This window comes from Streptomyces sp. MS19, assembly GCF_047200595.1.
In the GTDB taxonomy this organism is placed as follows: domain Bacteria; phylum Actinomycetota; class Actinomycetes; order Streptomycetales; family Streptomycetaceae; genus Streptomyces.
In genome coordinates this window covers 1-55,354 of record NZ_JBJZOH010000005.1, presented here as the reverse complement: position 1 = coordinate 55,354, position 55,354 = coordinate 1, and the positions used below count along the sequence as shown (strand labels likewise).

Annotated in this window: 52 protein-coding genes and 2 tRNA genes (1 of these 54 cut by a window edge); 28 read left to right on the top strand and 26 right to left on the bottom strand. The window is 74.8% G+C overall.

What is annotated here, in order from left to right; translation table 11 throughout:
- Window positions 1-318 carry the 3' portion of a pentapeptide repeat-containing protein gene (locus tag ACL02R_RS07155; protein WP_412796185.1) on the top strand. It extends 525 nt beyond the left edge of the window, so only the last 318 of its 843 coding nucleotides appear in the window; the start codon falls outside the window, past its left edge; its stop codon occupies window positions 316-318.
- A 123-nt stretch (window positions 319-441) separates the two neighbouring features.
- Here the strand turns inward: ACL02R_RS07155 and ACL02R_RS07150 are convergent, their stop codons facing one another.
- The 3 genes from ACL02R_RS07150 to ACL02R_RS07140 form a co-directional block, all read right to left on the bottom strand.
- The gene (locus ACL02R_RS07150) at window positions 442-1,875 is read right to left on the bottom strand and encodes an FGGY-family carbohydrate kinase (protein ID WP_412796005.1); all 1,434 of its coding nucleotides are present in this window, start codon (window positions 1,873-1,875) and stop codon (window positions 442-444) included.
- A 195-nt stretch (window positions 1,876-2,070) separates the two neighbouring features.
- Complete coding sequence (locus ACL02R_RS07145) at window positions 2,071-3,288, bottom strand: cation:proton antiporter (protein ID WP_412796004.1); 1,218 nt, start codon at window positions 3,286-3,288, stop codon at window positions 2,071-2,073.
- Window positions 3,289-3,382: 94 nt separating this feature from the next.
- Window positions 3,383-3,862 carry a cation:proton antiporter regulatory subunit gene (locus ACL02R_RS07140; RefSeq protein ID WP_412796003.1) on the bottom strand — a complete coding sequence of 160 codons (480 nt, stop codon included), beginning with the start codon at window positions 3,860-3,862 and terminating at the stop codon, window positions 3,383-3,385.
- Window positions 3,863-4,177: 315 nt separating this feature from the next.
- Here ACL02R_RS07140 and ACL02R_RS07135 point away from each other — a divergent pair, with 315 nt between their 5' ends.
- Together ACL02R_RS07135 and ACL02R_RS07130 are read left to right on the top strand one after the other, a co-directional pair.
- Window positions 4,178-4,810, top strand: coding sequence for a helix-turn-helix domain-containing protein (locus tag ACL02R_RS07135; protein ID WP_412796002.1), 633 nt, complete (start codon window positions 4,178-4,180; stop codon window positions 4,808-4,810).
- Complete coding sequence (locus tag ACL02R_RS07130; protein ID WP_412796001.1) at window positions 4,807-6,198, top strand: MFS transporter; 1,392 nt, start codon at window positions 4,807-4,809, stop codon at window positions 6,196-6,198. The genes ACL02R_RS07135 and ACL02R_RS07130 overlap by 4 nt, the downstream gene beginning before the upstream one ends.
- Here the strand turns inward: ACL02R_RS07130 and ACL02R_RS07125 are convergent.
- Entirely contained in the window at window positions 6,087-6,764 is a 678-nt protein-coding gene (locus ACL02R_RS07125; RefSeq protein WP_412796000.1) for a class I SAM-dependent methyltransferase, read from the bottom strand. The genes ACL02R_RS07130 and ACL02R_RS07125 overlap by 112 nt on opposite strands.
- Before the next feature lie 387 nt (window positions 6,765-7,151).
- Between ACL02R_RS07125 and ACL02R_RS07120 the strand changes: the two genes are divergently transcribed.
- From ACL02R_RS07120 to ACL02R_RS07100, 5 genes are all read left to right on the top strand, one after another.
- Window positions 7,152-8,408 carry a sensor histidine kinase gene (locus ACL02R_RS07120; RefSeq protein ID WP_412795999.1) on the top strand — a complete coding sequence of 419 codons (1,257 nt, stop codon included), beginning with the start codon at window positions 7,152-7,154 and terminating at the stop codon, window positions 8,406-8,408.
- On the top strand, window positions 8,405-9,076 hold the full coding sequence (locus tag ACL02R_RS07115) for a response regulator (RefSeq protein WP_412795998.1): 672 nt from the start codon (window positions 8,405-8,407) through the stop codon (window positions 9,074-9,076). The genes ACL02R_RS07120 and ACL02R_RS07115 overlap by 4 nt, the downstream gene beginning before the upstream one ends.
- Before the next feature lie 69 nt (window positions 9,077-9,145).
- A complete protein-coding gene (locus tag ACL02R_RS07110) occupies window positions 9,146-10,066 on the top strand; it encodes an NADP-dependent oxidoreductase (RefSeq protein WP_412795997.1) in 921 nt (306 codons plus the stop codon).
- 258 nt (window positions 10,067-10,324) lie between these two features.
- A complete protein-coding gene (locus ACL02R_RS07105; RefSeq protein WP_362956035.1) occupies window positions 10,325-11,302 on the top strand; it encodes an aldo/keto reductase in 978 nt (325 codons plus the stop codon).
- 124 nt (window positions 11,303-11,426) lie between these two features.
- Window positions 11,427-13,337 (top strand): phosphatase PAP2 family protein, encoded by a 1,911-nt coding sequence (locus ACL02R_RS07100; RefSeq protein WP_412795996.1) that lies wholly within the window; start codon window positions 11,427-11,429, stop codon window positions 13,335-13,337.
- Between the two features lie 829 nt (window positions 13,338-14,166).
- On the opposite strand, the gene ACL02R_RS07095 is transcribed toward ACL02R_RS07100, so the two are convergent.
- Genes ACL02R_RS07095 through ACL02R_RS07070 form a run of 6 tightly spaced genes read right to left on the bottom strand, consistent with a single transcriptional unit; the run spans window position 14,167 to window position 21,267 of the window.
- A complete protein-coding gene (locus ACL02R_RS07095) occupies window positions 14,167-15,174 on the bottom strand; it encodes a hydroxyacid dehydrogenase (RefSeq protein ID WP_412795995.1) in 1,008 nt (335 codons plus the stop codon).
- A gap of 5 nt (window positions 15,175-15,179) precedes the next feature.
- The gene (locus tag ACL02R_RS07090; RefSeq protein ID WP_412795994.1) at window positions 15,180-17,216 is read right to left on the bottom strand and encodes a DUF2264 domain-containing protein; all 2,037 of its coding nucleotides are present in this window, start codon (window positions 17,214-17,216) and stop codon (window positions 15,180-15,182) included.
- A complete protein-coding gene (locus ACL02R_RS07085) occupies window positions 17,213-18,142 on the bottom strand; it encodes a sugar phosphate isomerase/epimerase family protein (RefSeq protein WP_412795993.1) in 930 nt (309 codons plus the stop codon). Before ACL02R_RS07085 ends, ACL02R_RS07090 begins: the two co-directional genes overlap by 4 nt.
- A complete protein-coding gene (locus ACL02R_RS07080; protein ID WP_412795992.1) occupies window positions 18,139-19,053 on the bottom strand; it encodes a carbohydrate ABC transporter permease in 915 nt (304 codons plus the stop codon). Before ACL02R_RS07080 ends, ACL02R_RS07085 begins: the two co-directional genes overlap by 4 nt.
- A 4-nt stretch (window positions 19,054-19,057) precedes the next feature.
- On the bottom strand, window positions 19,058-19,978 hold the full coding sequence (locus ACL02R_RS07075; protein ID WP_362956050.1) for a carbohydrate ABC transporter permease: 921 nt from the start codon (window positions 19,976-19,978) through the stop codon (window positions 19,058-19,060).
- Window positions 19,979-20,001: 23 nt separating this feature from the next.
- Window positions 20,002-21,267: an extracellular solute-binding protein gene (locus ACL02R_RS07070; RefSeq protein WP_412795991.1), complete on the bottom strand. Its 1,266-nt coding sequence runs from the start codon at window positions 21,265-21,267 to the stop codon at window positions 20,002-20,004.
- A 254-nt stretch (window positions 21,268-21,521) separates the two neighbouring features.
- Between ACL02R_RS07070 and ACL02R_RS07065 the strand changes: the two genes are divergently transcribed.
- Entirely contained in the window at window positions 21,522-22,112 is a 591-nt protein-coding gene (locus ACL02R_RS07065) for a hypothetical protein (protein WP_412795990.1), read from the top strand.
- Between the two features lie 594 nt (window positions 22,113-22,706).
- On the opposite strand, the gene ACL02R_RS07060 is transcribed toward ACL02R_RS07065, so the two are convergent.
- Both ACL02R_RS07060 and ACL02R_RS07055 read right to left on the bottom strand, forming a co-directional pair.
- Entirely contained in the window at window positions 22,707-24,032 is a 1,326-nt protein-coding gene (locus ACL02R_RS07060) for an MFS transporter (RefSeq protein WP_412795989.1), read from the bottom strand.
- Window positions 24,029-25,351 carry an FAD-binding oxidoreductase gene (locus ACL02R_RS07055; protein ID WP_412795988.1) on the bottom strand — a complete coding sequence of 441 codons (1,323 nt, stop codon included), beginning with the start codon at window positions 25,349-25,351 and terminating at the stop codon, window positions 24,029-24,031. Before ACL02R_RS07055 ends, ACL02R_RS07060 begins: the two co-directional genes overlap by 4 nt.
- A 185-nt stretch (window positions 25,352-25,536) precedes the next feature.
- Between ACL02R_RS07055 and ACL02R_RS07050 the strand changes: the two genes are divergently transcribed.
- Both ACL02R_RS07050 and ACL02R_RS07045 read left to right on the top strand, forming a co-directional pair.
- Window positions 25,537-25,818, top strand: a complete 282-nt coding sequence (locus ACL02R_RS07050; protein ID WP_412795987.1) for a hypothetical protein — start codon at window positions 25,537-25,539, stop codon at window positions 25,816-25,818.
- A gap of 52 nt (window positions 25,819-25,870) precedes the next feature.
- Complete coding sequence (locus ACL02R_RS07045) at window positions 25,871-27,001, top strand: LuxR C-terminal-related transcriptional regulator (protein WP_412795986.1); 1,131 nt, start codon at window positions 25,871-25,873, stop codon at window positions 26,999-27,001.
- A 250-nt stretch (window positions 27,002-27,251) separates the two neighbouring features.
- Here ACL02R_RS07045 and ACL02R_RS07040 read toward each other — a convergent pair.
- Both ACL02R_RS07040 and ACL02R_RS07035 read right to left on the bottom strand, forming a co-directional pair.
- Window positions 27,252-27,325: transfer RNA gene (locus tag ACL02R_RS07040), tRNA-Ile, on the bottom strand.
- Window positions 27,326-27,525: 200 nt separating this feature from the next.
- Window positions 27,526-27,598 (bottom strand) — tRNA-Asn (locus tag ACL02R_RS07035).
- Between the two features lie 175 nt (window positions 27,599-27,773).
- Here ACL02R_RS07035 and ACL02R_RS07030 point away from each other — a divergent pair.
- The 6 genes from ACL02R_RS07030 (at window position 27,774) to ACL02R_RS07005 (ending at window position 34,296) form a co-directional block, all read left to right on the top strand.
- The gene (locus tag ACL02R_RS07030; protein ID WP_412795985.1) at window positions 27,774-28,052 is read left to right on the top strand and encodes a hypothetical protein; all 279 of its coding nucleotides are present in this window, start codon (window positions 27,774-27,776) and stop codon (window positions 28,050-28,052) included.
- Window positions 28,053-28,211: 159 nt separating this feature from the next.
- Window positions 28,212-29,057: an SMP-30/gluconolactonase/LRE family protein gene (locus tag ACL02R_RS07025; protein ID WP_412795984.1), complete on the top strand. Its 846-nt coding sequence runs from the start codon at window positions 28,212-28,214 to the stop codon at window positions 29,055-29,057.
- A 132-nt stretch (window positions 29,058-29,189) separates the two neighbouring features.
- On the top strand, window positions 29,190-30,209 hold the full coding sequence (locus ACL02R_RS07020; protein WP_412795983.1) for an NADP-dependent oxidoreductase: 1,020 nt from the start codon (window positions 29,190-29,192) through the stop codon (window positions 30,207-30,209).
- Window positions 30,210-30,336: 127 nt separating this feature from the next.
- A complete protein-coding gene (locus ACL02R_RS07015) occupies window positions 30,337-31,896 on the top strand; it encodes an alpha-N-arabinofuranosidase (RefSeq protein ID WP_412795982.1) in 1,560 nt (519 codons plus the stop codon).
- Window positions 31,897-32,068: 172 nt separating this feature from the next.
- A complete protein-coding gene (locus tag ACL02R_RS07010) occupies window positions 32,069-33,772 on the top strand; it encodes a PHP domain-containing protein (protein WP_412795981.1) in 1,704 nt (567 codons plus the stop codon).
- Window positions 33,769-34,296 carry a hypothetical protein gene (locus ACL02R_RS07005; RefSeq protein WP_412795980.1) on the top strand — a complete coding sequence of 176 codons (528 nt, stop codon included), beginning with the start codon at window positions 33,769-33,771 and terminating at the stop codon, window positions 34,294-34,296. Before ACL02R_RS07010 ends, ACL02R_RS07005 begins: the two co-directional genes overlap by 4 nt.
- Before the next feature lie 19 nt (window positions 34,297-34,315).
- On the opposite strand, the gene ACL02R_RS07000 is transcribed toward ACL02R_RS07005, so the two are convergent.
- The 3 genes from ACL02R_RS07000 to ACL02R_RS06990 all read right to left on the bottom strand — a co-directional run bounded on the left by ACL02R_RS07000 (window position 34,316) and on the right by ACL02R_RS06990 (window position 37,777).
- Entirely contained in the window at window positions 34,316-35,461 is a 1,146-nt protein-coding gene (locus ACL02R_RS07000; protein ID WP_412795979.1) for an ABC transporter substrate-binding protein, read from the bottom strand.
- A gap of 189 nt (window positions 35,462-35,650) precedes the next feature.
- Window positions 35,651-36,727, bottom strand: a complete 1,077-nt coding sequence (locus ACL02R_RS06995) for an aldose epimerase family protein (protein WP_412795978.1) — start codon at window positions 36,725-36,727, stop codon at window positions 35,651-35,653.
- Window positions 36,728-36,892: 165 nt separating this feature from the next.
- Window positions 36,893-37,777 carry an SGNH/GDSL hydrolase family protein gene (locus tag ACL02R_RS06990; RefSeq protein ID WP_412795977.1) on the bottom strand — a complete coding sequence of 295 codons (885 nt, stop codon included), beginning with the start codon at window positions 37,775-37,777 and terminating at the stop codon, window positions 36,893-36,895.
- Window positions 37,778-38,111: 334 nt separating this feature from the next.
- On the opposite strand from ACL02R_RS06990, the gene ACL02R_RS06985 reads away from it, so the two are divergent.
- Both ACL02R_RS06985 and ACL02R_RS06980 read left to right on the top strand, forming a co-directional pair.
- Window positions 38,112-38,606 (top strand): DUF3145 domain-containing protein, encoded by a 495-nt coding sequence (locus tag ACL02R_RS06985; RefSeq protein WP_362956281.1) that lies wholly within the window; start codon window positions 38,112-38,114, stop codon window positions 38,604-38,606.
- Window positions 38,607-38,633: 27 nt separating this feature from the next.
- On the top strand, window positions 38,634-39,512 hold the full coding sequence (locus ACL02R_RS06980; protein ID WP_412795976.1) for an NAD(P)-dependent oxidoreductase: 879 nt from the start codon (window positions 38,634-38,636) through the stop codon (window positions 39,510-39,512).
- A gap of 10 nt (window positions 39,513-39,522) precedes the next feature.
- Here the strand turns inward: ACL02R_RS06980 and ACL02R_RS06975 are convergent, their stop codons facing one another.
- Together ACL02R_RS06975 and ACL02R_RS06970 are read right to left on the bottom strand one after the other, a co-directional pair.
- On the bottom strand, window positions 39,523-41,058 hold the full coding sequence (locus tag ACL02R_RS06975; RefSeq protein WP_412795975.1) for an alpha/beta fold hydrolase: 1,536 nt from the start codon (window positions 41,056-41,058) through the stop codon (window positions 39,523-39,525).
- Between the two features lie 80 nt (window positions 41,059-41,138).
- Complete coding sequence (locus ACL02R_RS06970; protein ID WP_412795974.1) at window positions 41,139-42,593, bottom strand: PLP-dependent aminotransferase family protein; 1,455 nt, start codon at window positions 42,591-42,593, stop codon at window positions 41,139-41,141.
- A gap of 82 nt (window positions 42,594-42,675) precedes the next feature.
- Here ACL02R_RS06970 and ACL02R_RS06965 point away from each other — a divergent pair, with 82 nt between their 5' ends.
- The gene (locus tag ACL02R_RS06965; RefSeq protein ID WP_412796184.1) at window positions 42,676-43,332 is read left to right on the top strand and encodes a YczE/YyaS/YitT family protein; all 657 of its coding nucleotides are present in this window, start codon (window positions 42,676-42,678) and stop codon (window positions 43,330-43,332) included.
- Here ACL02R_RS06965 and ACL02R_RS06960 read toward each other — a convergent pair.
- Window positions 43,310-43,909, bottom strand: a complete 600-nt coding sequence (locus ACL02R_RS06960; protein ID WP_412795973.1) for a TetR/AcrR family transcriptional regulator — start codon at window positions 43,907-43,909, stop codon at window positions 43,310-43,312. The two genes, ACL02R_RS06965 and ACL02R_RS06960, sit on opposite strands and share 23 nt — an antisense overlap.
- Before the next feature lie 65 nt (window positions 43,910-43,974).
- Here ACL02R_RS06960 and ACL02R_RS06955 point away from each other — a divergent pair, with 65 nt between their 5' ends.
- The 3 genes from ACL02R_RS06955 (at window position 43,975) to ACL02R_RS06945 (ending at window position 45,758) form a co-directional block, all read left to right on the top strand.
- Window positions 43,975-44,919 carry a beta-ketoacyl-ACP synthase III gene (locus ACL02R_RS06955; RefSeq protein ID WP_412795972.1) on the top strand — a complete coding sequence of 315 codons (945 nt, stop codon included), beginning with the start codon at window positions 43,975-43,977 and terminating at the stop codon, window positions 44,917-44,919.
- A 90-nt stretch (window positions 44,920-45,009) separates the two neighbouring features.
- Window positions 45,010-45,444, top strand: a complete 435-nt coding sequence (locus ACL02R_RS06950; protein WP_412795971.1) for a hypothetical protein — start codon at window positions 45,010-45,012, stop codon at window positions 45,442-45,444.
- Window positions 45,444-45,758 carry a transcriptional regulator gene (locus ACL02R_RS06945; protein WP_412795970.1) on the top strand — a complete coding sequence of 105 codons (315 nt, stop codon included), beginning with the start codon at window positions 45,444-45,446 and terminating at the stop codon, window positions 45,756-45,758. Before ACL02R_RS06950 ends, ACL02R_RS06945 begins: the two co-directional genes overlap by 1 nt.
- Window positions 45,759-45,857: 99 nt before the next feature.
- Here the strand turns inward: ACL02R_RS06945 and fabF are convergent, their stop codons facing one another.
- From fabF to ACL02R_RS06920, 5 genes are all read right to left on the bottom strand, one after another.
- Window positions 45,858-47,120 (bottom strand): beta-ketoacyl-ACP synthase II, encoded by a 1,263-nt coding sequence (gene fabF / locus ACL02R_RS06940; RefSeq protein ID WP_412795969.1) that lies wholly within the window; start codon window positions 47,118-47,120, stop codon window positions 45,858-45,860.
- Between the two features lie 107 nt (window positions 47,121-47,227).
- Window positions 47,228-47,473, bottom strand: coding sequence for an acyl carrier protein (locus ACL02R_RS06935; protein ID WP_362956303.1), 246 nt, complete (start codon window positions 47,471-47,473; stop codon window positions 47,228-47,230).
- A 69-nt stretch (window positions 47,474-47,542) separates the two neighbouring features.
- Complete coding sequence (locus ACL02R_RS06930; RefSeq protein ID WP_412795968.1) at window positions 47,543-48,577, bottom strand: ketoacyl-ACP synthase III; 1,035 nt, start codon at window positions 48,575-48,577, stop codon at window positions 47,543-47,545.
- A gap of 1 nt (window position 48,578) precedes the next feature.
- Window positions 48,579-49,529 carry an ACP S-malonyltransferase gene (locus tag ACL02R_RS06925; RefSeq protein WP_412795967.1) on the bottom strand — a complete coding sequence of 317 codons (951 nt, stop codon included), beginning with the start codon at window positions 49,527-49,529 and terminating at the stop codon, window positions 48,579-48,581.
- Between the two features lie 88 nt (window positions 49,530-49,617).
- On the bottom strand, window positions 49,618-50,796 hold the full coding sequence (locus ACL02R_RS06920; RefSeq protein ID WP_412795966.1) for a PucR family transcriptional regulator: 1,179 nt from the start codon (window positions 50,794-50,796) through the stop codon (window positions 49,618-49,620).
- Window positions 50,797-50,981: 185 nt separating this feature from the next.
- Between ACL02R_RS06920 and ACL02R_RS06915 the strand changes: the two genes are divergently transcribed.
- From ACL02R_RS06915 to ACL02R_RS06905, 3 genes are all read left to right on the top strand, one after another.
- Window positions 50,982-51,656: a pirin family protein gene (locus ACL02R_RS06915; RefSeq protein ID WP_412795965.1), complete on the top strand. Its 675-nt coding sequence runs from the start codon at window positions 50,982-50,984 to the stop codon at window positions 51,654-51,656.
- Window positions 51,657-51,792: 136 nt separating this feature from the next.
- Window positions 51,793-52,113, top strand: a complete 321-nt coding sequence (locus ACL02R_RS06910; RefSeq protein ID WP_412795964.1) for a class I SAM-dependent methyltransferase — start codon at window positions 51,793-51,795, stop codon at window positions 52,111-52,113.
- Complete coding sequence (locus ACL02R_RS06905; protein ID WP_412796192.1) at window positions 52,007-52,462, top strand: hypothetical protein; 456 nt, start codon at window positions 52,007-52,009, stop codon at window positions 52,460-52,462. The genes ACL02R_RS06910 and ACL02R_RS06905 overlap by 107 nt, the downstream gene beginning before the upstream one ends.
- Here ACL02R_RS06905 and ACL02R_RS06900 read toward each other — a convergent pair.
- Window positions 52,459-53,391: an NADP-dependent oxidoreductase gene (locus tag ACL02R_RS06900; protein WP_412795963.1), complete on the bottom strand. Its 933-nt coding sequence runs from the start codon at window positions 53,389-53,391 to the stop codon at window positions 52,459-52,461. The two genes, ACL02R_RS06905 and ACL02R_RS06900, sit on opposite strands and share 4 nt — an antisense overlap.
- A 115-nt stretch (window positions 53,392-53,506) precedes the next feature.
- Here ACL02R_RS06900 and ACL02R_RS06895 point away from each other — a divergent pair, with 115 nt between their 5' ends.
- Together ACL02R_RS06895 and ACL02R_RS06890 are read left to right on the top strand one after the other, a co-directional pair.
- A complete protein-coding gene (locus ACL02R_RS06895) occupies window positions 53,507-53,893 on the top strand; it encodes a winged helix-turn-helix transcriptional regulator (protein WP_412795962.1) in 387 nt (128 codons plus the stop codon).
- 104 nt (window positions 53,894-53,997) lie between these two features.
- A partial coding sequence (locus ACL02R_RS06890) for a nucleobase:cation symporter-2 family protein (RefSeq protein WP_412795961.1) occupies window positions 53,998-55,354 on the top strand: 1,357 nt, incomplete at its 3' end.

Below are 55,354 nucleotides of genomic sequence, written 5' to 3'. Positions count from 1 at the left end.
AGCGAACGCGTCCGCGCGGCCGTGCCTGGCCGGACGAAGGACCACCGCGGCGCCGACCTGATGGGCGCCCGCCTGCGGGGGGCCGCCCTGCGGGGCGCGAGGCTGCGGGGCGCGCTCCTGATCGCCGCCGACCTGCGGAAGGCGGACCTGCGCACGGCGGACCTGCTGGGCGCCGACCTCCGGGACACCGACCTGCGGGGCGCCGACCTGACGGACGCCCTGTTCGTGACCCAGCCGCAGCTGAACGCGGCAAAGGGCGACACGGCAACCCGCATCCCGCCCCACCTGACCCGCCCACCGCACTGGCTCCCTGCCTGACCTCTACCCCGCTCTCCCCGCCCGCCGGGAACGAGCGGCACTGGCGCGCGCCTGTCCCCGGAGAAGCGGTGGAGTGCCGGACGGCGGCCTGTCGCCCCCGTTCACCTGCCCGAGCAGCGCCGCTCAGGCGTCCAGCGGTGCGAAGGCGCCGGGGTGGTGTTCCTCGCGGACCGCGGCGAACTGCTGCCGTACGGCCGAGCCCACGGCCCGTTCGTCGCCTGGGTCCAGCGTCGCGCCCGGGGCGTCCGGCCAGGCCGGGGGTTCGGCCGGGGTCAGCGTCCCGTCCGCCACGCCCTGCGCCCATGCCGCCTGCCTGGCCGCGCCGATCGCCGTGTAGTCGGCCGGTTCCGGGATGACGACACGGGCGCCGAACAGCGCCGGGGCCAGTGCCTTGACGGCGGGCAGTTCGGCCGCCGGGCCGAGCAGGAAGACGCGGTCGATCCGGACGCCGCGGTTCCGCAGCACGTCCGCCGCGTCGGCGAGGCCGCACAGCATGCCCTCGAACGCGGCGCGCGCCAGGTGCTCCGGCTTCATGCTCTCGCGGCGCAGCCCGGTGAGGGTGCCCGCGGTGTGCGGGAGGTCGGGGGTCCGTTCGCCCGCGAGGTAGGGGAGGAGGACGAGGCCGTGCGCGCCCGGCGTGGAGCGGAGGGCCAGGTCGGAGAGGGCCGCGAGGTCCTGCCCGAGCATCTCGGCGGCGCCCCGCAGGACGCGCGTCGCGTTCAGGGTGCGGACGACCGGCAGGTGGCGGCCCGTGGCGTCGGCGAACGAGGTGATGGTGCCGGTCGGGTCGGTCAGCGCCTCGTCGTGCACGGCGCAGACCGAACCGGAGGCGCCGAGCGAGATGACGGCGTCACCCGGGCCGACGCCGAGGCCGAGGGCCGCCGCCATGGTCTCCCCGGTGCCGGCGGATATCAGCAGCCCCTCCGGGGTGCGGCCCGCCGACTCGGCGGGGCCGATGACGTCGGGGAGGTTCACGGGGTGGCCGAGTGCCAGCTCCGCGAGCTCGTAGCGCCAGGCCCCGGACACGGCCGACCAGTAGCCGGTCTCGGAGGCGCAGCCGCGGTCGGTGGTCCAGCGCCGGGGGCGGCCCAGCAGTTCCCAGACCAGCCAGTCCTGCGCCTGGAGCACGGTGGTGGTGCGCTTGGCGGCCTCCGGGTCCTCGCGCGCCAGCCGCCGCAGCCGGGTCACGGGCTGGTTGACGTGCGGCACGGAACCGACCGCCTCCGCCCACGCCGCCCGGCCGCCGAGCGCCTCGACCAGGCCGAGGGCCGCCGTGCGCGCGCCGTCGTCGCCGTCCGCCAGCGCCGTGCCGACCGGCTGCCCGTCGGCGTCCAGGGGGACGAGGCCGAGGGGCTGCGCGGTCACGCCGATGGCGGTGACGCCGTCCAGCATGCCGCCGTCCGTCGCCTCGCCGAGGGAGAGCAGCCACGCCCCGGGGGTGTTGCCGCTGACCGGGTGTTCCGCCATGCCCTGGCGGACGACCTGCCCGGTCTCCGTGTCGCAGACGACGATGCGTGTGTGGACGGACGAGCTGTCCAGACCGGCGACGATTCCCATGAGGTCAGATGATGCCTCATCCGAACGGCCCACCGGCCCCCGTGGTGGGCATACGGTCGCACCGGTGACAGGGTGCGGGCGGTTCCGTGACACACGCCCCGGCCCGGTGGCGCCGCGTGCCGCCGCACGCGTACGCCGTGGCCGGTGGTCGCCGTACGACGGCCCCGCCCGTCCGTTCTTCCCCCCGGGCGTCTCTCAGACGCCGGATTCGGCCCCGCGCGGTTCGCCGATGACCTGGGCGGTCTCCGGCTGCCGCGAGCGGCGCCACTCCACGACCTTCCGCGCCACCGGCTCCGTCCACCGCGTGGCGAAGGGGCCGACGATCACGAGGATCAGCACGTACGCCGTCGCCACCGGCGCGATCCGTGGCTCGGTGGCCGACGCGAGCCCCGCGATGACGATGGAGAACTCGCCGCGCGCCACCAGCGCGCCGCCCGCCCGGAACCGGCCGCGTGGCCCGATCCCCGCGCGCCGTGCCGCGTACCAGCCGGTCGCGATCTTCGTCCCGGCGGTGACCACGGCCAGCAGCAGCGCGGGCACCAGCACCGGCGGGATGTCCGTCGGGTTGGTCGACAGGCCGAAGAAGACGAAGAAGACGGCCGCGAACAGGTCGCGCAGCGGCGTGAACAGCCGCCGGGTGTTGTGCGCGACCTCCCCCGACAGCGCGATGCCCACCAGGAACGCGCCGACCGCCGCCGACACCTGGAGCCGCTGCGCGACGCCCGCCACCAGCAGCGTGAGACCGAGCACCACCAGCAGGAGCATCTCCGGGTTGTCCGAGGAGACGGCCTTGCTGATCACCCGCCCGTGCCGCAGCGCGAAGAACAGCGCGACGCCCGCCGTGCCCAGGGCGATCGCCAGGGTCAGGCTGCCGCTGGCGAGCCCCACACCCGCCAGCACGGTGGACAGGACCGGCAGGTAGACCGCCATCGTCAGGTCCTCGATCACGAGGATGCCCAGGATGACGGGTGTCTCGCGGTTACCGAGACGTTTCAGCTCCGTCAGGATCTTCGCGATCACGCCGGACGACGAGATGTAGGTGACGCCCGCCAGCGCGAGCGCGCCCACCGGCCCCCAGCCCAGGAGCAGACCCGCCACCGCGCCCGGGGTGGCGTTCAGCACCAGGTCCACGATGCCGGACGGGTACTGCGTCTTCAGGCTGTCCACCAGCTCGGTGGCCGTGTACTCCAGGCCGAGCATCAGGAGCAGCAGGATGACGCCGATCTCGGCGCCGACCTCGATGAAGTCCTCGGTCGTGGAGAGCGGGATGAGCCCGCCGTGACCGAAGGCCAGTCCTATGAGCAGGTACAGCGGGATGGGGGAGAGGCTGAGCCGTCCCGCCAGCCGTCCGACGAGGCCGAGGCCCAGGACGACGGCTCCCAGTTCGATCAGCATGGTCGTTGTGTCGTGCACGATCACCGCACCCTTCGATAGTCGAGGTCATTGACACGGCCCCGTGCGGCGCTGACCGCCGGCGGTCCCGTCCCGGGCGCCGGATGTCGGGACGTCACACTCCTGCGACGATGTCGGCCAGGTCGTCCACGCCCTCACGGGTGCCGACGACCAGCAACGTGTCACCTGCCTCCAGGCGGAAGTCCGGCCCGGGAGAGGGGTGCGCCCCGGTCCTGCGGAGCACGGCCACGATCGAGGCACCTGTCCTGGTGCGGGCCTTGGTGTCGCCCATGGGGCGCCCGCGGTAGGGGGAGTCGGGTTCGATCGGGATACGTTCGGTGACCAGGTCGATGCCGAGTTCGGCCACGCCGAGTCCCGCCTCGGCCCGCTCCGGTGCCATCACGGAGGCGAGGCGGGCGGCTTCCTCGGGTTCGAGCGGGACGGTGCACGCGCACGCGTCCGGGTCCTCGGGAGCGAAGAAGCTCACGAAACGCCTGCCGTCCTCGTGGGCGACGACCGAGATGTGCCGTCCGTCCCGGGTGGCGACGTCGTACTGGGTGCCGACGCCCGGCAACGGGGTGCGCCGCGTCACCATATGATCTGCCTCCTCAACCGCTGGTCCCCGCCACCTTAACCCGCCCTGCCGACAACGGATCGGGCCCACCGCGCCCCCCGGGCAGGGGTGGAAGGGTGTGCGCCTCCATTGTCGCGGACATGCGGCGGGGAGCGAAGTCCCCTGCCGCGCAAGATCGTTGATCACGCGCCGGTGAGCCGACGGCCGACCCTCCGCCCCCTTCCGTTCGCCGCCGGAGCCGTGTGGCCCCATCCTCGAACCACCCGGATTTCTTTGCAACAGGTTTTTTGCAGAAAAAGCTTTGCAGCGGTCTCTTGGTGGACTACGGTGAGTGACATGACCGAACGACCCGGCCCTCCGCTCCCCGAGGGTTTCGACCCGCAGCAGAACGTCGCCCTCGATGCCCGGGGGCTGCGCGCGCTCGCGCATCCCCTCCGCATCCGCCTCCTGGGTCTGCTGCGCGCCGACGGGGCCGCGACGGCCACCGGCCTCGCCCAGCGGACCGGCCTCAGCTCGGGCGTGACCAGTTACCACCTCCGCCAGCTCGCCGCCGCCGGGTTCGTCGCCGAGGACGAGGAGCGGGGCACCGGGCGGGAGCGGTGGTGGCGGTCGGTCCACCGGGGCACCTCGTTCGACGACGTGTCGGTGGCCCGCAGCGAGCCGGAGGCGACCCTCACCTACCTGCTGGCCGTCGCCGCCTCGCACACCGAACTGGCCGAGACGACGATCGGCGCCCTCGACGCCATGCCCGAGGTCTGGCAGGAGTCCGTCGGCCTGTACGACGCCGCGCTGCGCCTCACGCCGGAGGAGACCGGGGCGCTGCGCCGCGACCTGCGCGAGGTCGTCGCGCGCTACCGGCGGGACGTCGTGGACGCGCCGGTCGAGGCGCCGCCGGGAGCCGAGCGCGTGGTGCTGGTCATGGAGATCCTGCCGGACCCGGCGATGGCGTCCCCGGGCGGCGTCCGATGAGCGGGCGGCGGCCGCTGTGGGGGCTGCTCGCGGCCTTCGCCGTGGCCAGGACCGGCACCGCCGTCTCGGCCATCGCCCTGCCCTGGTACGTCCTCGTCACCACCGACAGCGCCGTCCGCACCGGTCTGGCCGCCTTCTGCGAGCTGGTCCCCTATGTCGCCGCCAAGGCTCTGGCGGGCCCGGTCGCCGACCGGGCGGGACCGAGGACCGTCTCCTGGACCACCGATCTCGTCAGCGCCCTGTGCATCGGCCTGATACCCCTGCTCGCCGGCGCCGGGGCGCTGCCGTTCTGGCTGCTCCTCGTCCTGGTGGCGCTCATCGGCGCGGCGCGCGGGCCCGGTGACCTGGCGAAGGAGGTGATGGTCCCGGAGGCGGCCGACCGCTCCGGCGTCCCGATGGAGCGCGCGACCGGGCTGTCGGGAGTGGTCGAACGGCTCGCGGGAACCGTCGGGCCCGCCGTGAGCGGCGTGCTGGTCGCGCTGACCGGCGCGCTCGCCGGACTCGCGGTCAACGCGGTCTGCTTCGCGCTCGGTTCCCTGATCATCGCCGCCGCGCTGCCCCGGGGGATGGGCGCCGCCCCGCCGGGACCGTCCCCCGAGGGGCCCGGGGGCGCCGGGGCCGCGTCCGAGCCGGGGTACTGGCGCAGGTTCGCGGAGGGCATCGCGTACTTCAGGGCCGACCGGCTGCTGAGCGGGGTGATCGTCCTGGTGGCGGTCACCAACTTCCTCGACGCCGCGTTCAGCTCCGTCCTGCTGCCGCTGTGGGCACGTGAGTCGGGGCACGGCACTCCCGCGGTCGGCCTGGTCGGCAGCTGCTTCGGCGTCGCCGCGATCGGCGGCAGCGTGACTGCCGCCGCCGTGGCGCACCGGCTGCGCCGCCGCCCCGTCCTCCTGCTCGGGTTCCTGATCAGCGGCGCCCCCAGGTTCGGGGTGCTCGCGCTGGTCTCCGACGGGGCGATACCCCTGGGGGCGGCCCTGGTCCTCTTCGCCGTCAGCGGCTTCGGCGCCGGGTTCGTCAACCCGATCATCGGCGCGATCGTGTTCGAGCGCGTGCCCCGGTACGTGCTCGGGCGGACGCAGGCGTTCGGTGACTCGCTCGCCGCGGCGGGCATACCCCTCGGCGGGCTCGTGGCCGGTGCCGCGGTCTCCGCCGCCGGGCTGCTGCCCGTGCTGCTCGCCGCCACGGCCGTCTACCTCACCGCCACCACCGTGCCCGCGCTGCTGCCGTCCTGGCGCGACATGGACCGGCGGCCGGGCCGGGCGGCCGGGCCCGCGGGTCAGCCGCCGCCCACGCCCACGACGCCGCCGACCTCCACCGCTTTGCCGACCGTTGCGGCCGGAGCCGGAGCCGGGAGTGCGGCCGGGGAGAGGGGGCCGGTCGCCACGTAGACGAAGGCGGGCGGGAAGTTGCGCCACACCGTGCGGCCCGTCTCCACGCCCGCGAACGCGGCGCGGACCCGTGCCCGCTGGCGCCGCGCCGGGGCTGCCCAGCGCGTCCACGAGTAGCTGAACTGCGTGTAGGCGCCACCGGGGGCGAGGACCGAGGCGATGGTGTCCACCAGTGGCCGCTCCCCGTTCTCGAACACGGTGAACGGCAGCCCGCTCACCACCAGGTCGGCCGGTCCCGTGCCCAGCCCCGCGAGGATGCGGGGCAGCGCGTCCGCGCTGTCCTCGACCACCTCGACCCGGGGGAACCGCCGCGCCAGGTGGCCGGTCATGCGCGGGTTCAGGTCGATGGCGACATGGCGGCCACGGCCGCCGAGCAGCTCCTGGAGCGCGCCGGTGAACGCGCCGGTGCCGGGGCCGAGTTCCACGACGACCGGGTCGCCCGTCGCGGGCACGCGCTCGGCCATGCGCGCGGCCAGCGCGGAGGAGCTGGGCACCAGCGACGCCGTGCGCACCGGGTGCCGGAAGAACTCGCGAACGAACAGCGCGTGTCCCGTGCGCTCCACCATGGTCAGCTCCCTGCCTGTCGCCCTGCGGTGATCACGGTTGATCACGATCGGCGACCGGACGGCCGCGCGGCATCCGCAGACGAGCCGGAGAGAGCGGCCTGAAGGAGGAGGCGATTTCCACCTTGAGGCGTACGCGTCCAGTCGCCGGATGTGCTGTCCCCCGCGCGCCCGGGACAAGGCGGGGGGACGGCCCCGGCCGGACGCCCGCCGAGCACGCCGGTACGAAGGTGCGCGGCCTTGCCACCGCACCCACCGCACCCACTGGACGCATCCCGTGGACGCATCCCGCGACGCGCCTGCCCCGCCGGACCGGGCCAGGCCGGGACAAGAGACCTGCGCGGGCGCCTGGGCGGCGGGGTTTCCAGCCGGTCGGGATACTGTCGGGCCGTGCTGTTGACCTGGGTGGGACGTGCGGTGGGCGAACGGTTCGGCCCCGCGCGGTTCGTGCCTCTGCTGATCGGTCCCGGCTACCTGCTCTTCATGCAGCGCCCCCCGGTGACCTCCGCCGACTGGGCCGTGACCCTGGGCGCCGCCGGCCTGTTCCTGGCGGGCGGCAGGTGGCCGCTGGCCGTGACCGTCGCCATGTCCGCGCTCATCGTGGCCGCACACGGCACCGCCGTGTCCACGCCGGTCGTCGCCAAGGTGCTCGCCAGCGTGGCCCTGTTCGAGCTGGCCGTCCGCCGCCCCTACCGCACCGCCCTGCTGGGCATGCTGGCCGTGACCGTCGCGTATGTCGTCGTCCTCGACCAGCACGAGACGGTCGGCGGCGTCCTCGCGGTCGGCTACCGCGTGCTGTGCGTCGTCGGCGCGCCCCTGCTCCTGGGTGCCTACCTCCGCGCGTCCCGCGACGCGCTCGCCCAGGCACGCGCACGCGCCCGCGAGGCCGAGGAGCGCCGCGAACTGGCCGCCGAGGGCGCCCGGCTCGCCGAACGCACCGAGCTGGCCCGCGAACTGCACGACCTGGTCGCCCATCACGTCGCCTCCATGGCCCTGCGCGCCGGGGTCGCCCGCGAAGTGCTCCCGGGGCTCACCCCGCCGGTCCGCGAGGTGCTCGACGACATCCACTCCGCCGCCACCGCCACGCTCGCCGACCTGCGCCGGATGGTCGCCGTGTTACGGGACCCCGCGGCGCTCCAGGACACCGGACGCGCGGGCTCCGTGCTCGTCGCGCCCGCCGAACTCCCGGCCGCCGTCACCGCCGTCGTCGAGCGCTCCGCGCAGGCCGGGCTCCTCGTCGAGCCCCGCATCGACCCAGGACTCGACACCCTCGACGCCGTACGGGGCCTTGCCGTCCTGCGCGTCGTCCAGGAGGGCCTGACCAATGTGGCCAAGCACGCGGGCGCGGGCACACGCACCCTCGTGGCCGTCACCCTCGCCCACCCCCATCCCGCCCCCGGCCCCGGCCCCGGCCGTGCCGACCGCACCGTCCGCGTCGAGGTCACCGACGAAGGACCGGCCGGGCCGCCCGTCACCCGCCTGGCACTCCCCGCAGCCTCCACCGGCGGCGGCTACGGGCTCGTCGGCCTGCGCGAACGCGTCGCCCTCTTCGGCGGCACCCTCAGCGCGGGCCCGGCGCCGCGCGGCCCCGGCTGGCGGCTGCGCGCCGAGTTCCCCGCCCCTCGGGTCCCCCGGGAGACGCCATGATCAGAACGCTGCTCGTGGACGACCAGCGGCTCGTCCGCGCCGGTCTGCGCATGCTCTGCGAGTCCACCCCCGACATCCGCATCGTCGGCGAGGCCGCCACCGGCGCGGAGGCCGTCCGCCTCGCCGAGGCCGAACGCCCCGACGTCGTCCTCATGGACCTGCGGATGCCCGGCATGGACGGCACGACCGCCACCCGCCGCATCAACGAGGCACGCCCCGCCACCCGCGTCGTCGTCCTCACCACCTTCGACGACGACCACCACCTGTACCCGGCGCTCGCCGCCGGTGCCTGCGGCTTCCTCGCCAAGGACGCGGCCCCCGGCGAACTGACCGACGCGATACGGCACGCGGCCGGCGGCGGCAGCCCGTTCAGCCAGGCCGTGCTGCGGCGCCTCGTCGGGCAGGCGACACGGGCCTGGCAGGGCCGCGAGACGCCCCCCTGCGACCCGTTGCCCGAGCTGACCGCACGCGAGCGGGAGATCCTCGGCCACGTCGGACGCGGCCTGTCCAACGCGGAGATCGCCGCCCGCGTGCACATCGGCGTGACGACGGTGAAGACGCACGTCGCGAGCCTGATGCGCAAGACCGGCAGCGCCACCCGCGTCCATCTGGCGGTGTTCGCCGTGCGCCATCCGCCCGGTGGTGGGCCGCGCGCGCTTGGCCCATAGTGGACCGGAGGCCGTGCGGGGGACCGGGCGGGGGCCGCGAGAGGGACGGAGCCCGCGAAAGGAGCCGGCATGCCGCGCGCTGTGAGGTTCGACGAGTACGGCGACATCGACGTCCTGCGGGTCGTGGAGGTGCCGCGCCCGGTGCCGGGCCCCGGGCAGGTCCTCGTCGAGGTGAAGGCCGCCGGGATCAACCCGGGTGAGGCCGGTATCCGCAAGGGGCTGCTGGACGCGATGTGGCCCGCGTCGTTCCCGTCGGGCCAGGGCAGCGACCTGGCGGGCGTGGTGACGGGCACCGGGGCGGACGTGACGGCGTTCGCGCCGGGCGACGAGGTGTTCGGCTTCACCGACGACCGGGCGAGCCAGGCCGAGTTCGTCGCCGTGGACGCGGCGAATCTGACGCCACGCCCCACCGGCGTCTCCTGGGAGGTCGCGGGCGGCCTCCCCGTCGTCGGCACGACGGCCTGGGCCTGCGTACGGGCGGTCGGCGTGACGACGGGCGACACGGTCGTGGTCTCCGGCGCGGCGGGTGGCGTCGGGACGGTCGCCTCCCAGCTGGCGAGGAACGCGGGCGCGACCGTCCTCGGTCTCGCCGGCCCCGCGCACCACGACTGGCTCGCCGAGCACGGCATCGTCCCCGTCGCGCACGGCGCGGGTGTCGCGGACCGGCTGCGGGCGGTCGCGGGCCGGACGCCGGACGCGTTCATCGACACGCACGGCGACGGCTACGTGCAGCTGGCCGTCGAACTGGGCGTGCGCCCCGAGCGGATCAACACCGTCATCGACTTCGACGCCGCCGAGCGGCACGGCGCGAAGACGGACGGCCAGGCCGCCGGGGCGAACGCCGACGTGCTGGCCGCCCTCGCCGCCCAGCTGCACAGCGGCGAACTGGAGCTGCCCATCGCCCGCGCCTACCCCTTGGAGGAGGTGCGCGACGCGTACCGGGACCTGGCGGGCGGCCACACGCTGGGCAAGATCGTCCTGGTGCCCTGACCCTCGCCCCACCGCACTCCGGCGTGCGTCACCTCGACCGTCACCTCGCCGGGACCTGGCACCGGCTCGGGCGCCTCCGCCACGCCGAACCGGCCCGAGGAGCACCGGGAGAGCTGCCGCCTCCTCGACCGGGCCGCCGCCGTCCTCGCCGAGCAGACGCCCGCCCGCTGCACCCCGCGTCCCGCCCGGCCGCCCCGGGCGGGAGACTGGCGCGGGCACCATGTGCCCCACCATGCACCGGCGACCACAGGAGCACCGATGGAGTACACACGCCTGGGCGGTTCGGGACTGCGCGTCTCGCGGATCGTCCTCGGCTGCATGAGCTTCGGCGACCCCGGACGCGGCACCCACAGCTGGTCGTTCGGCATCGAGGAGGCCAGGCCGTTCGTCCGCGCCGCGATCGAGGCGGGCATCACCACCTTCGACACCGCGAACTCGTACTCGCTGGGCGACAGCGAGGTCATCACGGGGAAGCTGCTCGGCGAGTTCGCCCGGCGCGACGAGGTCGTCATCGCGACCAAGGTCTACGGCCGCATGGGCGACGGGCCGAAGGACAGCGGCCTGTCGCGCGCCGCGATCCTCGCCCAGTGCGACGCCAGCCTGCGCCGCCTCGGCACCGACCACATCGACCTCTACCAGATCCACCGCTACGACCCGGAGGCGCCGGTCGAGGAGACGATGGAGGCGCTGCACGACCTCGTACGCGCCGGGAAGGTCCGCTACATCGGCGCCTCGTCCATGTGGGCCTGGCAGTTCGCGACCATGCAGCACGCGGCCGACCTGAACGGCTGGACGCGCTTCGTCTCGATGCAGGACCAGTACAGCCTGATCATGCGCGAGGAGGAGCGCGAGATGCTGCCGTACTGCCTGGACCAGGGCGTCGGCGTCCTCCCGTGGAGCCCGCTCGCACGCGGCCGGCTCGCCCGCGCCCCGGAGACGGTGACGCGGCGCAGCGAGAACGACGCGTTCGGCGCGCGCCTGTACCGGCAGGCGGAGGAGTCCGACCGCGCGGTGATCGAGGCGGTCGGCGCGGTCGCGGCCGAACGGGGCGTGACGCGCGCGCAGGTCGCGCTCGCCTGGCTGCTCCACCAGGCGCCGGTGACCGCGCCGATCGTCGGCGTGACGCGCGAGCAGCACCTCACCGACGCCGTGGCCGCCGTGGACCTCGGCCTCACCGACGACGAACTCGACCGCCTGGCCGCGCCCTACGTCCCCCGCCTGCCGGAAGGCTTCTGAACCGACGCCCCCGCCTCGCACGCCGCCGGGACGCGCCGGGTAGATTCTCGGGACATCGGCCGTTCACCGGGCAGACCGCGGACGGCACGCGGCATTCAGCAGACGAAGTCCAGAAGGCGTACGGGTGGCGGAGACCGAGAACGCGAGGGGCGGGCGCGCGTCCCGTGTCCGCCCCGTCGTCCTGTGCGCGCTGTGGCTGCTGGCCGCGGCCGTCGTCGTCCACCGCCTCGCCGCCGTCCTCGATCTGCCCGGCGGGGAACGGCTCACCGGCCGCCCCGCCTGGCTGGACGACGACGGCCTGCCGCTCCACAGCGCGGGCGGCTTCAGCGGCACACCGGCCGCCGCGCTGTTGCTGAAGGCCGTCACCGCCGTCACCGGGGAAGGGGCCGCCTGGGCGTGCGCCGTCCTGCCGGCCGCCGTCGCGGTGGCCGTCATCGCGTGCCGTGCCCTGCCCGCCGCGCAGCGTACGTGGGCGCTCCCCGCAGGGATCGCGCTGCTCGTCGCCGCCATCCCCGTGCGCGAGACCGTCACGGAGGCGCGGTTCGACATCGTCGCCGTCCCGCTGGCCCTGGCCGGCTGGCTGCTCGCCGCACGCCGCCCGTACGGCGCCGCGTTCATCGGCGCGGCCGCCGCCCTCCAGCCCGCACTGCTCCTCTTCGCCCCGCTGTTCCTGCTGACGGGCCGACGCAACGCGGCGGTGCTCACCGCCGGCACGTTCGCCGCCGTCACCGCCGCCGCGTGGGCGCTGCTGCCCGGCGACTCCGCCACGTTCTGGCTGCACCACCTCGCGGGCGCAGGGCTCGAACCCGCCCCCGACGACACCGCCAACCAATCGCTCCACGGTGCACTGCTGCGACTGGGGCTCACCGGCCCCGGCGAGATCGTCCTGTTCACGGCACTGGCCGCCGCCGTCTGCGCGCTCGCCCTGCGCCGCGCCGCCCGTCACACCACGGACGGGCAGCCGCTGCTGGCCGCCGCCCTCATCGGCTGCGCCGCCCTGGCCGCCACACCCGCCGCCCCGCAGCAGGCCCAGCTGTGGCTGGCCCTCGCCCTCGCCGGACAGGTCGGCCGCCGCACCGCGGACCGCCCCATGTGGCCGGTGTTCGTCGTCCTCGCCCTGGTCGTGCCCGGGGACGCCCTGCTGCCGAAGATGGACTCGCTGGCCGTCTTCGCCGACAACATCCCGCTGATCTGCGTCCTGCTCGCCACATGCGTGCTGCGCTTCCTGCCCCGCGAATCCGAGTCGTGGTCCCACCCGGCACGCGCGGGCCTCGCCTCCCGGCCGAACCTGCTGCTCGAACTCGCCCTGATCCGCGTCGGCTACTGGGCCTACTCCTACGTACGCGGCTACGTGCGCGGGGACCGCGAGACCGTCGAGGCGCACGGCCACCAGATCCTCGACATCGAACGCTTCCTGCGCATCGACATCGAGCACGCGGTCAACCACTTCGTGGCGGACCGGCCCTGGCTCGCGGACACCATGGACGTGTACTACGGCACGTTCCACTTCGCCGTCCCGCTGACGATCCTGGGCTGGCTGCTCGTACGCCACCCCGGCGCGTACCGCAGGGCCCGGCGCGCCCTCGCGTTCACCACGCTCTTCGGCCTGGCCGGTTTCTGGCTCTACCCGCTCGCCCCGCCGCGCCTGATGCCCGGCCTCGGCTACATCGACACGGCCAACGGCCCCCAGGACCTCGACGACCCGCGCTTCGGCGCCCTCACCGGCGTCACCAACCCGTACGCCGCCATGCCGTCGCTGCACGTCGGCTGGTCGCTGTGGTGCGCGCTGGTGCTGTGGCGGTGCGCCCCGTACGCGTGGCTGCGCGTGCTGGGCTTCGTGTACCCGGCGGCGACCACCCTCGTCATCGTCGGCACGGCGAACCACTACCTGCTGGACGCGGCGGGCGGCGTCCTCGTCGTCGTCCTCGGCTTCGCCACCTCCCGCGCGATCGGTCGCGCGCTGGCGGCACGGGAGCTGGCCGCCGGTGCGGCGGAGCGTGCCGGTGGCGGGGACCGCCTTCCCACCCGGGCCTGACCCCGCCGGACCAGCGGCGCGCCACGGGCACGACCGCTGTGCGCGGCGACTGGTTCGCGACGGTGTCCGGGGCGGGTGCGGTGCCGAGGAGGTGGTACAGCCGCCCGGCAGGGCGCCCCGGGGCACGGGCGCTGGTCGGCGGCCGGGACCGCTTCGTCCCGCTGCTGTCCGGCGCGGCCGGACTGCTGTGCTGTCCCCGGGTCTTTGGGGGAGGGAAGCGGAGCGGGATCACCGGCTCCGGGAGGCTTCATGGTGGCGCGCCGCAGTCTGCTCGGCCGCCTCACCGCCCTCTCCGCGACGACAGCGCCAGGGTGTGCGGGGTGTGCCCGTTCTGCCGTCAGCGGTGGCGCCGGAGCGCACAGGTGCGGCGGCGGTGGTCGGCGGCCGGGACGGTTTCGTACCGCTCCGGCCGTGGCGCGGCCGGACGGTGCGGCTGTCCCCGGTCTTCCCCGGAGGAAGGCGGAGTAAGGGCGACCGGCTCCAGGGCACTTCGCTGTGACGTGATGCGGTGTGCTCGGCCGTCTCACCGCCGTCTGCGCGAGACAACGCCGGGCGCGCGCGGGTGTGGCGGCGGTCGGGGGCGGCCGGGACCGCTTCGTCTCGCTCCCGCCCGGCGCGGGCGGACGGCGCGCCGTCCCCGGCTCCCAGGGGGCGTCTGCTCGCGCCGGGCGCGTGGTCCTGCCGTCGGCGGTGGTCAGGCCGCCGCGACCGCGTTCCGCTGGTGCGCCGGACGGCGCGGGGTCGCAGGCCGGTCGTGCCCTGACCCGTCCTCCCGGCCACCGGTGTCGGGGTTCCGCGCGTGTCCGTCGCGGCCCCGACGCCCGTGGTGTCAGGCCAGGCGGTCGTACGTGTCGGCGCGGATCGCGTGCTCCAGCGGCTCGCCGCGCAGGAAGCGCTCGATCTCCGCCACCACGATCGCGCCCTGCGTGCGGCGCGAGTGCCGCGTGGCCGCGCCGATGTGCGGGGTCAGCGTGACGTTCGGCAGCTCCCACAGCGGATCACCCGGCGTCAGCGGCTCGTCGTCGAAGACGTCGAGCGCCGCCGAGATGCGGCCCGACCGCAGCTCCGCGACCAGCGCGGGCCCGTCGATCAGCGCCGAGCGCGCCGTGTTGACGAGCACGCCGCCGTCCGGGATCAGCGCGAGCCGCCGCGCGTCGAGCATGCCGCGCGTCTCGTCCGTCACCGGTGCGTGCAGCGCGACGACCGGGCAGCCGGCCAGCAGTTCGTCCAGCGGGGTGGGCACCACGCCCAGCCGTTCCGCCTCCGCCTCCGGGAGGTACGGGTCGTACACCGGCACGGTCGCGCCCAGCGCGCGCACCAGCTCGATGTACACCCGGCCCACCCTGCTGGCGCCCACCACGCCGATCCGCGTGCCCGCCGCCGTCGTGCCCAGGGGCACCGCCTGCGCGGCGGCCCAGTCCCGCCCGCCGTGCATCGCACGATCCACACTGTGCAGCGACCGCAGGTGCCCGATCGTGAACCACAGCGCCAGCTCCGCCACCGAACGCGCCATACCCGCCGCCGCGTGACTGAGCGACACCCCGTCGGCCACCAGCGACTTCGGCACGAGCCGCCGCACCGTGCCCGCGCTGTGCGCGACCAGCCGCACCCGGCCGAGCGCTTCCCGCCGCTCCGGCAGCGGCGGCGTGCCCCAGCCCGTCACGAGCACGTCCGCGTCGGCCCGTACGGCCGCGTCGCCGCTGCCGCCGGTCCGCACGACCGCGCCGCACGCCGCCAGCCGCGCCCGCAGCGCGGCGTCGAACAGGTCGTCTGCCAGCTCGTCCCGCAGGTCGAGCGCGATCGTGGTCCGCCCGTCCGCCACGCCACTCACCGCCACGCCACTCACCGCCACGCCGCGACGGCCACCGCGGCCACCGCGTCCATGTCGATCACCGTGTCCGCCCGCCCGCTCGCCCAGACGACGCGCACCCGCCCGCCGTCCTCCACCTCGGCCCGTGCCCCGGCGGTGTCCGCCGACGGCGCCGCCGTGGCCTCGTCGCTGTCCAGCGACGCCAGCGCGACGTACAGCCCGCCGCCCGCCTCGCCGTACAGCTGCGGCACCACTGCCCACCGCCCATAGGCCGTCCCCGCAGGGGCGATCTCGGTACGCGCCTCCGCCCAGCCGTGCAGCCCCAGCAGCCGCGACGCCAGCGGCGCCCCGTCCACCTCGGCCGACACCGCCACAGACCCGTTCCCCTGCTCCGTCACCAGTGACTCAGGATCCGCACCCGCCACCGCCCAGCCGGACAGCCGCACCGGCGCGCCGGGCGGCACGTTCCACAGCCGGTGCACGCGCACCTCCCACGGCCCGTCCACCGCCACCGCGCTGTCGATGCGCACCGACGGCAGCACCGGCCCGCCCGGCGCGTCCGGGCTCGCCTCGAACGGCGCGAAGTCCGCGAAACGCGGCGCGTGCCAGGACGCGATCCAGTTGTCCCCGCCCCCCGCCCGGTGGATGCGGCGCCGTACGCTCCAGACCCCCCGGTAGCGCACCGAGACGTCGTTGTCGGGCGCGTTGTGCAGCGTCGTCGGCCCGGTCCGCGTCGAGTACGCGAGCCGCGCGTACAGCGGATCGGGTGCCCCGGCGTCCGCCTGGTGCGGCTTGACGTGGTCGCTGCCGTGGTTGTGCACGCGGACGAGCCCGTCCCGCGCGGTGCGCTGCACGAGCAGCCCTGTGGGCAGGATGCTGCGCACGAAGTCCTCCCGCTCGTACGCCGGTGCCTCCTCCGTCGCCGTCCACAGGCCGTGGTCCGCCGGGAGCATCAGCGCCGCGAAGCCCTTCGACGCCCAGTACGGCGAGCCCGGCCCCGAGTAGCGCTGGAGCGTCGGCTCGCTGTGCGGCCCGTGCCAGCCGAGGCTGAACACGCCGTCCGTCGTCGCGCCCCGGTCGAGGAAGTAGCGCAGGCAGGCGGACAGGACGCGCCGCGACTGCCCGTGCGTCAGCGGCGTACGCCCGGTGACCTCGCCCATCGCGACGGCGGCCAGCGTGCCCGTGCGGTACGTCAGCGACCGTCCGTGGTGCAGCGGCGCGCCGTTGCGGTCGAACGTCGGCGCGTAGCTGCCGAGGAACTCCTCAAGGCGGTCCCCGAGCCGCCCCAGCAGCGCCTCGTCGCCCCGCAGCCGCGCGTGCAGCAGCGGGTAGAGGTGCAGCGCCCAGCCCACGTAGTGGTCGAACGCCTGCCCGTCGCCGTCCGAGTACCAGCCCTCGCCCCGGTACCACTGCTCGATCAGGCCGAGGCCGCGCGCGATGACGTACGCCGTCTCCTCGTCGCCGCGGCCCACGCCCTCCAGGAAGCTCGCGATGGTCAGCGGGAAGAGGTACCAGTTGTTGGACGACGGCTCGTGCCGCAGCGCGTGGCGCAGCCAGGCGTCGAGCCGGTCGCGCTCGCCGGGGGAGAGCCGCTCCCACGAGTCGGCCCTGGTGAGATGCAGGCTCAGCGCCACGGAGGCCGCCTCGACGTGCGCCTGCCCGTGCCGCCCGACGTGCCCGATCACCGGCCACGCGTCGGTGTCGTCCCGGCCCGGGTGGCGCGTGCCCGCGACGACGCCCTCCAGGTAACGGTCCAGGTGGCCGTGCGGGTCGGCGCCGCCCTCGCCGACGTGCCGGAACGCGGCGAGCAGGAACGTCCTGGCGAACCCCTCCAGGCCGTCCGTCCGCACGCCCTGCTGCGACGCCGGACCCGGCAGGTCGATGCGCGCGCCGCCGGGGGAGCGGTAGCGGGCCGCCGACAGCAGCAGGTCGTCGGCCACCGCGAGCCAGTGGGCGCGGGTCAGGCCGGTGTGCGGGCTCAGCGCGCGGTCCTCCGGGGGCGACGCGACCCGCGTGAGCGCGGCGGCGAAGCGGTCGGTGCCGGGCAGTTCGAGCGGGGTGGGGGTCATGCGGGGGATTCCTCCGGGGGATCGGTGAGCAGGGGCGCGGCCCAGGTGCGTACGTGGGTCAGCGCCTCGTCGAGGGTGGGCAGCTCCGGGTGCCACATCCGCTCCCATTCGAGGGACAGCGGGCCCGCGTAGCCGTCGGCGCGCAGTGCGGCGGCCAGGGCGTCCACCGGATAGCCGCCGGTGCCCAGCGGGACGGGTACAGGATCGGCGGGTGCGCGTACGTCCTTGATCTGCGCGTACGCCAGCCAGGGCCGCAGGAGGGCGAGGCTTTCGGCGGGTGTCTCGCCGTGCGTCCAGGTGTGCGCGGTGTCCCAGACGACGCCGCAGCCGTGGCCGGGTGCCTCGCGGTCGAGGAGGGTGAGGAAACGGGCGGTGCGGTCGGCGCGGGAGTGCGAGTCGTGGGTCTCGACGGCGATGGTGACGCTCGCCGCGGCCGCGTGTGGCGCGACGTGCGCGAGCCGGTCCAGCGCGCGCCGCTCGCCCTCGGTCGGCGCGCCGCCGCCCCGTTCGCCCGGATCGTGCATGCTGCTCGGATCGTTCGTGCTGCTCTGATCGTTCATGCTGCTCTGATCGTTCATGAAGGCACGCACGGCCCGCGCGCCCGACGCCGCGGCGAGGTCCACATGGGCGAGCAGCGCGTCCCGCTGGTCGTCGTCCGGCCCCGCGGACGGCGCGCACAGCCGTACGTAGGTGTTCAGCGCGAGCACCGCGAGGCCGGCCGACTCCAGTTCGGCCCGCACCCGGGCCACCCGCGCGGCGGGCAGCCCGGTGTGCAGGATCTCGCCCTCGGCGGACCGCAGTTCGACGTACGGGCAGCCGTGCCGCCGGGCGAGCGCGGCGACCTCGGCCGGCGGCGCGCCGGGGCAGCCGAGCGTCGCGAAGCCGAGCCGGTCGCGCGCCGCCCGCGGCGCGGGCAGCGGGCTCATCCCTTGAGCCCCGTGTTGGCCAGGCCCGCGATGAAGTACCGCTGGCCCAGGACGAACACCAGGATCATCGGCAGCGTCGCGACCGCCGACATCGCCATCAGGAACGGCCACTGGATGTCCCCGCTCTGCGCGAACGTCGCCAGGCCGAACTGGAGCGGACGCAGGTTCTCCGACGCGGTCGCCACCAGCGGCCACAGGAAGCCGTTCCACGCCGACTCCATGTTGAACAGCGCGATCGTCACCAGCGCGGGCTTCGCCAGCGGCATCATGATCCGCAGGAAGATGCCCAGCTCCGACACGCCGTCCACGCGCGCCGCGTCCGCCAGCTCGCCCGGCAGCGAGAGGAAGAACTGCCGCGCCAGGAACACGTACATCGGCCCCGAGACGAACGGGACGATCAGCGCCGCCCAGGTGTTGATCCAGCCGGTGCCGCCCGTGCCGAGGATGTCGTTGCCCCCGGCCAGCGGGATGTGCCGCACGACGTGGAACAGCGGCACGATCAGCACCTGGAACGGGACCGTCAGCAGCACGATGAAGTAGTTCAGGAACGTCCTGCTGCCCTTCACCGGCAGGTGCGCCAGCGCGTACCCGGCCGCCGTGGACAGGATCAGCACCGGGATCGTCTGCCCGACCACGACGATCAGGCTGTTGCGGAAGTACATGCCGAACGGCGCCGCGTCCAGGGCGTCCGTGTAGTTGCGCCACTGGATGCCGTCGGGCAGCCAGGAGAACGCCTCCACCTCGCCCATGGACTTGAACGACGTCAGCACCATCCACAGGAACGGCGCGACCATCAGCAGGCCGCCGACGCTCAGCACCACGTACAGCAGTGCCCGTCCGGCGCGGACGCTCGGCGGCCGGTACGAGACCGGCTTCGCGGGGGCCGCGGTGGCCCGGGTGGGTGTCGCCACGGTCCTACACCTCCTTCCGGTCGCGCTGGGTGAGGCGCCCGAGGTACACGAAGGCGCCGACGATCAGGAGCATCACCACGGTCTCGGCCGCCGCGTAGCCGGTGTCGAGCCGCTGGAACGCGTTCAGGAAGATGTCGAACGCCAGGACGTTGGTCGCGTTCGCCGGACCGCCGTTGGTGGTGACGAAGACGAGGTCGAACACCTGGAACGAGGACGCGATCGACGTCACCAGCACGAAGAAGTGCGCCGGGGCGAGGGCGGGCCAGGTCACGTTCCAGAAGACCTGCCAGCGGTTCGCGCCGTCCAGCCGCGCCGCCTCGACCAGCTCGGGCGACACGTTCTGCAACGCCGCCAGGTACAGCACCATCTTCGCGCCGAGGCCCTGCCAGATGCCGATGGCCATCAGCGCGGGCAGCGCCGAGTCCGGGTCGGTCAGCCAGCCGGAGCGCGACAGGCCCAGGAAGGACAGCACCTCGTTGCCAAGACCGCTCGACGGGTTGTAGATCCACAGCCACACGGCGGCGACCGCGACCGTCGAGGTGACGACGGGGATGTAGAAGAGGGTGCGGAAGACGGCGCGGCCGCGGATGTTCTGGTTCAGCCCGATGGCGACCAGGATGGCGATGGCCATCGCGACGGGCACGACCGCGATCGTGTACACGATGGTGTGCCCGACCGCCTTGCGGAACAGCGGATCGTCCAGCAGCTCGGTGTAGTTGGACAGCCCGATCCACGAACCGCCGCCGATCACCCTGGTGTCGGTGAAGCTGAGCGCGACGACGGTCACGACGGGGATCGCGATGAAGACGAGGGAGTGGAGGAAGGCGGGCGCCAGCAGGAACCAGCCGGCTCGCGCCCTGGCCCTCTCCACCCCGCCGCGGCGGCGGCGCCGCCCGGCCGGTGAGGGTGCGTTGACGACAGACACGGGGGAAAGCTCCGAACCGGTGGTCATGTTCTGGTCCGAGACAGGTCGGCCAGCGAGGAGAGGGCGTCGTCAGGGGATGTCTGGCCGAGGAGCGCCTCGTCCAGGGCCCAGCCGCCCGCGGAGCGGAACTCCAGGAAGTTGGTCCCGCCGTATTCCATGATCGCGGTGTCCAGGTGGTCGACCGCGTACGTGCTCGCGGGGTTGCCGCGCACGAAGTCCGAGTCGGCGGCGGCCTTGTCCACCGGCACGCCGACGTCCATCACGGAGATGGCCTCCTGCGTCGCCGGGTCCTGCATCGCGCGGATGAACCCGGCGGCGGCCTCCGGCAGTTCGGTCTGCGCGCCCATCGACGCGATCCGGCCGCCGGTGAACATCGACGGCTGCTCGTCCTGGAGGCTGAAGTACACGAGGTCGTCACACTTGGCGGCGCCGATGCCGCCCTCGCCGTCCGAGCAGTCCACGTACGGGCTGGCGAAGCCCATGCCCGCCTGGCCCGCCGTCACGAGGGAGGTCTGCGCCGTGTTCTGGTAGCCGTACCGCGAGGAGCCGTCCGCGATCAGGTCGCGCATGGTGGTCAGCGCGCTGACGCCCTCGGGGCCGTCGAAGCGCGGTTCGGTGCCGTCGAAGAGCGTGCCGCCCGCGGCGCCGAGGAAGGCCACGAACTGTTGCCGGTAGCCGCTCGGCTTGGCCCAGAAGTCGAATCCGGCCTGGGTGATGTTCCCGTCACCGTCGCGCTGCGTCAGCGCCTCGGCGTCGGCGACCAGTTCGCCGAAGTCACGCGGCGGGCGGTCCGGGTCGAGCCCGGCCGCCTCGAACGCGCTCCTGCTGTAGGCCAGTACGCGCGGGTTGGCCACGATCGGGACGCCGTACAGCTCGCCGTCCTGGAGCATCGGCGGGATGAACGACGGGTAGACCCGCTCCTCCAGCTCCGCGGTGCTGAATCCGTCGTCCTCCAGGCTGCCGATGGCGCCGAGTCCGGCGAGCGGCTGTATCCAGCCGACACCGGCGGAGATCACGTCGTACGTCGTGCCGGCGGCCAGCGAGGTGGCGATCTTGGCGTTGAGGTTGTCGTACGGGACGAAGTCCGCCTCGACCTTCACGTCGGGGTACGACTCGTGGAATATGTCCACGATGTCGTCGTAGACGGCCTGACCTTGATTGTTCGCCGGGAAGTTGGCCAGGAGAACACGGAGCGTGTTGGTGTCCCCGTGGTCGGCCGAGCAGCCGGTCAGCGTCGTGGTCACCGCCGCGAGGGTGGCGAGCACGGCGGCCAAAGCCCTGCCTGACATGCAGTTTCCACCTTCCCAGGGGTGGCGCCTGCCCCATAGCAAGCGCTTTCCGTGGAAGCTAGCACCACGGTTCCCGGGTTTACAAGGCTGTAGCAGTCTCGACTTTTCCAGGGAGGTTTCGATTACTGTGTGACACTCCAGACGACGGGCGGAACGGCTGTTCCCCCGCCCCCGCGGGCCACGCGGCGGTAGTTTCCGGCCACACCGGGACCCCCGCGGCGGACCGGCGTACACGCCAAGGGAGGCGAAGGGCGATGCGGGTCACCTCGGCGCTCACGACGGTGGGCAATGCCCTGATACTCCAGCTCACGTTCCTGGTCTGCGCGCTCCCGCTCGTCACGTACGGGCCGGCCGCCGTCGCCCTCCAGCGGCAGCTCGCCGAGCAGCGCGCCGGGCGGGTGACGGGCGTCGGCACCTACCTGCGGGAGTTCCGCGCCGCCTGCCGCGAGGCGTGGCCGCTCGGGCTGCTGGTCGCGGGCGCCTCGGCCGGCTTCCTGGCTGGCATCCCGTTCTGGTACGCGGCGGGCGGCTGGCAGGGGACGGCCGGGCTCGTCGTCCTCGTCGCGCTGCTCGGCCTCGGCACGGCCTGGTGGCTCGCCGTCCTGCGGGCCGCCGAGGAGCGGCCCGGCACGCACTGGCGCACCTGGCTCGCGCCCGCCGCCGCGCTGCTGGCGGCCCGGCCGCTGCACGCCGCGCTGGCGGTCGTGCAGTTCCTCACGTGGCTGGCGCTGACGGGCTTCGCGCCCGCGCTGGCGATCGTGGGAACGGGCCTCGTCCCCGCGCTGATCACGCGCTGGACCCTGACCCCCGGCCGCCGCCACGCCCGCGAGCTGCACGCCGACTGAACGGGACGGCCGCCCGCGTTCGCCCGCGCGATCACGCGGGAGGTACCCGGCGCCGCCCCCTCTCGGGCCGCCCGTCCACTCGGGGGAGCACGCAACGTCTGGACACCGGCGAAGACCTGTTCGGCACGTGCTCGGGGGAGTGTGTACGGCCCGTTGTGCGGTTCCCTCCTGCACCGACGGGCTCCCGGCCGCCGCCATCCCCGCGAGCTGCACGCCGACTGAGCGGGCGGCTCGTCCGCTGGGTGAGGGGCGGGGGCGTGCAGGCGGGCGCTACCAGGCACGCTGTGGTCCCTGAGACGGCAGTCGCGGGAGAACGTGCCGCGGCTTCGCACAGGTGAAGGCCCGTCCGGCGCGGCCTCGGGGGAGTCCCTACGGCCGGTCGGCTCCGGAGACCGCCTCGCCCAAAGGGTTGCCGCGGCGGCGGCGCGCGCCGTCCACCGCCACGGTGGCGTTCACACCTCACGCCGTCCTCGACGACCGGACCGTCCCGCGCCCGCCCGGGGACCGGCGGGCCCGTCCCCGCCAACCGCCCCCGCGCGCGGTGCTCGTCGTCCGAGGTCACCGACGCCCACGTGCCGCGCCGCCGAAGGCCGTCTACGCGCCGGGCTCACCGACCACCCGCCGATCCCGCCACGGGCGGCCCGCCAGCGTCAGCGCCGACACCGCCGCCAGCAGCGGGAAAGCCGCGACGAGGCCGAGCACCGCACCGAGGGAGACGTACACGGCGAGCGCGCCCGCCGTCGCGCTGCCGATCCCGCCGCCGACGAAGAACGCGAGGTTCAGCAGCCCCAACGCCCCGCCCCGCTGCCCCGGTTCGACCCGCCTCGACAGCAGCGCCGTCCCGACGACCTGCGTGACCGCGAACGCCGCGAAGCCCAGCGACGCCCCGACGACCGGCACCGCCGCCGCCGTCACCCACGACCCCACGCCCGACACCGCCGCCATCGCCAACGCCGTCCCGGCCAGCAGCGGCGCACCGCCCGCCGCCATCGGCAGCCGCCCCGCCAGCCGCGACAGCACCGCCCCCACGACCGCCCCCGGCAGCAGCCACGCCCCGACCGCCGTCACCCCCCAGCCGTACTCCCGCACAAGAAGCTGCGGCGTCACGTACATCGCCGCGAACAGCCCCGCGTACATGCACGCACCCGTCACCGCCACCCGCAGCAACAACCGGTCCGCGATCAGCCACCCCGGTACGAACGCCCCCTCCGCCGTCCGCACCCGCCACACCAGCAGCCCGCCCGCCCCCACGAACGCGGCACCCAGCGCCACCCCCGCCCGCGCCCCCAGCCCCAGCGCAGGCACCTGCACCAACAGCAGGAACGACGCGGCGGCCACCGTCAGCAGCGCCGCCCCCGGCAGATCCAGCCGGCGCCCCGACCCCCGGCGCGCCCCGGCGGGGCGCAGGCACAGCGGCACGGCGAGCAGCGACAGCGCGGGCAGCACCAGCGCGACGCGCCACGTCACCCACGCCGTGAGCACGCCGCCCGCGAGCGTCGCGCCCGCCGAGAAGACCGCCACCACCGCGCCGAACCCGGCGAGCACCCGGGCCCGTTCCTCCGGCGCGGCCGAGGCGCAGAGCGTCACCGCGCCGGACGTCATCGCGCCCGACCCCGCCGCCAGGACGAGGCGCCCGGCGACGAGCGTCCCGAGCCCGGGGGCGAGCAGGCACACCGCCGCGCCCACGGCGAGGAGCACGGAACCGGCGAGCAGCGACACGCGCAGGCCCCGCGCGTCGGCCAGGCGGCCGAAGAACGCGGTGCCGACGCCGAGCGCCAGCGCGTGCGCGGTGAGGACCCAGGCGACGGCGGACGGTGTGGCGTCCAGCGCCGCCGCCACGTCGGGCAGCGCGACGCCCGCCGCGGTGACGCCGAAGACGGCCGGGCCGAAGAGCGCGCCGTAGCGCGGTCCGGCGTTCACGCGGCGTCCCGCAGGGTGTGGCCGGGGTGGAAGACGTTCTCCGGGTCGTAGGCCGCCTTCAGCGCGCGCAGCCGGGCGAGGCCGGCGGGGGAGAAGCACTCCGGCGCGGCGTCGGCCGCGCCGGGTCCGGTGAGGAAGTTGGGGTAACGGCGGCCGGTGCCCCAGGGCGCCATGCCGTGCAGCACCGTGTCCGGCACCCCGGGCGGGGACAGCGTCGAGAGGGTGAACGCGCCGTCCCGCGCCGACAGCGTGTCCGGTACGGGCGCGGGGCGGGCCAGCGCGCCGCCCAGGTGGCGCAGTTCGACCATCGTGTCGGCGCACGGGCTGCCGGGACCGGCGAGGGACAGCAGCCGTTCGACGGCCTGCCCGTCCAGTGCGCGCAGCACGATGTTCCGCTCGTGGTACGCCAGCGGCTCGGTGGGGTCCTGGTGGATGTCCGCGACCGACGCGTACGGCATCCCGCGCACGCTGTCCGCCAGCGCGGGCCCGACGGCGCGCAGCGGGCGCACGAGCCGCTCGCCTTCCTCGTCGGGGCCGGTGAACGCGATCCGCAGGTGCGCGGTCAGGCGGCCCCGGAGGAACGCGGGCACCTCCGGCGCGTCGGGCGGCCGCAGCAGCGCGACCGACGACGTCATGGCGTCCGGCACGTCCGCCGTCCACCGCCGCCAGGCGTGCAGCAGCGGCGCGGCCAGCTCGCCGGGGAAGCGGATGCCGCCGCCGTACAGCCGCGCCACCGGGACCAGGCCGAACGTCAGCCGCGTCACGACGCCGAAGCCCGCCTTCCCGCCGCCGCGCAGGCCCCGGAAGAGGTCCGCGTGCCGGTCGGGCGTGACGTCCCGCACGGCGCCGTCCGCCGTGACGAGCTGGGCGCGGGTCACGTGGTCGGCCGCCCAGCCGTACGCGCGCCCGAGCGGCCCGAGCCCGCCGCCCAGCGTGTAGCCGACGACGCCGACCAGCGGGGACGAGCCGTTGAGCGGCGCGAGCCCGTACGGTGCGGCGGCGGCGACGACCTGCCCCCAGCGGGTACCGGCCCCCACCGTCGCCGTACGGGCGCCGGGGTCCACCGTCACGGCGTCCATCCGGCGCGTGCTGACGAGGACGCCGCCGTCGGCCGGGGCGGCGATGCCGTGGCCGGTCGCCTGGACGGCCACGGGGAGGCCGCGCCCGGCGGCGAACCGCACCGCCGCCCGCACGTCCGCCGCCGACTCCGCCCGCGTCACGTACGCCGGGCGGTGCCTGGCCACCAGGTCGAAGCCCGCCAGCTCCGCCTCGAACCCCGCGTCGCCCGGCGCGAGGAGCGCGCTCAGGTGTGCCGTCATGGACCGTTCCCTCCTGCTGCCACCGGTTACGGGCAGCAGTGTCGGGCGCGCCGGCGGCCCGCCCCCATCCCGCGCGAACGGGGCTGCCCGGCTGCCGGCTTCCCCTCGTTTGAGGGGATGCCAGGCGCGGTCGGCCGCTATACCGGAGAACAGGGGCCGCCGCGCGGCGGCCGGACAGGGGAACCGTGGAACTGCTGGTGATACTCGGCATCATCGCGCTGGTCATCTGCGCGATCGCGAGCGGCGGGAGCGGCGGCGGGACGACCGGCGGCGCCTACCGGCCGACCCGGCGGAAGACCAAGTACGACAGGCAGCTGGAAAAGCGGATGCGGCGCCGGAACGAGAAGATTCTCCGGGAGATCCGCAGGAACCGGCCCGACTACAGTGGCGGCGCGGGCGGCTCCCCCGGCCGCGGTGGCGGCGGCTGGGGCGGCGACGGCGGGGACGGCGGGGACGGCGGCGAGTGACCCCCGCGATCGGGGGGTTGGTCCGCGCGCCCCGGCCTGCGACGATCGGCACGTGACCTCATCGACGGCCTCCAGGCGCGCGACCGGCCCCGCCCGCGTGATCGCCCGCGCCGCCAAGGCGCCCGACGCGCTCGGCATGTTCGCCGAGGCGTCGGCCGCGCTGCGCGTCCTGCTGCCGTACGACGCGTCCGTGTGGCGCGCCACCGACCCGCTCACCGGGCTGATGGCCGCGCCCGTCCGGGCCGAGAACCTCGACGAGGGCGGCTGCGCGGTCTACTGGGAGTGCGAGCTGTTCACCGAGAACGTCAACCTCTACCGCGACCTCGCCGAGGCGCCGGAGCCGGTCGCGAGCCTCCGGGAGGCCACCGGCGGCCTCCCGGCCCGCAGCACCCTGTACCAGCGGTTCATGCGCCCGCGCGGCTTCGCGGACGAGCTGCGCGCCGTCCTGCGCGTCGGCGGACGGCCGTACGGGCACCTCAGCCTCTTCCGCGCGAAGGGCCGCCCGGCGTTCGACCCGGCGGAGACGCGCCTGGTCGCGGGCCTGGCCACCCCGCTCGCCCGCGTCCTGCGCTCCTTCGCCGAGCCCGCGTCCCACCCGCCGGCCGGTGCCCCGCACGGCCCGGGGCTGCTCCTCCTCGGCCCCTCGGGCGACCTGCTCTCGGCGAACGACGAGGCCCGCGCGTACCTGGACGACCTCCCCGCCGGGCCCGCCACGCCCACCGCCCTCGGCATCCGCCTCCCGGCCTGGGTACGGGCGACCGCCCTCAAGGCCCGCGCCGTCGCGGACGGCCACGACCGTGGCCCGGCGCGCGTCCGCGTCCGCACCCGTTCGGGCCGCTGGCTGGTGTGCCACGCCTCCTGCCTGCGCGAGGCCGGCGGCGCCCCCGGCCCGTCCGCCGTGGTCCTCGGACCCGCCGCCACCTCGGAGATCGTCCCGCTCATCGTGGACGCCTACGAACTGACCGAGCGGGAGAGCCAGGTGACGCAGTGCATCGCGCGCGGCCTGCCGACCGGCAGGATCGCGCACGAACTGCACCTGTCGCCGCACACCGTCCGCGACCACGTGAAGGCCGTGTTCGAGAAGGTCCGCGTCTCCAGCCGCGGCGAACTGGTCGGCAAGCTCTTCACCGACCACTACGCCCCCTTCGCCGAAGCGGGGACCACCCGCCCGCGGGTCCCCTGACCGCCCGGGGGCGAGGCATGCTTCCGCCCAGTCCGGGAGGGCGACCATGCTGCACGTGGCGGACGCGCCGAGTCCGCTCCTGGTGGTCGCGGTCTTCCCGTTCCGCGTCGCCGTGGGGGCAGCGCTCACGCGTCGGAGCCTCGTCCTGCCCCGCACGCGGGCCGGTGCGGTGCGGGTCCGCTCCCGTGATCCGCAACTCGCCGCGGAACCCTCACCGTTTCGCCCCCCCGGTACGAACGGGCGGCGGAGGTGGGGCGGGTGGGACTCGAACCCACGGCCGACGGATTATGAGTCCGCTGCTCTAACCGGCTGAGCTACCGCCCCGTGACGGCGTGCCGCGTACATCTGTACGCGCCGTCTGCCGCAGCATAGCTGCTCATACGATCTCCCGCCCGGGGCGGGGTGCTTCGTACACAGCAAGGGACTGCGGGCACGGGGTGATCGGTTCCCGTAGTTCCGGGAGAGATGCGTGAAAACAGCAGAAGGGCCCCGGAAGGGGCCCTTTGGCGTAACTCTCGATGATGCTCCCCCGACTGGACTCGAACCAGTAACCTGCCGGTTAACAGCCGGCTGCTCTGCCAATTGAGCTACAGGGGACTGCGCCGCTCGGGTCCGTCGCCTCCCGTGGTCGGGTGCCGCCCTCGCCGCGCCGCTTACATTAGCGCATCCACGGGGGTGCTTCGAAATCGGTATCCGGGACATCCGGTTGCCGAGGGCGCGGCACTCCGCGCGAGGATCAAGCAGGGCAGAAACACTGAAAAGGGGAGCAATCATGCGCAAGCTGACATTCATCGCCGGTGCGGCCGTCGGGTACGTGCTCGGGGCGCGCGCCGGGCGTGAGCGGTACGAGCAGCTGCGGCTCGCCGCGCGCCGCCTGGCCGAGAACCCGGCGGTGCGCAACAGCGTCGACACCGCCGCGCAGACCGGGCGGCAGGCGGCGGCCCGTGCCGCCGGCGCGGTGGCCGACCGGGCGGGCGACCGGCTGCCGGGGCCCGTCAGCAGCAGGCTGCGGGCGGTCGGCGAGCACCGGGCCGCGCAGTCGCACGGCTGACGCGGGCGTGCGGCGGGACGCCGGGCCGCCCGGGGACGGGGTGGTCCGGCCGTTGCACGCCCTGATGGGAGTCACTGCCGTGTTCCGGGTGGCGGCCCGGCGCGCCTCTCCCGGAGCGGCTCGGCCGCTCGCGGCCGGGACGGGTGTAGGGAAGAGGTCATGATCGAAATCGCGGTGGCCGCGCACGCCGAGCTGGGCGAGGCACCGGTCTGGGACCCGGTGGCACGCCGCCTGATCTGGGTGGACGTCCTCACCTCCCGGGTCCACCTCTTCGACCCGGCCACCGGCAGGCAGGCCGTGCTCGACACCGGGCAGCACGTCGGCGCCGCCAGGCCCCGCGAGGGCGGCGGCCTGGTCGTGAACCTGCGGGACGGCGTGGGCCTGTACGACGCGTCCGGCGGCTTCTCCTGGCTGGTCGAGGACCCCGTGCCCGGCAGGCGGGGCAGCGGCGCGGCCGTCGCGCCCGACGGCGCGCTGTGGGCGGGGACCACGCGTGACGACGAGGAGAAGGGCGGCGGCACCCTCACCCGCGTCGCCCCGGACGGCAGCACCGAGACGGTCGTGCCGGACGCCACCGCCGGCGGCGGCACCGGCTGGAGCCCGGACGGCGCGCTGATGTACTGGGCCGACACAGCGACCCACCGCATCGATGTCTTCACCGTCACCGAGGACGGGCGTGCGCGCGACCGCAGGCCGCTCGTGGACACCGCCGAGTTCACCGGCTCGCCCGAGGGGATGACGGTGGACGCGGACGGCTGCGTGTGGGCCGCGTTCAGGAACGGCGGCGCCGTCCACCGCTTCACCCCCGGGGGCGCGCTCGACCGCACCGTGGAGGTGCCCGTCTCGCGCCCGACCGCGTGCGCGTTCGGCGGCCCCGACCTGACGGACCTCTACATCACCACCGCGTGCACGGGCCTCCCGCCGGGCGCCGAGCCGGCCGCCGGGTCGGTGCTGGTGCTGCCGGGCGCGGGTGCCGGCCTGCCGGGGACGCCGTTTGCCGGCTGAGCGCACGCGGCGGCCGGGCGGACCTGACGTTGTGCGGGCCGCGTAGGCGCGGGTTCGTGCCGAGGCCGGGACGCCGGAGCCATGATGGGTGAACCAGAGCACACCCGTTCCGCTTACGGCCGGAGGCCCGACATGTCCGCCACCCCGCCCGCCACCGCCCGCGCCTGGCACCTCGTCGCCCGCCCGCACGGCTGGCCCAGGCAGGAGAACTTCGCCCTGCGCGACCTCCCCGTCCAGCGGCCGGGCCCCGGGGAACTGCTCGTCAGGAACCTCTTCCTGTCCGTCGACCCGGCCATGCGCAACTGGATGGACGACGTCGAGTCGTACGCGCCCCCGTACCGCCTCGGCGAGCCCATGACCGGCGGCGCGGTCGGCGAGGTCGTCACCTCGGAGGACCCGGCCTTCTCGCCGGGCGACCACGTCCTGCACCACTTCGGCTGGCGCGAGTACGCCACGCTGCCCGCCCCGCAGGCCACCCGGATCGACGCCGTGGAGGGCGTGCCGCTCAGCGCGTACCTCGGCGTCCTCGGCATGACGGGTCTGACCGCGTACGCGGGCCTGCTGGAGACCGGCGGACTGCGCGCGGGCGACCGGGTGTTCATCTCGGGCGCGGCGGGCGCGGTCGGCAGCCAGGCCGGACAGATCGCCCGGCTGAAGGGCGCCGCCCGCGTCATCGGCAGCGCCGGGTCGGACGAGAAGGTGCGGACGCTGCTGGACGAGTACGGCTTCGACGCCGCGTTCAACTACCGGAACGGGCCGGTCGCCGAGCAGCTCGCGCAGGCCGCCCCCGAGGGCATCGACCTGTACTTCGACAACGTCGGCGGCGAGCACCTGGAGGCCGCCATCGGGGCGCTGACGGTCCACGGCCGCGCCGTCGTGTGCGGGATGATCTCGCAGTACAACGCCACCGAGCCCCCGGCGGCGCCGCGCAACCTCACGCAGCTCATCGCCAAGCGGCTGCGGATCGAGGGCATGCTCGTGCTCGACCACCAGGCGCTGCGCCCGGAGTTCGCCGAGGAGGTGGGCGGCTGGCTGCGCTCGGGCGCGCTGGTCGCCAGGGAGACGCGGGTGGACGGCGTCGAGCGGGCCGTGGACGCGTTCCTCGGCATGCTGCGCGGCGAGAACACCGGGAAGATGGTCGTCGCGCTGTAGCCGGACGCGGGGCCCGCGGCGGGCGGGATCGTGACGCTCGGTAAGTCATACCGGTGAACGGGAACGATGCGTGCTCGGCGGGTCGTTCCCCCTGCGTTCCACGTCCGCCGCACCACCAGAGGCCCGTATGAACGCCGTACCGCAGCCGTCGTCAGCCACTCTGTCCGCCGCCCCCGGGACGGCGCGGTTCACCGTCGATCCCGCCTTCACCGTCTCGCCCGTGGACCCGCGCCTGTTCGGGTCCTTCGTCGAACACCTCGGCCGCTGCGTCTACACGGGCATCCACGAGCCGGGCCACCCCGCCGCCGACGAGGCAGGTCTGCGCACCGACGTGCTCGGCCTCATACGGGAGCTGGGGGTGACCGTCATCCGCTACCCCGGAGGCAACTTCGTCTCCGGCCACCGCTGGGAGGACGGCACGGGGCCGGTGGCGGAGCGGCCGAGGCGGCTCGACCTGGCCTGGCGGTCCACGGAGTCCAACCGGTTCGGGATCGGCGAGTTCATGGACTTCGTCCGCAAGGCCGGGAGCACGCCGATGATGGCGCTCAACCTCGGCACCAGGGGCGTCGCCGACGCCCTCGCCCTCCAGGAGTACGCGAACCACCCGGCCGGCACCGAGCTGTCCGACCGCCGCGCGGCGCACGGCGACACCGAGCCGTACGGCATACGGCTGTGGTGCCTGGGCAACGAGATGGACGGCCCCTGGCAGACCGGCCACAAGACCGCCGACGAGTACGGCAGGCTCGCCGCCGAGACGGCGCGCGCCATGCGGCAGCTCGACCCGGACGTCGAACTGGTCGCCTGCGGCAGCTCCTCGCAGGAGATGGAGACCTTCGCCGCCTGGGAGGCGACCGTCCTCGCGCACTGCCACGACCTCGTGGACCACATCTCGCTGCACGCCTACTACCAGGAGCGGGACGGCGACCGCGACTCGTTCCTCGCCTCGGCCGTGGACACCGAGTCGTTCATCGAGAACGTGGTGGCGACCTGCGACCACGTCGCCGCCCGGCTGAAGTCGGACAAGCGGATCACCCTGTCCTTCGACGAGTGGAATGTCTGGTACCAGGACGGCAGCGCGCCGACGCTGTCCGGCGAGGGCAAGCCCGAGGACTGGGCCGAGGCGCCGCGCCTGCTGGAGGACAACTACAGCGTCACCGACGCCGTCGTCTTCGGCTCGCTGCTCATCGCGCTGCTGCGGCACGCCGACCGGGTGAAGGTCGCCTGCCTCGCGCAGCTCGTCAACGTGATCGCGCCCATCGCCACCGAGCCGGGCGGACCGGCCTGGCGGCAGACCACGTTCCACCCCTTCGCCCAGGCGTCACGGTACGGGCGGGGCACCGTGCTGGACGTCCGCGTGGACGGCCCGAGGCACACGACGCGGCGCTTCGGGGAGGTCGATCTGCTGCACGCCACGGCCGTGCGGGACGAGGAGACCGGCGCCGTCACCCTCTTCGCCGTCAACCGGCACCAGCACGACGCGCTCCCGCTGGAGGTCACCCTGCGCGCCCTCGGGCTCGGCGAGGTCGTGGAGCACGGCGTCCTCGCCGACGCCGACCCCGACGCGAGGAACACCCTGGCCGACCCCGACCGCGTGACGCCCCACGCGGCGAGCGGCACGACGTTCACGGACGGTGTGCTGCGGGCGACGCTCGAACCACTGTCCTGGAACGTCATACGCCTGGCCTGACGGCACCCCCGGCCGGTACCGGTTCCTGGGGACGGATGTTTTCCGGCCACAGGGGCGGTATCCGGTCAGGCGATCGGCGGCTTCCGGACCGTTGCGCAACACCCCCCGTTCACATGGCGCGAACAGGCTGCGTGCGGCACAAGTTCAGCCATGAACCACCGGGGAGCGCGCCATGGGGCACGGACACCACCATCACGACCACGACCACCCGCACGGTCACGCGCACGGCGACGGCGCCGAGGCCGGTCCGCTGCCCGCCGCGTTCGACCTCGGCGTGCCGGACACCGAACTGTCGCCCGACCAGCTGTCCCGCCGCGGCATGCTGCGCCGCGCCGGGCTGCTCGGCGCCGGTGCCGCGGGCGCGGGCGTCCTCACCGGCACGGCCTCCGCCCACGGCCGGGGCAACGGCGGCAACGGCGGCGGCAACCGCCTGCTGTGGCTCGCGGGCGACCACCACATCCACACCCAGTACAGCCCCGACGGCCAGTACCGCGTCGTGGACCAGGTCGGCAACGGCACCCGCTTCGGCCTCGACTGGATGGTCGTCACCGACCACGGCAGCGCCACACACCACCGCATCGGCGTCGAGAAGGTCAACCCCGACATCAAGCGCGCCCGCGACCGGTACAAGGACACCCTCGTCTTCCAGGGCCTGGAGTGGAACATCCCGGCCGCCGAGCACGGCACCGTCTTCGTCCACCCGGGCGACCACGAGGTCAGCGTCCTCAAGCAGTTCGAGGCGGGCTACGACGGCAGCGTCAACAACGCGTCCGCCTCCACCCCGGCCAACGAAGCCCTCGCCATCTCCGGCCTGGACTTCCTCGCCCAGCAGGTCAGGCGCCGCAAGGTCAAGGACGCCCTGATGCTGGCCAACCACCCGGCCCGCCAGGGCGTGGACTCCCCGCACGAGATCCGCGGCTGGCGCGACGCCCAGCCGGACATCGCCGTCGGCTTCGAGGGCGCGCCGGGCCACCAGGCGTCCGGCATCCCCGCCCCGCACGGCCCCGGCGGCGGCCGCGGCGCGTACGGCGGCAGCCCCGGCGCCAACTCGTTCCCCGGCTACCCGGCCGAGAGCTACCGCACCTGGGGCGGCTTCGACTGGATGACCGCCACCGTCGGCGGCCTGTGGGACAGCCTGCTGTCCGAGGGCAAGCCCTGGTGGATCACCGCCAACTCCGACTCGCACGTCGTCTACGCCGACACCTCGACCCGCCCGGACGACACGGACTTCGACCGCGACGGCTTCCACGGCGCCCCCGTCTACCGGGGCAGCGGCCTCAACCTCACGGCGGGCGACTACTGGCCGGGCCAGTACAGCCGCACGCACGTCGGCGCGTACGGCTTCTCGTACGCCGCCGTCATGCAGGGCATCCGCGAGGGCCGCGTCTGGGTGGACCACGGCGGCCTGATCTCCGGCCTCAAGGCCGAGCTGCGCTCCGGCAGCCGCTCGGCGACGCTGGGCGGCACGCTGCACGTCAGGCGCGGTTCGCGGGTGGAGCTGAGCATCGAGATCGCGCTGGCCAACGGCCCGAACGCCGCCCAGTTCGTGCCCCGCCTCGCCCGTGTGGACGTCATCCGCGGCCTCGTCACCGGCCGCGCCAGGGACCGCGACACGTTCCACGCGCCGGAGACCAGGGTCGCCACGTCGTGGGAGGTGGACGAGACGCGCGGCACCGTCCGCTTCACGTACCGCCTCGGCCGCGTGGACCGCCCGGGTTACGTGCGCCTGCGCGGCACGGACGGCAACCGTGTCCAGACCGGTCTGAACGGCGCCGCCGTCGATCCGGCGGGCCCGGCCCTCGACGTCCTCGGCGACGCCGACCCGTGGCTCGACCTGTGGTTCTACTCCAACCCGATCTGGGTCGTCACCGAATGACCGCCGCCGGCCTCACCGGTGGGATCACCACCCTCCAGCGTGCCGACCACCTGCTGCGCCGGCTGGCGGAACGACTCCCGCTGCCGGCCGGCGCGTTCGCCACCACGCACCTGGTGCGCGACCCGGACCCCGGCGTCGCCCTCGCCCTGGTGCTCCCCGGCGCCGGCCCCCTCCCCGGCACGCTCGCCGGGGCGGCGGCCGGGGAAGGGCTCGCGGTGGTCACCGGCGCGCCGTGGCTCGCCGACGCGGAGCGCCGCGCGGCGGGCAGGGCGGTGGTCTTCCCCGGCTCGGAGGCGCTGCCGGACAGCCTCACCCTGGCCGACCTGTACGCCACCACCGCGGTGGAACGCGCCGAGGTCCTGGGCGGGACCGTCCCCGACCCGGGGGCGTACCTCGACACGTGCGGCCACGTACGCCCGCAGTGGGAGCGCGGGGAACTGCTGCTGCGGCTGATGCCGTCGCGGGGCGGGCGGTACGTGCCGTTCGAGATCCCCGACCCGCACCCCTGCTGCGGCGGCCACTGACGCCCCGGCCGGGGCGCGGTCAGGCGGCGGTGCCCTGTCTGCCCTGCCGGTCCTGTCCGCCCCGCCGGTCGGTGTGCAGGACGCGGAAGCGGTCGGGGGCCGCCGGGTCCCGGTCGGTGATCTGGACCGGCGCCCCGGCCCACTGCCACACGCCGGTGCCGGGCGTGCGCGAGAACGTGATCCGCCCGCGCGTGCCCGCGACCTCCACGCCGGGCCAGGACACGCCGCCGGGCGCACGCAGCGCGGCGGCGAGGACGGCGGCCGTGTCGTACCCCTCGAAGGCGACGAAGGACGGGGCCTCGCCGAGACGCGCGCGCAGGTCGCGCCGGACGCGTTCGCCCAGCGGCGTGAGGCGCGCGGGGAGGTAGCGCAGGAACGGGACCCCGGCGCCGTCCCCGCCCAGCGCCGTCGCCCAGCAGGCGAATTCCGGCTGCCCGGCCGGGGCGCCGATCGTCAGCGCGGCCAGCCGCCGGTCGCCCCGCACGGCCCGCACGACCGACACCGCGGGCTCCGGGTGGCCGGCCAGGAGGAGGAGCGCGGTCGCGCGCCGCCTGACGAGCTCGTCGCACACGGCGGCGGGGGTGAGCGCGTCCATGTCCAGTTCGGCGACGGTGCCGCCGCGCGGCGCGAGGTGCTCCCGCAGGACGCGGGCGCCCGCCGCCCAGTACACGCTCCGCTGGGCCGCGACCGCGACGCGCCGGTGGCCCGCGCCGAGGAGGAAGTCCGCGTAGACCCGCCAGCCGCGCGACTGCGGCGGGCTGAGGCGGGCGACCCGTTCCACCGGCTGCTCGGCGAGCGCGTCGAGGACGGCGGACGAGCACAGGAACGGCAGGCCGAGGGCGTCGGCCCTGGTCGCGACGGAGCGTGCGGTGACGCTGTGGTACTCCCCGGCCAGGGCGGCCACGCCCAGGTCGGCCAGCGCGTCCACGGCCGCCACGGCGCGCCGCGGGTCGGCCGCCGTGTCGCGGACGGCCAGCGCGAGCGGCCGTCCGCCGATCCCGCCGGTCAGGTTGGCCTCGCGGACGCCCAGTTCGAGACCGGCCAGCAGGTGCCGCCCCGCCTCGGTCCAGCCGGGCCGGGTCAGGGGCACGAGCGCGCCGACGCGGACGGACGCCCCCTCGGGTCGTGTCGCGGCGGACCGTCGTGGTGGCGGTGGCGTGTCCATGCGTGAGGTCCCCCCATGTGGCGCGGCGTCCGCGGCGGTCCCGGGGGCGCGCGGTACGCGTCCACGGGGACCACACCCGTCATTCCACCCACCGCCGCCCCTGGAGGCAACCCCCCGTCAGGACGCGCCGTACCGGGGTACGCGCCGCGTGCGGTGGACACGGACGGATGAATTCTCCGGCGGGCGGGGTCAGCGCACGGCGAAGGCGTACACCGTCGAGGACGTGTAGGTCTCGCCTGGGCGGAGCACCGTGCTGGGGAACGCCGGGTGGTTGGGCGAGTCGGGGAAGTGCTGCGTCTCCAGGCACAGCGCGTCGCCCTGCCGGTACGTCCGCCCCGAGGGGCCGGTCAGCGTGCCGTCCAGGAAGTTGCCGCTGTAGAACTGGAGCGCGGGCTCGGTCGTGGCGACGGTCATCAGGCGGCCCGACGCCGGGTCGTACAGCGTCGCGGCGTGCTCGGGGGCGGCGGTGACGCCCTTGTCGAGCACGAAGTTGTGGTCGTACCCCTGGGCGCGCAGCAGCTGCGGGTGGGCCGTGCGCAGGTCGCGGCCGACCGGCTTCGCCCGCCGGAAGTCGAACGGGGTGTCCGCGACCGGCGCGATCTCGCCCGTCGGGATCAGCGTCCCGTCCACCGGCGTGTAGTGCGCGGCGGCCAGGCCGAGCCGGTGGTCGCCGATGCCGCCGCCGCCCTCGCCGCCGAGGTTGAAGTACAGGTGGTTGGTCAGGTTCACGACGGTCGGCGCGTCGGTCGTGGCGCGGTAGTCGATGCGCAGCTCGCCCGCCCCGCCGAGCCGGTAGTCCACCTCCACGGCCAGGGCGCCGGGGAAGCCCTGGTCGCCGTCCGGGCTGGTCAGGCGCAGCGTCAGCCCGTGCGCGCCGGACGGCTCGGCGTCCCAGACGCGCCGGTCCCAGCCGTCGCCGCCGCCGTGCAGGGTGTTCGGCCCGTCGTTGACCGGCAGCCGGTGCTCGGTGCCGTCGAGGGTGAAGCGGCCCCGCGCGACGCGGTTGCCGTAGCGGCCGATCAGCGCGCCGAAGTACGGGGAGTCCGTCGTGTACGGCGCGAGCGTGTCGAAGCCGAGCGACACGTTGGCGGGGTGCCCGGCGCGGTCCGGGCGCTCCAGCGTCTGCACGATGCCGCCGTAGCTGAGCACCTTCAGCGCCGTGCCGCCGCGCGCCAGGGTCCAGCGGTGCACCTCGGTGCCGTCGGCCAGCCGGCCGAACACCTCGCGCCGTGGCGCGCTGCCGGGGCCGTCGGGGGTCGTGGACATGGGGCGCTGCTCCTTCGGGGGGCGCGGGATGGCGGGGGGTGGACGGGCGATGTCACGCGCGGTGCTCCGACCGTAGCGTCCCCGCCCCCGGCGCCTTGAGGCGGCCCCGTGACCGCGGCGGCCACCGCGGAGGCGTACCGTTTCCCCACCGCCCCCGTGCCCGGATCACTCCGCCGTGACCTGCGCGTACGCCAGCGCGGCCAGCTCGGACTGCCCCTCGCGGCTGGGGTGGAACCAGTCCCAGTCGCTCAGGTGGTCCGGCGTGAACGCGAAGTCGAAGACGGCGCCCCCGTCGTAGCGGCACAGGTCGTCGGCGGCGCAGACCTCCTCCAGCACGGTGTTGTACTCCCGCACCCGGTCCCGCACCTCCTCGCGCCGCTCGGCCGCCGCCACCTCGTCCTCCCCGGCGCCGTCCAGCATCGTCGGGCAGATGTCGGCCAGCCGCCACACGGCGCGCGCCATCATCGAGCCGCTGCCCTCCGTCCACAGGCGCAGCAGGTCGGGGACGCTCGACATGTAGACCTGCGTCTCCGGCAGCCGCTCGCGGATGAGGTCCATCGACTCCTCCAGGTCGGCCCGGAAGGCGTCCGGCGCGGTCATGGCGGCGAGGTCGGGGGCGCAGGCGTCGTTCGCGCCGATGAGGACGGTGATCAGCTCCGGCTCGTACGCCACCGCCTCGGTGACCTGGGCGGGCAGGTCGGCGGCCCGCGCGCCGGTCTCGGCGAGGTTCCAGGCGTGGCCGGTGAGCGCGTCCTCGCCGCCGCCGAGCAGCTGCCGCGCCAGGCTGGCCACCCCGGAGTCGGTGCCCGTCGCCCAGGACGCCTCGGGGCAGTCGGAGAGGACGGAGCAGGCGTCGAACGCGCGGGTGATGGAGTCGCCGACGGCCGCCACCGAGCCGGGCCGCGTGTCCCAGACGGGGCCCTGCCGCGCCGCCTCGTCGGGTGAGGGGCCCTCCTCGGGGGCCGGGGCGCCGGACGAGGTGCAGGCGGCCAGCGCCAGGGCCCCGGCGACGGCCAGTGTGACGGCGTGCGGGCGGCGGCTGACCTGCATACGGGTACCTCGGTGTCGTGGTGAGGGGGCGAACCGGTGATGGCGGGGCGGCGAGTGTGCCGCCGGAGGGTAGCTTGGTCCTGGCAGTGGCGGGTGTGGTGCGCGCTGCGTGGCGGGTGTCTCGACAAGAGTAAAAGATGACTTCCCGTCACCGGTGGACACTGCCGGACACTGCCGGACACCGGTGGGCCGATCCGCCCGTATCGGCCGGAAGACGTAGCAATGGTGTGGAGGCGGTCGTGCGTGGTACCGGGAGCGTCGGGGGGCGCCCTGGAGGCACGCGCGGCGCGGAGGGTCCGGCGACGGGCACAGGTACGCGAAAGTGGAGGTTCCGGTGACGACACGTGGTGTTCTGTTTGTGCACTCCGCCCCCCGCGCGCTGTGTCCGCACATCGAGTGGGCCGTCGCGGGAGTCCTGGGCACGCGGGTCGGCCTCGACTGGATCCGCCAGCCCGCGTCCCCCGGCACGTGGCGCGCCGAGCTGTCCTGGCAGGGCGAGAGCGCCACCGCGTCCAAGCTGGCCTCGGCGCTGCGCGGCTGGCACATGCTGCGCTTCGAGGTCACCGCCGAGCCCTGCCCCACGGCCGAGGGCGAGCGGTACAGCTGCACGCCCCAGCTGGGCATCTACCACGCCGTCACCGGCATCCACGGCGACATCATGATCCCCGAGGACCGGCTGCGCGCCGCCGCCGCACGGTCGGCGCGCGGCGAGAGCGACCTGCACGCCGAGGTCGCCAAGCTCCTCGGCAAGCCGTGGGACGACGAGCTGGAGCCGTTCCGGCACGCGGGTGAGGGCGCGCCGGTCCGCTGGCTCCACCAGGTGGTGTGACGGGGCGGGACGGCCTAACGTGCGCGCATGAGCGCACACCTCTCCGTCACCGTCCTCGGCACCGGGATCATGGGCGCCGCCATGGCCCGCAACCTGTGCCGCGCCGGATGCGACGTCACCGTCTGGAACCGCACCCGCGCCAAGGCCGAGCCGCTGGCCGACGCGGGCGCCCGTGTCGCGGACGGCCCGGCCGACGCCGTGCGGGACGCCGACGTCGTCCTCACCATGCTGTTCGACGGCGACGCCACGCTCGACGCCATGCGGCAGGCCGCCGGGTCCTTCGCGCCCGGCGCGGTGTGGATGCAGAGCACGACGACGGGCCCGGCCGGGCTCGAACCGCTGGTCGCGTTCGCCCGCGAGGAGGGCCTGGTCCTCGTGGACGCGCCGGTGCTGGGGACCAGGCAGCCCGCCGAGGACGGCAAGCTCGTCGTCCTGGCGGCCGGGCCCGACGCGGCGCGCGGGCGCCTGGCCCCCGTCCTGTCCGCCGTGGGCGCCCGGACGGTGTGGGCCGGTACCGAGCCGGGCGCCGCGTCGCGGCTCAAACTGGTCTGCAACAGCTGGGTCTTCGCCCTCACCCACGGCGCCGCCGAGGCCCTGACCCTCGCCGAGGGCCTGGGCCTCGACCCGCGCCTCTTCCTCGACGCCGTGGAGGGCGGCCCGATGGACGTCGCCTACCTGCGGCTGAAGACGGCCGCGATGCTGTCGGGCGACCTGGCGCCCAGCTTCCAGGTGGACACGGCCGCGAAGGACAGCCGCCTGATCGTCGCCGCCGCCGAGTCCGCCGGGGTGCGGCTCGACTTGGCGCGCGGCGGCGCCGACCGGTTCCGCCGGGCCGCCGAGCAGGGGCACGGGGGCGAGGACATCGCCGCCACCTACTACGCGAGCCACGACGAGCCGAAGGGCTGACCCGCCGGCGTCACGCCGCCCGGCAGGACGGGTCGTGCGCGGGGAGCCGCCCCGTACGCAGGTACGTGTTGACGCGCGTGTCCACGCAGGCGTTGCCGTACTCGCCGTACAGGCCGTGCTGGCGGGCGCCCGTCACGGTCAGCAGCCGGGAGCTGGGCCACCGCTCGCGCAGCGCCTCGGCGGCCGGGTGGATGGTGCGCGGGTCGCCGGTGGCGCTGACGAGCAGGGCGGGCGTGTCGTTGTCGAGCACGGTCGGCGCCTCGGCGGGGCGGCCCCAGAACTCGCAGGGGGTGATGTTGCGCGCCAGCGGCCCGGCCAGCGGGAACCGTGCGCGGGACGCCTCGACGTCGCGCCAGTAGCTCGCGGTGCCCTGCCGCTGTGCCGCGTCGCCGCACAGGATCGCCGCCATCTGGCTGGAGGAGGCGGAACCGGCGTCCGTCAGCAGGAACGCCAGCTGCCCCGCGAGCGCCTCGGACGGCTCGACCGGTTCGCGGTCCGCCGCGCGCGCCAGGAGGCGTACGGTCTCGGCCAGGTCGGCGCGGCGCTCGTCCAGGTCGCTGCCGAGGCCGCCGATCAGGATCCCGGGCACGAGATGCTCGTCCAGCGCGTACGTGTCGCCGATCCGCAGCGGCTCGCGCGCGGCGGCGTCGAGGATGTGGTCCACCGTCGCCAGGACTTCGCGGCGCGTGTCGCCGAGGCCGTACGCGCGGTCGCGGTCGGCGGTCCAGGACGCCCAGGCGCGCAGGGCCGCCTCGTTGGCCGCCTCGGCGCCGCGCAGGAGGTTGGGCTGGTAGCGGGCGGCGTCGCTGACGCTGTCGAGGACCATGCGGTCGGTGCGGCCGGGGAAGAGCTGGCTGTAGACCTGACCGAGGTAGCCGCCGTACGAGTAGCCGAGGTAGGAGAGGCGGTCGGCGCCGAGCGCGGCGCGGACGACGTCCATGTCGCGGGCGGTGTTGCGGGTGGTGACGTACGGGAGCACGTCGCCGTTGGTGCGCTCGCAGCGCTCGGCCATGTCGCGCGCGGCGGCGACCTCCTCGCGGTACGCGGCCCGGTCGGACCCGGCGGAGCGGAAGAACGCGGTGCCGTGGTCCCAGCCGCAGTCGAGCGGGGTGCTGCGGCCGACGAAGCGCGGGTCCATGCCGATCAGGTCGAAGCGGTCGGCGGTGTCGCCCATCACCTCGGACTTGGTGAGCGGCATGTGGAGGCTGGCCCCGGCGGGGCCGCCGTCGTTGAGCAGCAGCGGGCCGACGTGGTGGGCGGTGTCGGCGCCGCGGAGGCGGGAGATGGCGACGGTGATCGTCCGGCCGCCGGGGTCGGCGTAGTCGAGCGGCACGGTGAGGTCGGCGCAGTCGGCGCCGGCGGCGTCGAGGGCCTGCCCGGTGTCGTCGTCGGGGCCGAGGGCGCAGGGGTGCCAGTCGATGCGCTGGTGGTGGAACCGCGCGAGGGGGTCGTGGTGGCCGGGGGTGGCGCCGGCGGTGGCCGTCGCGGTGATGGCGAGGGCCGCCGCGCATGCCGCAATTGCTCTGATCCGTAGGGAGGTTGGCATGCCTGCACGCTAGGTGCGGCGTAGTCCGCCGCACACGCCTGGCAGCGCCAGTAACGGGGTGGGGATTTCCCCCGTACGGGTCAGGCGATCCAGTGGGGCGTGCGGGGCGCGGGGTGGCGCGTACGGTCGTCGGCGAGCGCGGCGGCGAGGCGCCGTACGGCCTCCCGCAGCGTGTCGGGCGGCAGCGTGTACGGGATGCGCAGCCGCTGCTCGAACAGCCCCGGGTCGGTCCCGAAGTACGCGCCGCCCTCGATCCGCACCCCGTACTCCCGCGCCCGCCCGGCCAGCGCCGAGGCGACCGGCTCGCCCAGGTCCACCCACAGCGACAGCCCGCCGGGCGGCGTGCGCCACCGCCACCCCGGCACGTGAGCGGCCAGCGCCGCCGTCAGCGCGGCGCGCCGCTCGCGGGCCAGGGCGAGGCGGGATGGCAGCGGGTCGTCCGTGCCGGTGAGCAGGTCGAGGGCGAGCAGCTGGTCGAGCACGGGGCCGCCCATGTCCGTGGCGACGCGCTGCCCGGCGAGTTCGGTGACGAGCCTCGCGGGCGCGCGCAGCCAGCCGACGCGCAGCCCGGCCCAGTGGGTCTTGCTCAGCGAGCCGACCGTGACGACCTGCGCGCCCACGCCCGGCGCGGCGTGCGCGGCGAACGGCGCGGGCGGCGGGACGTCCAGCGCCAGTCCGGTCAGCGTCTCGTCGGCGACCAGCCATGTACCGGACCGCGCGGCGGCGCGCAGGACGCGGGCGCGCGTCCCGTCCGGCATGAGCCGGCCGGTCGGGTTGTGGAAGTCGGGGATCAGGTAGGCGAGCGAGGGGACGGCCTCGCGCAGCGTGGACTCGGTGATCTCCGCGTCCCAGCCCTCGTCGGTGACCGGGACGGGCACGGTCCGCAGCCGCGCGCGGCGCAGGGCGTCGAGGGCGTTGGGGTAGGTCGGGTTCTCGGTCAGCACGCGGTCGCCTGGCCGGGCGAGGAGGCCGAGGACCAGCGACAGCGCGTGCTGCGCGCCGGACGTCACGAGGATCTGCTCGGGGACGGTGGCGAGCCCGCGCCGGGTGAAGCGCTCGGCGATCGCGGCGCGCAGCGGGGCGAGGCCGTACGGGTGGTAGCCGGGGGTGCGGGTGTGCTCGGCCAGGTGGGGCGTGACGCGGGCGAGCGCGTCGGTGAGGAGGCGTTCCGGCGGTTCGGGCGCGGCCCTGGCCAGGTCGATCGCACTGTCGTCGGCGCCGAGCAGCCGGGTGACGCCGCGCGGGGCGTGGTCGGCGGGCAGGTCGGTCCAGGTGCCCGCGCCCCGGCGGCTGCGGGCGAAGCCGGACGCGCGCAGCAGGTCGTAGACGGCGGTGACGGTGGCGCGGCTGGCGCCGAGGGCGGCGGCGAGGTCGCGTTCGGCGGGGAGGCGGACGTGGAGGGCGATCCGGCCGTCCAGGATCAGGGCGCTGATGGCCCGCGCGAGGGAGCGGTACGCGGGGCGTGCCGCCGCCGCGTCGGACAGCAGGGCGGCCAGTTGCGGTCCGCCGAGCGTGCCACCGGTGCGCGTCACCATGCCGCTCCTCCCATATTGGCCCGTTGTTCCAGGCCGCCGACTGTACAGACTGTCGCAGGTGGCACGGTACGAGGAGGCGGACATGGGACGGGAGCGGACGGCGCTCGGGTACGTACGGCTGGGCGAGCGGCCGGTGCGGCGGCTGGCGCAGCTGCTCGCCGGCCTGGCGCTCTACGGCTTCAGCCTGTCGCTGCTGCTGCGCGCGGCGCTCGGCGCGAACCCGTGGAGCGTGCTCTACGAGGGGCTGGCGCTGCGGACGCCGCTCAGCTTCGGGGCGATCAGCGCGGTCGTCGGCGTCCTCGTCCTCCTGCTGTGGATACCGCTGCGGCAGCGCCCGACGCTCGGCACGGTCGCCAACATCGCGGTGCTCGCCGTCGCTTCGGACCTCGGGCTCGCCGTCGTCCCGGCGGGCCTCGGCCTCCCCGCGCGGGCGTGCCTGCTGGCGGGCGGCGTCGTGCTGAACGGGTTCGCGGTCGCCGTGTACGTCGGCGCGCGGTTCGGTCCCGGGCCGCGCGACGGGCTGATGACGGGGGCGGCGGCGACCGGGCGGTCCGTGCGGCGCGTGCGGACGCTGATCGAGGTGGCGGTGCTGGCCGCCGGGTGGCTGCTCGGCGGGAGCGTGGGCGCGGGGACGGTGCTGTACGCGCTGGCGGTGGGGCCGGTCGTCCAGTTCTTCCTGCCGTGGTGCGCCTACCGGAGCGCGGGGGAGCGGGCGGTCACGGTGTCAGGAGGCGGCTGACCGCGTGGTGGGCGCGGGTGGCGGCGGCCTTGTCGCCGTTCAGCTGGATCGTGTGGTTGAGGCTCATCATGACGCCGTACAGCTCGAAGACCAGCTGCGCGGCGTCCGTCCCCCGCGGCAGGCCGCCGTCGCGGACCGCCGCGCGGATCTCGGCGGTCAGCCGCTCGCCCCACGCGTGGAACTGGCGCTTCAGCAGCGTGTGCACGGGCCCGCCGCGCCCGTCGTACTCGAAGGTGGCGCTCACGAACAGGCAGCCGCCGGGGAAGACCTCCCGTTCCAGGTAGGAGATCCACGCGGCGCAGACGGCCCGCAGGCGGGGGAGTCCGGGGGCGGCGGGTGCGGCGGGCTCCCAGACCTCCGCGTTGAAGACGGCCGCGGCGCGGCGCAGCGCGGCGATCTGGAGTGCCTCCTTGGTGCCGAAGTGGCCGAGCAGGCCCGACTTGCTGAGGCCGAGGTCGGCGGCGAGGCGGCCGATCGTCAGCCCTTCGAGGCCTTCGAGCGACGCGAGGTCCACGCTGCGGTCGATGATCCGGTCACGGGTGCGGGCGGCCTCGGCGGCCGAGCGGCGCGGACTCATGCCGCCAACTATAAGTGGCCCGCCGGGCTTTAGCGTCCGACCGGTCGGTCGCTATAGTGCTCCCCATGACGCGCATCACCGCCCTGGGGCACCACCAGCCGCAGCACGTGCTCACCAACGACGACCTCGCCGCCACGGTCGACACCAACGACGCCTGGATACGCCAGCGCACCGGCATCGTCACCCGACGCATCGCCCGCGACGAGACCGTCACCGACCTCGCCGCCACCGCCGCGGGCAAGGCCCTCGCCGCCTCGGGCCTCGACCCCGCCGACATCGGGCTCGTCACCGTCGCCACATGCAGCGCCATGGAACGGGTGCCGTCCATCGCCGCGCAGGTCGCCCGCCGCCTCGGCATCCCGTCGCCCGTCGCGTTCGACCTCAACAACGGCTGCGCCGGCTTCACCACGGCCCTCGCCACCGCCGACCACTCGGTCCGCGCGGGCGCGGCGCGGCACGCGCTCGTCATCGGCGCGGAGAAGATGTCCGACGTCGTGGACTGGACCGACCGCTCCTCCTGCATCCTGCTCGGCGACGGCGCGGGCGCGGCCGTGATCAGCGCCGACGACACCGCCGACGGCACCGACGGCATCGGCCCCGTCGTCTGGGGCTCCGACCCCACGCGCGGCGACACGGTCCTCCTCAACGACGCCTGGCAGCCCCACTTCACCCAGCAGGGGCAGGCCGTCTTCCGCTGGGCCACCACCGAACTGGCCCCCAAGGCGCGCGCCGCCTGCGAACGCGCCGGAGTCGCCCCGGCCGACCTCGGCGGCGTCGTCACCCACCAGGCCAACCTGCGGATCGTCGAGTCCCTGGTCCGCCGGCTCGGCGCGCCGGACGCCGTGGTCGCCACCGACGTCACCGAGTCGGGCAACACGTCGGCCGCCTCCGTGCCCCTCGCGCTCGCCAAGCTGGTCGAACGCCGCGAGATCCCGTCCGGCGCGCCCGTGCTGCTCTTCGCCTTCGGCGGCGGCCTCTCCTGGGCGGGCCAGGTGGTCCGCTGCCCGTGACCCCGCCCCGGCGGCCGCACGGCACTTTCCTCACGGGAAAGCAGGTGGTACTTTCCCGTGAGGAAAGCGCCGGGAAGGACGGGGAACGCCATGGAACCGAAGGACGCGCGGACAGCGCTCGACGACATCCGCCACCGCCGCGAGCAGTCACGCGCCGCCTACCTGCGGTACGCGACCTCGCCCGTCTCCGTACTGATCCCCGCGCTGATCCTCTTCGGCGCCTTCGCCTCGTACGACCTGCCGAACCCCTGGGGCGGCGCCGTCCTCTTCCCGGCGCTCGCCCTGCTGGGCGCGCTGGCGCTCCACCTGCGCCGCGCGCCCGTGCGCAGGGCGCTCACCACCCGGCAGGCGTGGCTCGCGGCGGCGGCGGGGACCGGGCTCGTGGCGGTCTTCACGGCGCTGTCGTCGGCGGCGCGGTCGGGCGGCGTCCCCGCCCCGCACACGGTGGTGTCCGCCGTGCTGTGCGCCCTCGGCCTGCTGGCCGCCGCCCTGGTACGGCGCGGCGTCACGGGCGGCGGGCGCTGATGGACGAGGACTTCGACGAGTTCCTGCACGTCCCGGCGCGCCTGGCGATCGTCGCGCTGCTGGCGCCGGCGAGCTGGACGGACTTCCGCTTCGTCAGGGAGGCGCTCGGCACCAGCGAATCGGCGCTGTCCAAGCAGCTCTCCGCGCTGGCCGCCCAGGGGTTCGTGGAGATCGACAAGCGGAAGCTCGCCGGCGCGCGGCGCACCTCGGTACGGCTCACCGCGCGGGGGCGCGAGGCGTTCAGGCGGCACGCCGGGGCGCTGGAACGGATCGCCGCCGCGGCCCGCACCCACCCCGCCGCCACGGCGGACTGACCCGGCCGCGACGCGGTGCCGGAAAGCGGACGGCCCGCTCCGTCCCGCTGGGCGCGCAGCGGGGGGAGTGGGCCGTCCGCAGTCCTCCGGGGAGCGGTGTCAGACCGTCCGCAGGGCCAGCACCACGTTGTGGCCGCCGAAGCCGAACGAGTTGTTGATCGCCGCGATCGTGCCGCTCGGCAGCGGCCGCGCCTCGCCCCGGACGACATCGGCGTCCACCTCGGGGTCCAGCTCGTCCAGGTTGATCGTCGGCGGCGCCAGCCGGTGGTGCAGCGCCAGGACGGTCGCGACCGTCTCGATGCCGCCCGCGCCGCCCAGGAGGTGGCCGGTCATCGACTTCGTCGCGGAGATCGCCACATGGTCCAGGTCCTCGCCGAGGACACGGCGCAGCGCCTTGACCTCCGCGACATCACCCTGGGGGGTGGACGTCGCGTGCGCGTTCAGGTGGACGACCTGCTCCGGCTTGAGGTCGCTGGCGTCCAGCAGGTTCTGGAGTGCCGCCGCGATGCCGCGGCCGGTCGGCTCGGGCTGCGCGATGTGGTGCGCGTCGCCGGACAGGCCCTGCCCGAGGATCTCGCAGTACACCCGCGCGCCGCGCCGCGCCGCGTGCTCGGCGGACTCCAGCACGACCACGCCCGCGCCCTCGCCGAGCACGAAGCCGTCACGGCCCTTGTCGTACGGCCGGGACGCGCCCTGCGGGTCGTCGTTGTTCTTGGACAGCGCCATCATGTTGGCGAACGCGGCGATCGGCAGCGGGTGGATCGCCGCCTCCGTGCCGCCCGCCACCACGATGTCCGCGCGGCCGGTGCGGATCATCTCGACCGCGTAGCCGACCGCCTCGGCACCCGAGGCGCACGCGCTGACCGGCGCGTGGGCGCCCGCCTGCGCGTTGATCTCCAGACCGACGTTGGCCGCCGGGCTGTTGGGCATCAGCATGGGCACCGTGTGCGGCGACACCCTGCGGGCGCCCTTCTCCTTCAGCACGTCGTACTGGTCGAGGAGGGTCGTCACGCCGCCGATGCCGGACGCCACGACGGCGCCGAGCCGCGTCGGGTCCACCGTCTCGTCGTCACCGGCGCGCGCCGTGAAACCGGCGTCCGCCCACGCCTCCCTGGTCGCCAGCAGCGCGAACTGCGCCGAGCGGTCCAGCTTGCGCGCCACGGGCCTCGGCAGGATCTCCAGCGGCTCGACCGCGACACGCGCCGCGATCTTCACCGGCAGGTCCCGCGCCCACTCCTCCGTCAGGACACCGGCGCCGGAGCGTCCGGCGACCATGCCCTCCCACGTCGTCGCGCTGTCGCCACCCAGCGGTGTGGTGGCGCCGACACCGGTGACAACCACCGTTCGATTGGTCGCGTTCACGGTAATTCGTTCTCCGCCAGTCGGGGATGATCGCAGCGCCACCCCGCGCGGGTGGCGACAGCGCTTGCGTGTGAGCCGTCACGGACGCGCCGCGACGGGAGAACCGCTCAGCTCTGGTGGTCGGTGATGTAACCGACCGCGTCGCCGACGGTCTTGAGGCCCTTGACGTCGTCGTCCGGGATCTTGACGCCGAACCGCTCCTCGGCGGCGACGACGACCTCGACCATGGACAGCGAGTCGACGTCGAGGTCGTCGGTGAACGACTTCTCCTCGGTCACCTCGTCGTTCGGGATGCCGGCGATCTCGTTGACGATCTCGGCGAGACCCTCCAGGATCTCTTCCCTGCTAGCCATTGCGGCGCTCCTTCACTGTGTTGCGGTGGGGTACCGCGTTGTGTGGTGATCCGCGGGGCGCGGATCTGCTCAAGGGAGGGTAACGACAGTGGCGGCGTACACCAGACCCGCCCCGAAGCCGATGACGAGTGCGGTGTCACCGCTCTTCGCCTGCCCGGTCGCCAGCATGCGCTCCATCGCGAGCGGGATGGAGGCGGCCGACGTGTTGCCGGTGGTCTCGATGTCGCGGGCGACCGCGACGTGCGAGGGGAGGCCGAGCGTCTTCACCATCGAGTCGATGATCCGCATGTTGGCCTGATGCGGTATGAAGACGTCCAGCTCGTCCGCGGTGATCCCGGCCGCGTCCAGGGCCTGCTGCGCGACCTTCGCCATCTCGAAGACGGCCCAGCGGAACACCGTCTGCCCCTCCTGGCGCAGCGCCGGGAACTTGACGTTCCCCTCGGCGTCCACGGGCAGTTCGTCGATGTTCCCGAGCGCGAACCTGTCCCAGGGCACCGTCTGCGCGATGACCCCCGCCTTGTCGCCCTCGGAGCCCCACACCGTCGGGCCCATCGCCGGGACGTCGGACGGGCCGAGCACGACCGCGCCCGCGCCGTCGCCGAACAGGAAGGCCGTCGAGCGGTCCTCCTTGTCGGTCAGGTCGGACAGCCGCTCGACGCCGACGACCAGCACGTACGCCGCGCTGCCCTCGACGACCAGGCCCTTCCCGACCGCAAGCCCGTAGCCGAAGCCCGCGCAGGCGGCGGAGATGTCGAACGCGGCGGGCCTGCCCGCGCCGAGGCGGTGCGCGATCTCGGTGGCGACCGAGGGGGTCTGCATGAAGTGCGAGACGGTCGAGATGACGACCGCGTCGATCTGCTCCGCGGCGATCCCGGCGTCCGCGATGGCCTTGCCGGACGCGGCGAGCGCCATCTCGGCGACGGTCTCGTCCTCGCCGGCCCAGTGCCGGGTCACGATGCCGGACCGCGACCTGATCCACTCGTCCGAGGAGTCGATGTGCTTGAGGATCTCCTCGTTCGGCACCACGCGGACCGGCCGGTAGCCGCCCACGCCCATGATCCGGGCGTGGGGCGCGCCGCGGCTCGGCTTGAGTTTGGCGGACATGTCAGGACTCCTCTTCGGCGGCGGTCGCGGTGTGCTCCGCGATCAGCTCGCGGGCCGCGGCCAGGTTGTCCGGGGACTTGACGGCCAGCTGCGCGACGCCCTTCAGGTTGCGCTTGGCCAGTCCGGCGAGCGTTCCTCCGGGGCACAGCTCGATCAGCGCCGTGACGCCGAGCCGCTGGAACGTCTCCGAGCACAGGTCCCAGCGGACCGGGTTCGACACCTGTGTGACGAGGCGCCGCACGACCTCCTGGCCGTCGCCGACGACCTGGCCGTCGGCGTTGGAGACGAACGGGACCCCCGGGGCGGCGACGGTGACGTCCTCGGCGGCGGCGGCCATGGCCTTCACGGCCGGTGCCATGTGGTGCGTGTGGAAGGCGCCCGCCACCTTGAGCGGTATGACGCGGGACTTCTCGGGTTTGTCGGCCGCCAGCGCGGCCAGCTGCTCCAGCGTGCCCGCGGCGACGATCTGCCCGCCGCCGTTGTTGTTCGCGGCGGTCAGGCCGTGCCGGGCGAGCTTCGCCGCGACCTCGTCCGGGTCGCCGCCGAGGACGGCGGACATCCCGGTGTCGGTCACGGCCGCCGCCTCCGCCATGGCGGTCGAGCGGCTGCGGACCAGCGCCATCGTGTCGGTCTCGGTCAGCACGCCGGCGATGGCGGCGGCGGGCAGTTCGCCGACGCTGTGCCCGGCGACCGCGCCGAGCCCGGCGGCGCCGGCGAAGCCGTCGCCGAGCAGCTCGCGCGCCGACAGCAGCGCGCCGGCCACCAGCAGCGGCTGGGCCACGGCGGTGTCGCGGATCGCGTCCGCGTCGGCCTCCGTGCCGTAGTGGACGAGGTCGATGCCCGCGACGTCCGACCAGGCGCGCAGCCGGTCGGTGACACCGGGGAGTTCGAGCCAGGGACTGAGGAAGCCAGGTGTCTGGGAACCCTGGCCGGGAGCGACGAGTACGAGCACGCTCTCACTCTCTCCCGGCCATGGGGTGCACCGCCCGTGGCGACGAGAACCAAGAACGGTCAAGGGATTTGTAGAACTCGAACAAACGTCATGAGGAGTGCTTCTCGTCGGCGAGTCGGCCCAGCATGAGCGCGACGCGGAGAGTGAAGGCCGACCTGACGTCCGACGGCGGCCAGCCGGTGACGTCCGTCACACGCCTGAGGCGGTAGCGAACGGTGTTGGGGTGCACGAAGAGCATCCGCGCCGCGCCCTCCAGGCTGCTGGCCTGCTCCAGATAGACACTCAGCGTCTCCAGCAGCGCCGAGCCCGCCTCCTGGAGCGGTCTGTAGATCTCCTCCACCAGCAGCGTCCGCGCGGCCGGGTCGCCCGCCATCGCGCGCTCCGGCAGCAGGTCGTCCGCGAGCACGGGGCGCGGCGCGTCCGGCCAGGCGGCGCACGCCCGCAGCCCGGCCGCCGCCGCCTGCGCGGAACGCGTCGCCTCCAGCAGGTCGCCCACCACCGGGCCCGCCACGACGGGGCCCGAGGCGAACGGCCCGATCAGTGCCTTCGCCGCCTGCACCGGGTCGTCGCTGCCCCCCGCGATCACCACAAGACGCTTGCCCAGCACCCCCGTGAGCACCTGGAGCTTCGCGTACCTGGCGGCGCGGCGGATCGCCTCCACCGTCAGCTCGCTGTCGCCGTTCGGCGCGCTCCCCAGGACGACCGTCACATGGTCGGGCGAACTCCAGCCGAGGGCCGCCGCCCGCGACAGGTCGCTCTCGTCCGCCTCGCCCGACACCACCGCGTTCACCACCAGCGACTCCAGGCGCGCGTCCCACGCGCCGCGCGCCTCGGCGGCCTGCGCGTACACCTGCGCGGTCGCGAACGCGATCTCCCGCGCGTACACCAGCAGCGCGCTGCGCAGCGAGATCTCGCCGCCCGGCGGCGCCAGCTCGTCCACGGCGGACTCCATGACCTCGATGGTGGTGCGCACCATCTCGACGGTCTGCCGCAGCGTGATCGCCCGCGTCAGTTCGCGCGGCGCCGTGCCGAACACGTCGGTGCTGATCGCCTGCGGCGTGTCCGGGTGGCGGTACCACTCGGTGAACGCGGCGATGCCGGCCTGCGCGACCAGCCCGATCCACGAGCGGTTCTCCGGCGGCATCGCGCGGTACCAGGACAACTGCTCGTCCATGCGCGCGATCGCGGCGGCGGCGAGCTTCCCGGAGGACTGCTCAAGACGGCGCACGGTCGCGGCGTGCGCTTCCTTCTCATCGGCATCGGACACGGGACCAGCCTGCCTCATTTCCCCGTGGCCCATACCCGGCGGGGGTGACATGCGGGGAGGAACGGCACGGGTTCCGTGGTCCTTCCCCCGGGCCGCCACGCCGTCCTCACGGCTTCGCTCCCGGCGTACGCGGCGCCCGCCCGGGGTCCGGGACGCGGCGCGCGCCGGTCGGTACGGTGGAACACATGCTTCAGGTGACGCGGGCCGGCGACCGCTTCCGGGGCGGCGACGCGTCCGCCGGGACGGACACCCGGCACGCCTTCTCCTTCGGCGCCTTCTACGACCCGGACAACATCCGCTTCGGCCCGCTGACCGCGTGCAACGAGGAACGGCTCGCGCCCGGCGCAGGGTTCCCGCCCCACCCGCACCGGGACCTGGAGATCGTCAGCTGGGTCATGGAGGGCGAGCTGACGCACGAGGACGGCGAAGGCCGCACCACCGTCGTCCGGCCAGGCGACGTCCAGCGCCTCACCACCGGCGCGGGCGTCCTCCACGGCGAACGGAACGCGGGCGCCGCCCCGCTGCGCTTCCTCCAGATGTGGCTGGTCCCCGACGAGCCGGGCGGCGCGCCGGAGTACGAGGTGGTGCGCGGCATCGCGGACAGCACCCCGTACGCCCTGCCGCGCACGGCGGCCGTGCTGCACGTACGGCGGCTGCGCGACGGCGCCCGCACCGCCGTGCCCGCCGCGCCGCGCGTGTACGCGCATGTGCTGCGCGGCGCGGTGCGGCTGGGCGGGCACGACGCGGAGCCCCTGCGCGCGGGCGACGCGCTGCGCCTGACGGACGGCGGCGAACTCGCCGTGCGCGCCGAGGGGGAGACGGAGCTGCTGATGTGGGAACTGGGCGGCGACGGCTGGTGACCGGGCGGGTGCGTTTCGACGGCAACGCTTTGACGGCGACGTCGCCACGTACTACGCCGCCTTCCGGCGCGGCTACCCGGACGCGCTGCTCGACCGGATCGCCGCCGCCGCGCGGCTCGACCCCGGCCGCGACACGGTGCTCGACCTCGGCTGCGGCACCGGCCAGTCGGCCCTGCCGCCGGCCCGCGGGGCGCGTGCGGTCGTCGGGATGGACCCGGAGCCGGACATGCTGCGGCTCGCCGCCCGGGAGGGCGCGCGGCGCGGCCTGTCCAACGTGACGTGGGTCCTGGGCGCTGACCGCGACGTCCCGGCGCTCGGCGCACTGCTCCCCGCGCCCCGGCCCGCTCGCGGTGACCGTCATCGGCACGGCGCTGCACTGGACGCGGCACGACGAGCTGTTCCCCGTACTACGGTCGGTCGCCGTGCTGTCGGCCGGTGCGCCGCTGTGGCTGCATGACACGGACTGGTCGCGGGCGCTGCGTGCGTTCCTCCAGGACCACTTCGGCCGCGAGCTGCGCGCCACCTGTGGGACGGATGCGGCTGATCTCGCGCGCTACGAGCGCTCGTTCCACGCGGCGGGCTTTGCGTCCGTGACGCTGCACGAGCATCCGTACGGCGACAGCCTCACGTTCGACCGACTGCTCGGCGGCCTGTGGTCCGCGTTCCCACCCGCCGAACTGCCCGCCCCCGCCGACCGCCCCGCGTTCGCCGCCCGCCTGCGCGCGGCACTCCCGGGCGGCGGCACGTACCGCGAACCGGTACGCGCCACCGACCTCGTCGCCACCGTTCCCGGGACGGCGGGCTAGGGAGTCAGCACGATCTTGCCCCGCACCCGGCCGGTCTCGCTGAGTGCGTGCGCCTTGGCCGCGTCCGCGAGCGGCAGGACGTGATCGACGGCGACCCGCAGGCCGCCGCGTTCCACCAGGCCGGTGATCTCCGCCAGCTCGGCGCCCGACGGGACGAACCCGGCCTCGGCGAACCGCAGGCCGCGCGCCTCGGCCAGCTTCCGCACGGCGCCCCGGTCGGGCCCGGTGCCGCGCACGTCGACGAGGATTCCGCCCGGGGAGAGGGTGTCCAGCGACCGGGGTCCGTAGTCGCCGCTGACCGGATCGAGGACCACGTCGATGCCGCGGACGGCCGCCGCGAAGTCGGTGGCGGTGTAGTCCACGAGTTCGTCCGCGCCCAGGCCGCGCAGGAACGCGTGCCCGTCCCGCCGCGCGGTGCCGACGACGTACGCGCCGCGCGCCTTGGCGATCTGCACGGCGAGATGGCCGACCCCGCCCGCCGCCGCGTGGACGAGCACCCGCTGCCCGGCGCCGACGGCGGCGACCCGTACGAGCGCCCGCCAGGCGGTCAGCGCCGCGACCGGCAGCGCGGCGGCGTGCGCGGGGCCGGTGCCCGCCGGGGCGGCGGCGAGCGCGTCCACCGGAGCGACGGCGTACTCGGCGTACGAGCCCCGGGGCGGGAACGCGCACCCGTACACCTCGTCGCCCGGCCGGAACCGCGTCACCCGCTCGCCGACCGCCGCGACCGTGCCCGCCACGTCGACGCCCAGCGTGAACGGCGGCTCGCCGACCCGCCGCACCAGTCCCGCTCGGATCTTCCAGTCGGCCGGGTTCACCCCGGCGGCGCGGACGCGCACCAGCGCCTCGTCCGGTCCCGGCGCCGGGACGTCCGTCTCGACGGCCGCCAGGACCTCCGGGCCGCCGAAGCGGCGTTGGCTGATCGCACGCATGCGGGTGATCACAGGGCACTCTCCTCGGGAAGGTCGTGATCACCATGCTCACCAGTGTGCTTTCCCTTGTGAAGTAGGCACCTTCTTGATACCCAGGTACCTTATGGAAACCACTATGGACGTCCTCCACCGCCGCGACTGCCCCTCGCGCACCGTCGTCGAGCTGCTGGCCAACAAGTGGGTGCTGTTCGTCCTGGGGGCGCTCCGCCGCCACGACCGGCCGCTGCGCTTCAGCGAACTGCGGCGCCTCCTCGACGGCATCACGCAGAAGGTGCTCACCCAGACCCTGCGCGCGCTGGAACGGGACGGCCTGGTGAAGCGGACGGTCTACCCGACCGTCCCCCCGCGCGTGGAGTACGGGCTCACCGCGCTCGGCGTCGAGGCCGGGGCACTGACCAGCGCCATCTCCACATGGTCCGTGGAGCACGCCCCACAGATCCTCGAAGCGCGCCAGGACTTCGACGACCGGGCCGCGACGCCGCCCCGCCCCGTGTCCCCCTGACACCGGACACCCCGACACGGCGCCGAAACGCCCGCGACATCAACAAAATGTGTACGCGCCCTACGGTCACGGCCAACGTCCGCAACGACGCCGGAGGAGCGCCGATGTCCGAAGCGCCGGATCACGCCGTACACCACCCCGTCCACCCCGTGGACGCACGCCTGCCGCCCGCCCAGCTCGCGGCGTTCGGGCTCCAGCACGTCCTCGCCATGTACGCGGGCGCCGTCGCCGTCCCGCTGATCGTCGGCGGCTCGCTCGGCCTGCCGCCCGACGACCTCGCGTACCTCATCACCGCCGACCTGCTGATCTGCGGCGTCGCGACGCTACTGCAATGCGTCGGCTGGTGGCGGCTCGGCGTGCGGCTGCCGATCATGCAGGGCTGCACGTTCGCCGCCGTCACGCCCATGGTCCTGATCGGGCAGCACGGCGGACTGCCCGCGATCTACGGGGCCGTGATCGTCACGGGCCTCGCGATCATCCTGCTGGCGCCGCTGTTCGGGCGGCTGCTGCGCTTCTTCCCGCCGCTGGTCACGGGCACGGTGATCCTGGTCATCGGCCTGAGCCTGCTGCCGGTGGCGGGGGAGTGGTCGGCGGGCGGGGTCGGCGCCGACGACTTCGGCGACCCGGACAACCTCGCCCTGGCGGCCGGGGTGCTGGCCGCCGTACTGCTGCTCCAGCGGTACGCGCCGCCGTTCGTCGCGCGGGTCGCCGTCCTCGCGGGCATCGTGCTCGGCACGCTGGTCGCGATACCCCTCGGGTTCACGGACTTCGACGCGGTGGGCGACGCCGACTGGGCCGGGATCAGCACCCCGTTCCACTTCGGCGCGCCCGAGTTCCAACTGGGCGCCGTGCTCTCCCTCTTGGTCGTCGGCCTGGTCACCATGACCGAGACCACCGGCGACTTCATCGCGGTCGGCGAGCTGACCGGGCGTGCGGTGACGCCCCGGCGGCTGGCGGACGGGCTGCGCGCGGACGGCGTCTCGACGCTGCTCGGCGGGGTGTTCAACACGTTCCCCTACACCGCGTTCGCGCAGAACGTGGGCCTCGTCGGGATGACGCGCGTACGCAGCCGGTGGGTCGTCGCGACGGCGGGCGGCATCCTCGTGGTGCTCGGCCTGCTGCCCAAGCTGGGCGCGGTGGTGGCGGCGATCCCGGCGCCGGTGCTGGGCGGCGCGGGGCTGGTGATGTTCGGGACGGTCGCGGCGAGCGGCGTCAGGACGCTCGGCGCGGTGGACTTCGACGACAGCAGGAACCTGACGATCGTGGCCGTCTCGGTGGCCGTCGGCATGCTTCCGGTCGGTGTCCCGGAGATCTACGCGGAGTTCCCGGACTGGTTCCGGACGGTCATGAACAGCGGTATCAGCGCGGCCTGCGTCACGGCCCTCGCCCTCAACCTCCTCTTCCACCACCTGCCTTCGCGCGGCCGGTCACGGGGCGGTGCGCTGCTCGCCGGCGGCGGGT

Coding starts and splice junctions, on each gene's coding strand:
- ACL02R_RS07150 (WP_412796005.1), bottom strand. CDS start 1,875: ATGGGAATCGTCGCCGGTCTGGACAGCTCGTCCGTCCACACACGCATC.
- ACL02R_RS07140 (WP_412796003.1), bottom strand. CDS start 3,862: ATGGTGACGCGGCGCACCCCGTTGCCGGGCGTCGGCACCCAGTACGAC.
- ACL02R_RS07135 (WP_412796002.1), top strand. CDS start 4,178: ATGACCGAACGACCCGGCCCTCCGCTCCCCGAGGGTTTCGACCCGCAG.
- ACL02R_RS07130 (WP_412796001.1), top strand. CDS start 4,807: ATGAGCGGGCGGCGGCCGCTGTGGGGGCTGCTCGCGGCCTTCGCCGTG.
- ACL02R_RS07125 (WP_412796000.1), bottom strand. CDS start 6,764: ATGGTGGAGCGCACGGGACACGCGCTGTTCGTTCGCGAGTTCTTCCGG.
- ACL02R_RS07115 (WP_412795998.1), top strand. CDS start 8,405: ATGATCAGAACGCTGCTCGTGGACGACCAGCGGCTCGTCCGCGCCGGT.
- ACL02R_RS07110 (WP_412795997.1), top strand. CDS start 9,146: ATGCCGCGCGCTGTGAGGTTCGACGAGTACGGCGACATCGACGTCCTG.
- ACL02R_RS07105 (WP_362956035.1), top strand. CDS start 10,325: ATGGAGTACACACGCCTGGGCGGTTCGGGACTGCGCGTCTCGCGGATC.
- ACL02R_RS07090 (WP_412795994.1), bottom strand. CDS start 17,216: ATGACCCCCACCCCGCTCGAACTGCCCGGCACCGACCGCTTCGCCGCC.
- ACL02R_RS07085 (WP_412795993.1), bottom strand. CDS start 18,142: ATGAGCCCGCTGCCCGCGCCGCGGGCGGCGCGCGACCGGCTCGGCTTC.
- ACL02R_RS07070 (WP_412795991.1), bottom strand. CDS start 21,267: ATGTCAGGCAGGGCTTTGGCCGCCGTGCTCGCCACCCTCGCGGCGGTG.
- ACL02R_RS07065 (WP_412795990.1), top strand. CDS start 21,522: ATGCGGGTCACCTCGGCGCTCACGACGGTGGGCAATGCCCTGATACTC.
- ACL02R_RS07055 (WP_412795988.1), bottom strand. CDS start 25,351: ATGACGGCACACCTGAGCGCGCTCCTCGCGCCGGGCGACGCGGGGTTC.
- ACL02R_RS07030 (WP_412795985.1), top strand. CDS start 27,774: ATGCGCAAGCTGACATTCATCGCCGGTGCGGCCGTCGGGTACGTGCTC.
- ACL02R_RS07025 (WP_412795984.1), top strand. CDS start 28,212: ATGATCGAAATCGCGGTGGCCGCGCACGCCGAGCTGGGCGAGGCACCG.
- ACL02R_RS07020 (WP_412795983.1), top strand. CDS start 29,190: ATGTCCGCCACCCCGCCCGCCACCGCCCGCGCCTGGCACCTCGTCGCC.
- ACL02R_RS07015 (WP_412795982.1), top strand. CDS start 30,337: ATGAACGCCGTACCGCAGCCGTCGTCAGCCACTCTGTCCGCCGCCCCC.
- ACL02R_RS07010 (WP_412795981.1), top strand. CDS start 32,069: ATGGGGCACGGACACCACCATCACGACCACGACCACCCGCACGGTCAC.
- ACL02R_RS07005 (WP_412795980.1), top strand. CDS start 33,769: ATGACCGCCGCCGGCCTCACCGGTGGGATCACCACCCTCCAGCGTGCC.
- ACL02R_RS07000 (WP_412795979.1), bottom strand. CDS start 35,461: ATGGACACGCCACCGCCACCACGACGGTCCGCCGCGACACGACCCGAG.
- ACL02R_RS06995 (WP_412795978.1), bottom strand. CDS start 36,727: ATGTCCACGACCCCCGACGGCCCCGGCAGCGCGCCACGGCGCGAGGTG.
- ACL02R_RS06990 (WP_412795977.1), bottom strand. CDS start 37,777: ATGCAGGTCAGCCGCCGCCCGCACGCCGTCACACTGGCCGTCGCCGGG.
- ACL02R_RS06980 (WP_412795976.1), top strand. CDS start 38,634: ATGAGCGCACACCTCTCCGTCACCGTCCTCGGCACCGGGATCATGGGC.
- ACL02R_RS06975 (WP_412795975.1), bottom strand. CDS start 41,058: ATGCCAACCTCCCTACGGATCAGAGCAATTGCGGCATGCGCGGCGGCC.
- ACL02R_RS06970 (WP_412795974.1), bottom strand. CDS start 42,593: ATGGTGACGCGCACCGGTGGCACGCTCGGCGGACCGCAACTGGCCGCC.
- ACL02R_RS06965 (WP_412796184.1), top strand. CDS start 42,676: ATGGGACGGGAGCGGACGGCGCTCGGGTACGTACGGCTGGGCGAGCGG.
- ACL02R_RS06960 (WP_412795973.1), bottom strand. CDS start 43,909: ATGAGTCCGCGCCGCTCGGCCGCCGAGGCCGCCCGCACCCGTGACCGG.
- ACL02R_RS06955 (WP_412795972.1), top strand. CDS start 43,975: ATGACGCGCATCACCGCCCTGGGGCACCACCAGCCGCAGCACGTGCTC.
- ACL02R_RS06950 (WP_412795971.1), top strand. CDS start 45,010: ATGGAACCGAAGGACGCGCGGACAGCGCTCGACGACATCCGCCACCGC.
- ACL02R_RS06945 (WP_412795970.1), top strand. CDS start 45,444: ATGGACGAGGACTTCGACGAGTTCCTGCACGTCCCGGCGCGCCTGGCG.
- ACL02R_RS06935 (WP_362956303.1), bottom strand. CDS start 47,473: ATGGCTAGCAGGGAAGAGATCCTGGAGGGTCTCGCCGAGATCGTCAAC.
- ACL02R_RS06930 (WP_412795968.1), bottom strand. CDS start 48,577: ATGTCCGCCAAACTCAAGCCGAGCCGCGGCGCGCCCCACGCCCGGATC.
- ACL02R_RS06915 (WP_412795965.1), top strand. CDS start 50,982: ATGCTTCAGGTGACGCGGGCCGGCGACCGCTTCCGGGGCGGCGACGCG.
- ACL02R_RS06900 (WP_412795963.1), bottom strand. CDS start 53,391: ATGCGTGCGATCAGCCAACGCCGCTTCGGCGGCCCGGAGGTCCTGGCG.
- ACL02R_RS06895 (WP_412795962.1), top strand. CDS start 53,507: ATGGACGTCCTCCACCGCCGCGACTGCCCCTCGCGCACCGTCGTCGAG.